The sequence below is a fragment of the Micromonospora sp. NPDC004551 genome (genome assembly GCF_040609975.1).
GTDB lineage: Bacteria > Actinomycetota > Actinomycetes > Mycobacteriales > Micromonosporaceae > Micromonospora.
The window spans coordinates 172,156-229,826 of record NZ_JBEXLM010000004.1; the positions used below are offsets into that span (position 1 = coordinate 172,156).

The 57,671-nt window shown below is 67.9% G+C and carries 51 protein-coding genes and 1 pseudogene (1 of these 52 running past the window's edge); 32 read left to right on the forward strand and 20 right to left on the reverse strand.

Annotation, left to right across the window (positions count from 1 at the left end; translation table 11 throughout):
* Window positions 1-38 precede the first annotated feature (38 nt).
* From ABZW14_RS07525 to ABZW14_RS07535, 3 genes and pseudogenes are all read right to left on the reverse strand, one after another.
* Window positions 39-737, reverse strand: a complete 699-nt coding sequence (locus tag ABZW14_RS07525) for a hypothetical protein (protein WP_355341315.1) — start codon at window positions 735-737, stop codon at window positions 39-41.
* A 485-nt stretch (window positions 738-1,222) separates the two neighbouring features.
* Window positions 1,223-1,471 (reverse strand): hypothetical protein, encoded by a 249-nt coding sequence (locus ABZW14_RS07530; RefSeq protein WP_355341318.1) that lies wholly within the window; start codon window positions 1,469-1,471, stop codon window positions 1,223-1,225.
* A 38-nt stretch (window positions 1,472-1,509) separates the two neighbouring features.
* Window positions 1,510-1,611 (reverse strand): annotated as a pseudogene (locus ABZW14_RS07535) (hypothetical protein); the annotation flags it as partial.
* 414 nt (window positions 1,612-2,025) lie between these two features.
* Between ABZW14_RS07535 and ABZW14_RS07540 the strand changes: the two are divergent.
* Entirely contained in the window at window positions 2,026-2,730 is a 705-nt protein-coding gene (locus tag ABZW14_RS07540) for a YcnI family protein (RefSeq protein ID WP_355341321.1), read from the forward strand.
* A gap of 205 nt (window positions 2,731-2,935) precedes the next feature.
* Here ABZW14_RS07540 and ABZW14_RS07545 read toward each other — a convergent pair whose 3' ends face one another.
* The 9 genes from ABZW14_RS07545 to ABZW14_RS07585 all read right to left on the reverse strand — a co-directional run bounded on the left by ABZW14_RS07545 (window position 2,936) and on the right by ABZW14_RS07585 (window position 10,952).
* A complete protein-coding gene (locus ABZW14_RS07545) occupies window positions 2,936-3,670 on the reverse strand; it encodes a hypothetical protein (protein ID WP_355341324.1) in 735 nt (244 codons plus the stop codon).
* Window positions 3,671-3,868: 198 nt separating this feature from the next.
* The gene (locus ABZW14_RS07550) at window positions 3,869-5,965 is read right to left on the reverse strand and encodes a cytochrome c oxidase assembly protein (protein ID WP_355341327.1); all 2,097 of its coding nucleotides are present in this window, start codon (window positions 5,963-5,965) and stop codon (window positions 3,869-3,871) included.
* Between the two features lie 77 nt (window positions 5,966-6,042).
* On the reverse strand, window positions 6,043-6,612 hold the full coding sequence (locus tag ABZW14_RS07555) for a copper resistance CopC family protein (RefSeq protein WP_355341330.1): 570 nt from the start codon (window positions 6,610-6,612) through the stop codon (window positions 6,043-6,045).
* A 26-nt stretch (window positions 6,613-6,638) separates the two neighbouring features.
* On the reverse strand, window positions 6,639-7,865 hold the full coding sequence (locus tag ABZW14_RS07560) for a Dyp-type peroxidase (RefSeq protein ID WP_355341333.1): 1,227 nt from the start codon (window positions 7,863-7,865) through the stop codon (window positions 6,639-6,641).
* Window positions 7,862-8,455 (reverse strand): copper chaperone PCu(A)C, encoded by a 594-nt coding sequence (locus tag ABZW14_RS07565; protein WP_355341336.1) that lies wholly within the window; start codon window positions 8,453-8,455, stop codon window positions 7,862-7,864. The genes ABZW14_RS07560 and ABZW14_RS07565 overlap by 4 nt, the downstream gene beginning before the upstream one ends.
* A 99-nt stretch (window positions 8,456-8,554) precedes the next feature.
* A complete protein-coding gene (locus tag ABZW14_RS07570; RefSeq protein ID WP_355341339.1) occupies window positions 8,555-9,313 on the reverse strand; it encodes a zf-HC2 domain-containing protein in 759 nt (252 codons plus the stop codon).
* Between the two features lie 72 nt (window positions 9,314-9,385).
* Window positions 9,386-9,949: a sigma-70 family RNA polymerase sigma factor gene (locus tag ABZW14_RS07575; protein WP_355341341.1), complete on the reverse strand. Its 564-nt coding sequence runs from the start codon at window positions 9,947-9,949 to the stop codon at window positions 9,386-9,388.
* Window positions 9,950-10,386: 437 nt separating this feature from the next.
* The gene (locus tag ABZW14_RS07580; protein WP_355341344.1) at window positions 10,387-10,674 is read right to left on the reverse strand and encodes a hypothetical protein; all 288 of its coding nucleotides are present in this window, start codon (window positions 10,672-10,674) and stop codon (window positions 10,387-10,389) included.
* Entirely contained in the window at window positions 10,671-10,952 is a 282-nt protein-coding gene (locus tag ABZW14_RS07585) for a hypothetical protein (protein ID WP_355341347.1), read from the reverse strand. Before ABZW14_RS07585 ends, ABZW14_RS07580 begins: the two co-directional genes overlap by 4 nt.
* A 445-nt stretch (window positions 10,953-11,397) precedes the next feature.
* Here ABZW14_RS07585 and ABZW14_RS07590 point away from each other — a divergent pair, with 445 nt between their 5' ends.
* The 13 genes from ABZW14_RS07590 to ABZW14_RS07650 all read left to right on the forward strand — a co-directional run bounded on the left by ABZW14_RS07590 (window position 11,398) and on the right by ABZW14_RS07650 (window position 28,335).
* Complete coding sequence (locus ABZW14_RS07590; protein ID WP_355341349.1) at window positions 11,398-11,673, forward strand: AbrB/MazE/SpoVT family DNA-binding domain-containing protein; 276 nt, start codon at window positions 11,398-11,400, stop codon at window positions 11,671-11,673.
* Window positions 11,663-12,721, forward strand: coding sequence for a site-specific integrase (locus ABZW14_RS07595; protein ID WP_355341352.1), 1,059 nt, complete (start codon window positions 11,663-11,665; stop codon window positions 12,719-12,721). Before ABZW14_RS07590 ends, ABZW14_RS07595 begins: the two co-directional genes overlap by 11 nt.
* A gap of 905 nt (window positions 12,722-13,626) precedes the next feature.
* A complete protein-coding gene (locus ABZW14_RS07600) occupies window positions 13,627-14,406 on the forward strand; it encodes a transposase family protein (protein ID WP_355341355.1) in 780 nt (259 codons plus the stop codon).
* Between the two features lie 60 nt (window positions 14,407-14,466).
* On the forward strand, window positions 14,467-14,625 hold the full coding sequence (locus ABZW14_RS07605) for a hypothetical protein (protein ID WP_355341358.1): 159 nt from the start codon (window positions 14,467-14,469) through the stop codon (window positions 14,623-14,625).
* A 28-nt stretch (window positions 14,626-14,653) separates the two neighbouring features.
* Window positions 14,654-15,295, forward strand: a complete 642-nt coding sequence (locus tag ABZW14_RS07610) for a hypothetical protein (RefSeq protein WP_355341361.1) — start codon at window positions 14,654-14,656, stop codon at window positions 15,293-15,295.
* 79 nt (window positions 15,296-15,374) lie between these two features.
* Window positions 15,375-15,866 carry a hypothetical protein gene (locus ABZW14_RS07615; RefSeq protein ID WP_355341364.1) on the forward strand — a complete coding sequence of 164 codons (492 nt, stop codon included), beginning with the start codon at window positions 15,375-15,377 and terminating at the stop codon, window positions 15,864-15,866.
* A 115-nt stretch (window positions 15,867-15,981) separates the two neighbouring features.
* Complete coding sequence (locus tag ABZW14_RS07620) at window positions 15,982-16,215, forward strand: hypothetical protein (RefSeq protein ID WP_355341367.1); 234 nt, start codon at window positions 15,982-15,984, stop codon at window positions 16,213-16,215.
* Window positions 16,212-16,610, forward strand: coding sequence for a GIY-YIG nuclease family protein (locus ABZW14_RS07625; protein ID WP_355341370.1), 399 nt, complete (start codon window positions 16,212-16,214; stop codon window positions 16,608-16,610). Before ABZW14_RS07620 ends, ABZW14_RS07625 begins: the two co-directional genes overlap by 4 nt.
* 373 nt (window positions 16,611-16,983) lie before the next feature.
* On the forward strand, window positions 16,984-20,208 hold the full coding sequence (locus ABZW14_RS07630) for a helicase-related protein (RefSeq protein ID WP_355341373.1): 3,225 nt from the start codon (window positions 16,984-16,986) through the stop codon (window positions 20,206-20,208).
* Window positions 20,205-23,087 (forward strand): hypothetical protein, encoded by a 2,883-nt coding sequence (locus ABZW14_RS07635; RefSeq protein WP_355341376.1) that lies wholly within the window; start codon window positions 20,205-20,207, stop codon window positions 23,085-23,087. The genes ABZW14_RS07630 and ABZW14_RS07635 overlap by 4 nt, the downstream gene beginning before the upstream one ends.
* Window positions 23,084-26,044, forward strand: coding sequence for a DUF499 domain-containing protein (locus tag ABZW14_RS07640; protein WP_355341378.1), 2,961 nt, complete (start codon window positions 23,084-23,086; stop codon window positions 26,042-26,044). Before ABZW14_RS07635 ends, ABZW14_RS07640 begins: the two co-directional genes overlap by 4 nt.
* Before the next feature lie 12 nt (window positions 26,045-26,056).
* Window positions 26,057-26,464, forward strand: coding sequence for a hypothetical protein (locus ABZW14_RS07645; protein WP_355341380.1), 408 nt, complete (start codon window positions 26,057-26,059; stop codon window positions 26,462-26,464).
* Window positions 26,465-27,729: 1,265 nt separating this feature from the next.
* On the forward strand, window positions 27,730-28,335 hold the full coding sequence (locus ABZW14_RS07650) for a hypothetical protein (RefSeq protein WP_355341383.1): 606 nt from the start codon (window positions 27,730-27,732) through the stop codon (window positions 28,333-28,335).
* 902 nt (window positions 28,336-29,237) lie between these two features.
* On the opposite strand, the gene ABZW14_RS07655 is transcribed toward ABZW14_RS07650, so the two are convergent.
* From ABZW14_RS07655 to ABZW14_RS07670, 4 genes are all read right to left on the reverse strand, one after another.
* Window positions 29,238-29,645, reverse strand: coding sequence for a hypothetical protein (locus tag ABZW14_RS07655; RefSeq protein WP_355341386.1), 408 nt, complete (start codon window positions 29,643-29,645; stop codon window positions 29,238-29,240).
* A 23-nt stretch (window positions 29,646-29,668) separates the two neighbouring features.
* A complete protein-coding gene (locus tag ABZW14_RS07660) occupies window positions 29,669-29,953 on the reverse strand; it encodes a hypothetical protein (protein WP_355341389.1) in 285 nt (94 codons plus the stop codon).
* Window positions 29,954-30,478: 525 nt separating this feature from the next.
* Window positions 30,479-31,567: a hypothetical protein gene (locus ABZW14_RS07665; RefSeq protein WP_355341392.1), complete on the reverse strand. Its 1,089-nt coding sequence runs from the start codon at window positions 31,565-31,567 to the stop codon at window positions 30,479-30,481.
* Window positions 31,564-31,755 carry a hypothetical protein gene (locus ABZW14_RS07670; RefSeq protein ID WP_355341395.1) on the reverse strand — a complete coding sequence of 64 codons (192 nt, stop codon included), beginning with the start codon at window positions 31,753-31,755 and terminating at the stop codon, window positions 31,564-31,566. Before ABZW14_RS07670 ends, ABZW14_RS07665 begins: the two co-directional genes overlap by 4 nt.
* Before the next feature lie 808 nt (window positions 31,756-32,563).
* Between ABZW14_RS07670 and ABZW14_RS07675 the strand changes: the two genes are divergently transcribed.
* From ABZW14_RS07675 to ABZW14_RS07750, 16 genes are all read left to right on the forward strand, one after another.
* Window positions 32,564-33,934, forward strand: coding sequence for a hypothetical protein (locus ABZW14_RS07675; RefSeq protein WP_355341398.1), 1,371 nt, complete (start codon window positions 32,564-32,566; stop codon window positions 33,932-33,934).
* 7 nt (window positions 33,935-33,941) lie between these two features.
* Window positions 33,942-34,826, forward strand: coding sequence for a phosphotransferase (locus ABZW14_RS07680; RefSeq protein ID WP_355341401.1), 885 nt, complete (start codon window positions 33,942-33,944; stop codon window positions 34,824-34,826).
* Window positions 34,827-35,273: 447 nt separating this feature from the next.
* Window positions 35,274-35,435 carry a multiple cyclophane-containing RiPP AmcA gene (amcA, locus tag ABZW14_RS07685; protein WP_355341404.1) on the forward strand — a complete coding sequence of 54 codons (162 nt, stop codon included), beginning with the start codon at window positions 35,274-35,276 and terminating at the stop codon, window positions 35,433-35,435.
* Window positions 35,432-35,776 carry a hypothetical protein gene (locus tag ABZW14_RS07690; RefSeq protein WP_355341407.1) on the forward strand — a complete coding sequence of 115 codons (345 nt, stop codon included), beginning with the start codon at window positions 35,432-35,434 and terminating at the stop codon, window positions 35,774-35,776. The genes amcA and ABZW14_RS07690 overlap by 4 nt, the downstream gene beginning before the upstream one ends.
* Window positions 35,777-35,958: 182 nt before the next feature.
* Window positions 35,959-37,200, forward strand: coding sequence for a methyltransferase, FxLD system (gene fxlM, locus ABZW14_RS07695; protein WP_355341409.1), 1,242 nt, complete (start codon window positions 35,959-35,961; stop codon window positions 37,198-37,200).
* A gap of 12 nt (window positions 37,201-37,212) precedes the next feature.
* Complete coding sequence (locus ABZW14_RS07700; protein WP_355341412.1) at window positions 37,213-37,368, forward strand: FxLD family lanthipeptide; 156 nt, start codon at window positions 37,213-37,215, stop codon at window positions 37,366-37,368.
* A 69-nt stretch (window positions 37,369-37,437) separates the two neighbouring features.
* A complete protein-coding gene (locus ABZW14_RS07705; RefSeq protein ID WP_355341415.1) occupies window positions 37,438-40,188 on the forward strand; it encodes a lantibiotic dehydratase in 2,751 nt (916 codons plus the stop codon).
* The gene (locus tag ABZW14_RS07710) at window positions 40,185-41,255 is read left to right on the forward strand and encodes a lanthionine synthetase C family protein (RefSeq protein ID WP_355341418.1); all 1,071 of its coding nucleotides are present in this window, start codon (window positions 40,185-40,187) and stop codon (window positions 41,253-41,255) included. The genes ABZW14_RS07705 and ABZW14_RS07710 overlap by 4 nt, the downstream gene beginning before the upstream one ends.
* Before the next feature lie 11 nt (window positions 41,256-41,266).
* Window positions 41,267-42,055: a thiopeptide-type bacteriocin biosynthesis protein gene (locus ABZW14_RS07715; RefSeq protein WP_355341421.1), complete on the forward strand. Its 789-nt coding sequence runs from the start codon at window positions 41,267-41,269 to the stop codon at window positions 42,053-42,055.
* A 718-nt stretch (window positions 42,056-42,773) separates the two neighbouring features.
* Entirely contained in the window at window positions 42,774-43,427 is a 654-nt protein-coding gene (locus ABZW14_RS07720; RefSeq protein WP_355341610.1) for an NUDIX domain-containing protein, read from the forward strand.
* Window positions 43,428-43,581: 154 nt separating this feature from the next.
* A complete protein-coding gene (locus ABZW14_RS07725) occupies window positions 43,582-44,049 on the forward strand; it encodes a hypothetical protein (RefSeq protein ID WP_355341423.1) in 468 nt (155 codons plus the stop codon).
* A 31-nt stretch (window positions 44,050-44,080) separates the two neighbouring features.
* On the forward strand, window positions 44,081-44,677 hold the full coding sequence (locus ABZW14_RS07730) for a hypothetical protein (protein ID WP_355341426.1): 597 nt from the start codon (window positions 44,081-44,083) through the stop codon (window positions 44,675-44,677).
* A gap of 22 nt (window positions 44,678-44,699) precedes the next feature.
* Complete coding sequence (locus ABZW14_RS07735; RefSeq protein ID WP_355341429.1) at window positions 44,700-45,185, forward strand: hypothetical protein; 486 nt, start codon at window positions 44,700-44,702, stop codon at window positions 45,183-45,185.
* Between the two features lie 6 nt (window positions 45,186-45,191).
* Entirely contained in the window at window positions 45,192-46,100 is a 909-nt protein-coding gene (locus tag ABZW14_RS07740) for a phosphate/phosphite/phosphonate ABC transporter substrate-binding protein (protein WP_355341432.1), read from the forward strand.
* On the forward strand, window positions 46,097-46,786 hold the full coding sequence (locus ABZW14_RS07745) for an ATP-binding cassette domain-containing protein (RefSeq protein WP_355341435.1): 690 nt from the start codon (window positions 46,097-46,099) through the stop codon (window positions 46,784-46,786). The genes ABZW14_RS07740 and ABZW14_RS07745 overlap by 4 nt, the downstream gene beginning before the upstream one ends.
* Window positions 46,783-48,414 (forward strand): ABC transporter permease subunit, encoded by a 1,632-nt coding sequence (locus tag ABZW14_RS07750; protein WP_355341437.1) that lies wholly within the window; start codon window positions 46,783-46,785, stop codon window positions 48,412-48,414. The genes ABZW14_RS07745 and ABZW14_RS07750 overlap by 4 nt, the downstream gene beginning before the upstream one ends.
* 725 nt (window positions 48,415-49,139) lie before the next feature.
* Here the strand turns inward: ABZW14_RS07750 and ABZW14_RS07755 are convergent.
* From ABZW14_RS07755 to ABZW14_RS07770, 4 genes are all read right to left on the reverse strand, one after another.
* Window positions 49,140-49,370 carry a hypothetical protein gene (locus ABZW14_RS07755; protein WP_355341440.1) on the reverse strand — a complete coding sequence of 77 codons (231 nt, stop codon included), beginning with the start codon at window positions 49,368-49,370 and terminating at the stop codon, window positions 49,140-49,142.
* Window positions 49,371-49,485: 115 nt separating this feature from the next.
* The gene (gene ltrA, locus ABZW14_RS07760) at window positions 49,486-50,934 is read right to left on the reverse strand and encodes a group II intron reverse transcriptase/maturase (protein ID WP_355341443.1); all 1,449 of its coding nucleotides are present in this window, start codon (window positions 50,932-50,934) and stop codon (window positions 49,486-49,488) included.
* 513 nt (window positions 50,935-51,447) lie between these two features.
* Entirely contained in the window at window positions 51,448-52,692 is a 1,245-nt protein-coding gene (locus tag ABZW14_RS07765; protein WP_355341446.1) for an IS256 family transposase, read from the reverse strand.
* Between the two features lie 389 nt (window positions 52,693-53,081).
* Window positions 53,082-53,279 carry a hypothetical protein gene (locus ABZW14_RS07770; RefSeq protein ID WP_355341449.1) on the reverse strand — a complete coding sequence of 66 codons (198 nt, stop codon included), beginning with the start codon at window positions 53,277-53,279 and terminating at the stop codon, window positions 53,082-53,084.
* A gap of 630 nt (window positions 53,280-53,909) precedes the next feature.
* On the opposite strand from ABZW14_RS07770, the gene ABZW14_RS07775 reads away from it, so the two are divergent.
* Window positions 53,910-54,269, forward strand: coding sequence for a hypothetical protein (locus ABZW14_RS07775; protein WP_355341452.1), 360 nt, complete (start codon window positions 53,910-53,912; stop codon window positions 54,267-54,269).
* A gap of 500 nt (window positions 54,270-54,769) precedes the next feature.
* A protein-coding gene (locus ABZW14_RS07780) for a LamG-like jellyroll fold domain-containing protein (RefSeq protein WP_355341455.1) crosses the window boundary here: on the forward strand, window positions 54,770-57,671 show its beginning. The gene runs 7,541 nt beyond the window's last position; the window shows 2,902 of its 10,443 coding nt (coding positions 1-2,902); the start codon lies at window positions 54,770-54,772; its stop codon lies off the right edge, out of view.

Below are 57,671 nucleotides of genomic sequence, written 5' to 3' on the forward strand. Positions count from 1 at the left end.
CGAGCGTGCAGAAGGCCGACACAGCGACAGCCCGACGTCTACCCCAGGTCCCACGCTGCCCACGTGACGACCCATGGCCGCTCGGGTCGCGCGGCCGGAAGCGGCTGATCCCCGAAAAGCACTGCTCCTATCGCCTCGGCGGCTGCCCGCATCTCCGCCTCCGCGTCCCGCAGCGGATCACACACCACCAGCAGGAGATCGCCGTGAACGAATGTCTGGGCGGGGTGGCCCGTCTGTTGCCTGATCAGCGACCGAATCTCCTTTCGAAGGACGGCAAGCTGGTCACCGGGGACCTGCCGGACCTCCGCGTGCCCGTGCTCACGCACCACGTCGCAGACCACCTGCGCGACGACCGGGACTCTGCGGTCGACCGCCGGAGCCGGGAACAGACGGTCCATCAGCGCCAGACACCGACGGCACGTAGGCGCGAACGCCGGCTCCCAGTACCTGCTGAGCGGCCCGCCGTCACCGCCGACCATCAGCGCCCAGACTCGGCCGCACATCGTCGTGTGCTCCCAGATCGGTTCCCGCAGCGCCTCGACGTCATAACGCCGCTGGACTGCCTCCCGCTCACTGTCCCCGCCCGTGAGGTAATGGTCCGGTACGGCGCCGCGGCCCGGCCCCGTCGGCTCGTGCCGGCGGGCGAGGTGCACGGCCTCACCGCCGCTGACCGCCACGAGAAGCAGCACAGATTCCCCAGCGGTGATGACGTTCGGTCCATGCAGGCCGTCACGCATGCCAGCAGTATGCCCGCCCCTCCTCCCAGGAGGGCCACCGGCGAGGCTGCTCGGACCCCAGACCTGCTGCCCGTCAAGCTCGTCGAGCACGTCGACGCGGGACCCAGCTGCCGTTGTCGCCGGCATGACACAACCTTTCCGCCTACACGGCGAACAGCTCGTCCGGCCGCTCGTTTCTGCCGTCCTGCCCACCCGGCCCCGTCCGTGCCCGCGGCCGATGCCAGCACTGCCTGTTTACGTTCATCCGCCGGTGTTCGCCGCCGCGCAGGACGTCCTGCTGGGGATGGCTGTCCCGTCGAGCTGCGGCCGGGGTGACCGCGCAACCCCTTTTACAAGGCCTGGGCTGGGCACCGGGCCGCCGCCTCGACATCCAGCAACATCAGGGGATGCTAGTCGTCGGCTCGGCCCACGACGGACGACACCAGATCGGCAGCCGCGGTGAGCTGCCCCTACCGGCGCCTGCCCGGCGGATGTGCGGTATCGAGTCAGGCCAGCCGGTGCTGCTCGCCGCTCTCGTCACCCACGACCTGCTTGTCGTGCACCCCGCCAGCACCGTCATCCGCCTCCTCTCCGACCTTCACAGTCGGGCCGCCGTGGTGGTCGAGCCTGGCGTGCAGCGTGCCAGCGGATTCTTCGGCCACGGCGAGTTGGTCGCGTAGCGCGGCGGCGCGGGTGGTGGCGGGGTGGAACATGCCGAGCCGGTCGAACAGGGCAGGCCGCTGGCGGTGTGCCAACTGCGGGTGCGGCGCAGGCCGCGCTTGGCGGCGGGGTCGGGGGCGACCAGGCGGCGTAGGCGGTCGGTGCTGGTGCGGCGGCGTCGCCACCAGAGGATGAGCCCGCCCAGGACGAGGACCCACAGCCAACTGCCGGCGATCTCCGAGTAATAGTGCCGACGACGCCCAGGTGCAGGTTGCGGTGCAGGTTACCAAGCCACGTGGTCGCCGGGGCGGAGCCGAAACACGTGGTCAGGGTCCGTTCACCTGCGCGGTGTACGGGTCGACGTAGACAATGTGCTGCTTGTCCCCGAGCGTGGGCACGTCGAACACCACCCGGGTCAAAACGTCGCCCTTGCCGGGAGCGTCGAGGTCATTCGGTCCGTCCGATCTCGCATGGGTAGCTGTCGAGATCGGCAGTCGGGCAGACCGGCCCGCCAGTTCCCGAAGCCGGGTTCTGCTGTCGGCAATCCCTCGTTCGAAGGAGGCGGGGAACTATCGGCGTCTCCGGGACGACTAGCCGACGGTGCCGGATGCGCCGGCCCGTTGAGTCGAGATGATGAGGACGTCCTGACATGAAGCGGTCACTGCTTGCGCGAGCGGCCACCATCGGAGCTGCCGTCGCCGCCATCACCCTCGCGGTGGCTGGCCCAGCGTCGGCTCACGTCACCGTGAACCCGAAGGAGGCGACGCAGGGCGGCTACACCAAGGTCACCTTCCGCGTGCCGAATGAGAAGGACAACGCCAACACGACCAAGGTCGAGGTGAACCTTCCTGCCGGCTCACCCATCGCGTCGGTGTCGCTGAAGCCGATCACCGGGTGGACCGCGAAGACCGAGACGTCGAAGCTGGCTACCCCGATCAAGAGCGACGACGGCGAGATTACCGAGGCGGTCACGAAGATCACCTGGACCGCTGATGGCGCCGCCGCGATCAAGCCGGGGCAGTTCCAGGAGTTCGATGTCTCCCTCGGGCCGCTGCCGGAGAGCGATCAGATGGTGTTCAAGACGCTGCAGACCTATTCCGATGGCGACGTGGTGCGGTGGATTGAGGAACCGAGCGGCGGCGCCGAGCCGGAGCACCCGGCCCCGGTGCTGAAGCTGGCGAAGAAGGACGCCGCGACGGCCGCCGCTCAGCCCGTTGCCGCAGCTGCCACGACCGACGACAGCGACAAGGACAGCAGCAACGGCACCGCCTACGGCATCGCCGGCATTCTGCTCGGCCTCGCCGGTCTCCTCGCCGGGCTGCTGGCCTACCGCCGCGCCACCCAGCGCGGCTGACACCGGCACGAGCTTTCGATCGCCGTACTGGCGCGGGCCGGGCAGCCGCACACCTACTGCCTGGCCCGCCGCCTTCGGGTGCTCACCGAACATTTGTTTACGCCGCTCCGTCCGCCACCGCCGATGGCTGGTGCTGCAGAGCGCGCGACCTTTGCCCGGCACGCCGACGAAACCGCCCGCGACGGTTGCCGGCTGGCGGCGGGGATTAGACGGCGTGGACATCCTGCTCGACGGACGCCGCCACGGCGGCCGGAGACCTCCGGCGTTGGTGGATCAGGAATACCGCGAGCAGTAGGACGAGTACGAGTGTCCCCTCGATCAGCCACAGCAGCCAGGACGGCACGGCCAGGTTTCCGTCCGCCGCGCCGGGCTTGCCCAGCCAGCGCAGGTCGCCGGTGATCGTCAGCGGTTGACCGGCGACGGTCGCGTGTACGGTCCAGTCGCCGATGGGGTGGGGGTGGCGGGGGTCGGCGGCGACGGCCGGTGGCCGGGCCTGGCCCATCCAGTGGATCCGGTGGTCGTGCCACCGTCGGGTGCCCTTGCCGCTGATCGTCTTCCAGGATGGGGCGAGGGCGGCGCTGTCCTGGCCGGTGGGGACGCTGTCGGCGAACAGGTTGCGGTTGAGATACGTGGTCTGGGACAGCTGGTTCTCCTGCACAGAGGTCGCGGTGATGCGCAGGTACGGTTCCCGGGTGTAGCCGAGCACGATCACCTCGTCCGGGCCGGTGTTCGTCAGCTCGAGCCACTCGCCGCCGGGATCGACCCGTACCTGGATGTCCGGTCGGCTCGGCGTGACCGCGTTCACGTCGGCCCGGTAGTAGGCGGCATCCGGGATCGGCTGGCCGCCGATGTGTGCCTGGGCGACACCCGGGGTGAGCACGTACAGCAGTGCCGCGAGCCCGGCGAACAGCGCCGCGAGTGGTCTCGTGCGTCCGTCCATGGCCGTGATTCTGGCGACCCCGGCCGTGCCCGGGGCCGCACATGACCAGACTGTCATGAGGCAGCGCAGGGTGTGGCGGCAAGTCGCGCGCCGCCCGCCAGCCTTGGAGCGCTGGTACGGGCCGCGCCTGCGACGTCAGCCCGGAAAGACGGCGTCGCAGCGCGCAGCGTTACCACGCAGGCGGGTGGTGGTCCGCGTTCATCGCGCCTGGTCCTGCTGGGCGGCTGCGGCGAGGAAGGCGTTGTAGCGGGCCAGGTCGTCGTCCTCGCCGGTGGCCTCGGCGCGGTCGGCGGCCCGATCGACGCGGCGTTGTTCGCGCTGGTCGGCGGCGATCCATTGGCGTACCAGGAGGATCATGACGACGGCGGCGGGGATCTCTCCGAAGGCCCAGGCGATGCCGGCGCCCAGCTTCTGGTCGTCGAGCAGTGACGACGCCCAGGCCGGGTGGACGGACGTGTACCAGTCGGGGGCGATGACGGTGGTGGTCTGCATGAGGGCGAGGCCGAAGAAGCCGTGCGCCATCATCGAGGCCAGGTGGATGAGCACCAGGATGGGGTGGGGGAGCCGGGGACGGCCGGGGTCGATGCCGATGAGGACCCAGAACAGCAGGTAGCCGGAGACCACGAAGTGCACGAGCATGGCGACGTGGCCGAGGTGGGAGCGCATCAGCGTGCCGAGCAGGTGGCTGAAGTACAGGCCGAAGAGGCTGCCGGTGTAGATGCCGAGCGCGACCAGCGGGTGGGTGAGCAGCTTGGTCACCGGGCTGTGCAGGGCGCGCAGCAGCCATTCCCGGGTGCCGCGGACCTGCGGGTCGGTGGGTCTGCGTAGCGCGCGCAGGGCGAGGGTGACGGGGGCGCCGCCGACGAGCAGGATCGGCACCAGCATGGCCAGCACCATGTGCTGGGCCATGTGGGCGCTGAACAGCACGTACGCGTACCGGGCGAAGCCGAGTCCGGTGGCTGCGGCGAAGACCAAAGTGCCGGCGAGCCAACTCGCCGTGCGGGCCAGCGGCCAGTGGTGTCCCGCCTTGTGCAGGCGGTACACACCGGTCAGGTAGCCGCCGGCCCCGGCGAGGCTGCCGGTCAGGAACAGCAGGTCCGGCAGCGGCTGGCCGAACAGGTTCCCGGGTGTGGGCGCGGCGGGCATCGGGAAGCCGAGCAGCGCGGTCAACGGGTCGGCCCCCGCGCCCGGATCCGGCACCGGGGTGGGGCTGCGCGACAGCGCGACGGCCAGCCCCACGGCGGCGGCGAACACGACGAGTTCGCCGGCGGCCAGCCGGGTGAACGCGCTGCGTCGGCCGGCCCGCAGGCGGGGGAGAGTACGCCGTCGGTGCGCCGCGCCGAGCGCCCCGAGGATGAGCAGGGCGGCGAGTTTGCCGAGGATGAGCCAGCCGTAGCGGGACTGCCAGAGTTGCGCAGGGCTGCCGAGGCGGACGGCGGCGTTGGCCACGCCGCTGACGGTGACGGCGGCGAAGCAGGCCAGGGCGAGCCTGCTGTAGCGGCCGGCGACGTCGGGCAGCGCCCGCGCCCGACGCAGCATCAGCAGTGCCGCCAGCCCGCCGGCCCAGAGCACGGCGGCGAGCACGTGCAGGGTGAGGCTGCTGACCGCGATCTGGTGGTTGCCCGCCCCGGCGGCGTGGCCGGTGAACGCCGGCGGAACGACGGCGAGGGTGGCGAGCGCGGCGCCGAGGGCAGCGGTGCCCCGGGAAACTCCGACGCGGGCGAGGACCGCCGCCGCCGCGGCGAGGCCGGCCTGGATCAGCAGCGCCTGCCCCTGGGAGATCGCTGTGGCGTAGCTGACGACGGTAGGCACGCCCAGCCGGTCCAGCGGGAAGCCGAGCAGGTCGGAGACGGTCAGCACGATGAGGGTCAGCGCGGCGGTCGCCCATCCGGCCGCGGCCAGTCCGGCGCGGCGGCGCAGCAGGTAGCCGTGCGGGGAGACGGTCGGTCCCTCGCCGGGCAGCAGGAACGCTGCCGTGACCAGCATTCCGACGGTCAGCGTGGCCAGCACGTCGGTCAGCAGCCGCACGAGTGGCAGCGCCCAGGTCGTCACCGGGCCGGGGTCGGGCAGCCCGGGGATTGCCGTCTCGAGCGCGCCGCCGACACGCAGCGCGAGCAGCAGCAGCGCCACCGCCGACGCCACGGCGGCGACCGGCAGCGCGACCGCCGGCCAGCCACCGCCGGTCGCGGTCCCTCCAACACGCGGGTGAACGGCTGTGGCCGGCGGCGCCGGCACCGTGGCGGCGGGTCCGTCGGCGCGGCCGCCGGGTTGCACGACGATCTCGGATTCTGGCACAGGTTCGACCTCGGATCAGGCAAGTGCGGAGCGATCCGCAGGGTGGCGTCGGCCGGGTGTGGGCCTGCAGTCGGCGGTCATCGCACGCGCCGGCGCAGCAGCGCCACCGCGCCCACAGCCAATGCCGCCAGCACGATCGCGGCAATTACCAGCGGGTTCGTACCGGTCGCGGTGGAGGACTGTGCGGCTGCGGTGGTCGGGCTCGCGGCAGGCGGTGTGACGGAGGGGGAGGCGGTGGCTGGTGCCGCTGGGGCGGCGGGATCGGCGACGGTGAACCGGTATGACCCTTGTACCGGGTGTCCGTCGGCGGACACCACCCGGTAGGCCACGGTGTATGAGCCGTTGGGGAGGGTGCCGGTGATCGGCACTGTCACCGCCGAGGCGGTGATCGCTGGCTCGCCGGCGGCGACTTTGCGTCCGCCGCTGTCGCTGACCACGATGGTGGTGAAGGCCGGCTTGAGTGACTCGAGAAATGTCAGTGTGACCGCGTTCGGCGCGGTCGTGAGCCGGGCATCCTGGGCCGGGCTGGCCGACCGCAGGCTGTTGTGAGCCGTGGCCGGAACGGCCGGCAGGAGCAGGACCGCCAGAGCGGCAACGGCTGCCGCGGCGAGCCATGCGGCGGTGGAACGGCGGTGGGATGGGCGCATCGGGGCCTTCTCTGGTTCGTGGCGGGTCAGCCGAGGAGTTGCTGGCCGATCCAGCCGCCGTCGGGACAGCCGGGTGGGACGGCGAACACGGCGGAGCCGATGGGGGTGGTCCATTCGTTGAGCAGGTCCTGTTCGGCGAGGCGCCGCTGGATGGGCAGGAACTGCCGGGTGATGTCGGCCTGGTAGGAGGCGAAGATCAGGCCGCTGTCGGCGTGGCCCTGCGCGGTGGGGATGCCGTCGTAGTTGTAGGGGCGGCGCAGGATTCTCTGCCGGTCGTCGGTGACGCGGGCGCGGGTGAGGTGCGAGAAGTCGGGGATGACGGTGAGCCCGTCAGGGCCGGTGGCGGCGAAGTCGGGGTCGTCGTGTTCGGCGGCGCCGGTGAGCGGTGCGCCGGTGTCGAGGCGCCGGCCGACGGCGAGTTCCCGGTCGCTGCGGCCGAGCAGGTCCCAGGTTTCCAGGTTCATGCTGATCCGCCGGATCACCAGGGTGGTGGAGTCGCGCAGCCAGTCGGGTCCGTCGGGCACCCACACGGCGGCGTCCAAGCCGCCGCCCGGCTTCGGGTTGGCGGTGCCGTCGAGTTGACCGAACAGGTTGCGCTGGGTGCGGCCGGGCTCGGCGCCGGCGGCGCGGCGGAAGCCCTGCTGCACCCAGCGGACGCCTGCGAACGGGCGGCTGTCTTTGACCATGACCCGTTGGGCGTGGGCGACGGTGAGGGGGTCGTCGGCGCAGATCTGCAGCAGCAGGTCCCCACCGCACCAGCGCGGCTGGAGCCTGTCGATGCGGAACGCCGGCAGGTCGGCCACGGACGGTGGCCGCCGGCCGGTCAGGCCGGCGGCGGCGTAGAGGCCGGGGCCGAAGCCGAACGTGACGGTGAGCCGGGCCGGTAGCAGGCCGAGTTCGGGTTCGGTGTCGGCCAGGGCCGGGTGGCCCTGGGTGAGGCGGGCGGCGTCGTCGGTCAGCAGGCGCAGCATCCGGCCCAGCGCCGCCCGGTCGGTGTCGGGCTTGAGGGTGAGCGCGACGAACGCGGCGTGCGCCTGCGGGTCGGTGGCGACCCCGGCCTGCCGGGGACCGTGAAACGGCTCGACCGCGGTGCCGACCTGCGCCACCGCGACGGTGTCGGCGGGAGTCGCCGCGCCCTCGGACCGGGCGGCGGTGACGGCCGCCCCGCCGGCGAGGGCGCCTCCGGCGGCGAGGGCGCCACCGGTGAGCAGGCCCCGCCTGCTCACCGTGCGGCCCGCGGACGCTGCGGTCATGACGCCGGGCTCATGCTCATCTCCGGCGTGGCCGACATGTCCGGCTGGCCGTGGCCGGGGGCGTAGGTTTCCTGCGCGCCGGTGAACGGCTTCGCGACCGCGGTGAACGTCTGGGTCTTGCCGTCGGCGAAGGTGAGGGTGAACGTCAGTTCGTCGCCGGCCTGTACCGGCCGCTTCAGGTCCATCAGCATCAGGTGCTCACCGCCGGGCTGCAGCGTCGTGCTGGAGTGGGCCTTGACGACGATGCCGCCCTGCTTGGGCTGCATGACCATTTTCCCGTCCCTCATGGTCATCTCGTGCAGTTCCATGGGCGACACATCGGTGGATGCCGCGGTGATGGTCACGTCGGTGTCGCCGTCGTTGACCAGCGTGCCGAACGCCGCGGTCATGCCCTTGTCGGCCGCCTTGACCCACGGATCGCGGATGCCGAGCACTCCCGCCGCCGCGCTGGCCGCCGTGGATGCCGACGCCGGCGGGGTGGGTGCCGCGGTCGACGAGTCGTCCGACGAGCCGCAGCCGGCGACGCCGATAACGAGGGCGGCTACGGCCGCAGCGAGCGGGCCACGGACGCCGACGGTGGTGCGGGACATGAAGGTTCCCTTCGCTGATGGGTGTGTCGACGTGTTGGTCGAGGGAGACAAAAGGAAAGTTCCACCACAAAAGTGGTTAATGTCACCGGTCGCGGCGGGTCACGCCGCCGCGGAGTCGTCGGCCCGCGCCGAGCCCGGGTACGGCGGCGCCACCCGCAGCGGTGCCGGTTCCGGTTCGGCCGCGTCGTCGATGCTCAGGCGCCAGCTCGACCGGTCGCCGTGGCCGCGCGCCGGTGGTCCATCGGGACGCAGCCGGGGCCGCGACAGCGCGACGACCACCAGGTATCCGGCGAGGAGGAAGCCGTGGCTGACCAGCCGGGTGGTGTCGACCCGCCCGGTCACCAGATCGTTGACCGACAGCAGCACCAGCGTGCCCACGAACGCGCTCAACATCGGCACCAGCCCGGTCGGTGGCGTGCGCCGTGCCGCCACGAACAGGAACCCCGCGCCGACCGCCACGTTCCATGCCGCCGACTCGTGCCACAGATGCCCCGAAGCGAGCACGCCCGTGTGTTCGTGTGCCCCGGCAGGCCCACGGCCGACCTGCGCCAGGCCCAACGCCAGCTGCAGGCCGCCGACCAGCCCCAGCACACCCCGCAGCGTCAGCACAAGTCGGCTCCCCGAACCTCGACGGGCGGGCCCGGCGGTAGGGAGCGCAGCGAGGACGGCGTCGGTCAGATCCGGGCCTGCGCTCAGCACGGTCAGCCGGGCACGCCGGGTCACCGCGGCGGCCTGGTCCAACCAGCCGCGGCAGTCGGCACACCCGTCGAGATGCGCGTCCGCGCCGGCCTCCTCGGCGGCGCTCACCTCACCGTCGAGTTGCGCCGACAGAACCTCACGCCACTGCTCGCACCCCATGTACCGGTAGTCGCCCGGCGGCCCGCCCTGGTTCCCACGAGAACAGGTATTGACGCAGGTCACGCCATGGGCTCAGCCGGCGGTGCCTCCCAGGCTCGGAGGCGCGGACCGGGCACGACCGCTGGCGGCGATCAGGTCTTCGCGGGCGCGGGCCACCCGGGACCGGATGGTACCGACCGGGCAGCCGCACACCTCGGCCGCTTCGGCGTAGGACAGCCCCAGGATCTGGGTGGCGACGAAAGCCTCCCGCCGGTCCGCCGGCAGACCCGCGATCAGCTGCTTCAGCACGACCTCCCGGTCGAACCCGTCCCGGCGGGCGTCGGGGACGTCGTAGTCGTCGAGCAGCGGCACGGTGCGCGGCCGCACGGTGGCTGCGCGGACGTGGTCGGCGGCTACTCGCCGAGCGATCGTGAGCAGCCACGTCGACGCCGACGACCGCGCGGCGAACGACGGCAGCGACCGCATCGCCCGCAGATAGGTCTCCTGCGCCAGATCGTCTGCCTCCGACGGAGAGACGAGCGCGGCGAGGAACCGGTGTACGCGAGCCTGGGTCGCCCGGATGAACCGCGCGGCCGCGTCCCGGTCACCACGGCCTGCGGCCAACGCCCACGCGGTGATCTCCGCGTCGTCGGTCACCCTGATACCTCCGTTCCGGATCCCGCCCGCGCCGCTCGCTGCCCACCGAAAACGACAACTCGTAGTAGTCCTGTGCCAGGGTACGGCACGGACGACGGCTGATGTCCTGGGTAGTACGTGCCCGTGGCCGCTACAGATCAACAAGATGGGCCCGCGTGATGACATGCCTGGTCTTGGCATTGACAAAGCGGTACAGGTCAGAGCGACTCAAACTCCGGTGCCCGCAGCGGCCACGAAGACCGCGGCGAGGTGAAAGACCCGCCATGCGTGATCACGGTCGGATGACAGTGCCTGACCTGGAGAGCCGACGCGACCAGCGCCGGCGCAACCAGGCCGACCAGAACATTGGCCCGGCAGCACCGACCGCCGAGACCGGAACTCAGTCAGCGGCCGCCGAGCAGGGTGTCTACCAATTCCCGTCGTCAGGAACAGCAACGTCAGGCGGCTCGATCCGCGATCTGGTTGATCACCTGATGCAGTTCCGACAGCCGTACGGTGACGGTCTTGTCTTGTTCGGCGGTGCGCTTGGCGTCAGCGACAAGCTCGCGCAAGGCCGCTGACGGGTTGATGCCGCGACGGGTAGCTTCGTCCTCAAGCCAGGTGGCGAGGTCGTCAGGCAGGCGGGTGGAGTACACCATCGTGGCTTTCCTGACGGTGGTGTCGACGGTTGCGTCGGTCCAGTCAATGGGCTGCTTAGCGGCTTCGATTGCGTCGTCGCGGTTCATGGTCTGCCCCTGTTCAGTATTGCCTCGGCGTGCGTGAGTTCTTCGCCGGTCAGGTGCCGTGCGGTCACTACCAGGTAGTGATCGTCGGCTTCTTCGATGAGGGTTACCACGAGGATCCGCTGGTCAGTGACCCGAGCGATGACTTGCAGCACGGCTCCGGTGTGTTGTCGGATCTTGGGGTGGGCGTGGCGTAGTACGTAGGAGACGTCCTGCCATGCAACCTGGTTGGCGGCGATGGCGGTGTAGCTGTGGTCGTCCCAGCGGTATTCCTCATCCACCCACCGAGTCTACATCTGTAAACACCCTGGTGGGAGAACCGGCGTGATTCGCCGATCTGCTGAGAAAGCCACGCCCCCGCCGTGTCGGCTCAAGCGGCAGCGTCGAGGCAGCGTGGGCGGGACCATCACAGGCAGCGGTCCCTGCCGGCCGTCCGTCGCATCGTGCCTGTTCGGCCCGGGAGGGAGGGTCGTGGGCCGGTTCACCCGCCAGGGACGCCGCGCCGGTTGCACGTTCATGACATCTACTCGACTGAGCAGAGAACAGCTCGTCCGTCCGCTCGTTCCCGGCGCCCTGCCGACCCGTCCACGCCCACGTCCGGCACCGATGTCCGTACTGCCCGCCCGGCCCTCACTTCCGGCGTCCCTCAACGCTCCTGATCTGCTGTTGGGAATGGCTCTACCGTCCCCATGCGGCCGCATAACCGACCAGCAGATCCTGCACGGGTTGGGTTGGCAGCCGGGACGCGGTCTCGACATTCAACCGCATCAGCGGGCGCTCGTCATCGGCACGGCTCAGAACGGCCGGTACAAAGTGGGCAGTCGAGGCGCTCTGCCCCTACCTGCGCCCGTGCGCCGCATGTGCGGCATCGAACCCGGTGAGCCGGTGCTGCTCGCCGCTCTCATCGCCCAGGGACTGCTCGTCGTGCACCCTGTCAGCACGGTCGCCCGACTCGTCGCCGATCTGCACATCCAGATGGCGGGAGGCCGCCATGTCCGCTGACCCCACCGCGATCGCCGCCGCCCGGCAGGTACTGGCTCACCTCGGCGTCACCCTTGCCGACCTTGAATCCCACACCGACGGCCCAGTCGCCCTGCCGACGATTGCCGAGTACCTGCCCCGCGTCATCGCCGCGGCCGGTCCCGGTGCGCAGCGCACCTACGGCACCTACTGGCAGCGCATGGCTGCGGCTTGGGGCGACCGGCCGTTAGACGCGGTCGTCGCCACCGACGTCGAGGCCATGAAGCAGCAGATGACCGCCACTGCCCGGTCGCGACGCAACGGCCGCAACGGCCGCCACGCCGGCGAACACGTGATCGCCGCGGCCCGCGCCTTCTACTCCCGGGCCATCGCCGACGGCCTGATCGACGTCTCAGCCAGTCCCGCCCACCGCGTCGCCAAACCCCGCCGCCTCCCCAGCACCCGCCGCGCCCTGACCCCGCACGAGTTGGAGGAGATCAACGCGGCGGCGCGCACCAGCGGCAACGACGTCATCCTCGATGCCCTCCTGCTACGCCTGCACACAGAGACCGCCTGCCGGCGCGGCGGCGCCCTCGCCCTACGACTTGCCGATCTGGACCGCACCAACGGGCTCGTGCGCCTGACCGAGAAGAACGGCACTGTGCGGTGGCAGCCGATCACCCTTGACCTCGCCGAGCACCTACGCGCCCACGCTCACGACCGCGGCGCCGTCCAGACCACCGACCCGCTGCTGCGCTACCGCAACGGCCAGCCGATCAGCAGCCGCCGCTACGACCACCTGTGGAAACGCATCGGGGAACGCCTGCCCTGGGTCGCCGTGCAGGGCATCTCCACCCACTGGCTGCGCCACACCACCCTCACCTGGGTAGAACGGCACTTCGGCTACGGCATCGCGCGTGCCTACGCCGGCCACACCGACAGCCCCGGATCCTCCACCACCACCTACATCAAGGCCGACCTCAACGACGTGGCCGCCGCGCTGTCGGCGATGGCCGGACAGCCGCACCCACTCGCTGTGATTCGCGAGATCTCCGTCGCCCCGGTGACGGGCACGCCTGTCTTGCCCTGATCTATCGAGGTGGCCTGCTCCAGGCGGCGCAATGGGGTAAGCAATCACCATCGCGCCGCGCGGCGCGGCAGTCTTCAGACGCCCAACTATTCCGCCGGTATCATTTGCTTCGATGCTTTGGCGAAGGGAGCAGAACTCTTGCATTGTCAGCCCGATCAGGCGCCTCTGCCCAGCTCAAGCATGTAGTGCTACGCATCGTGAAGTGCTAGGCTTAACGCATGAGCACCCGTTTGTATAACGGATGCTACATAGGAGTGTGCAAATCCCCCCTCGGACACAAACCATTACCCCACGGTGCGCGCTTAGATCCACTGAAGCGCGCACCGTTTGCGTTTCCGGCTGGTAGGTGAGCCGAAGGCCGAGTTGGCGGTAGACCTCGGCCTTGTCCGCGGGGTCGGGGTCGCGAAGGGCCGCGGCGATATCGCCGAGTGCCGTCACCAGGCCTGTGATTTCCGCTCGGCTCATCCGGCGTGGCCTGTTGCCCGCGTTCGTGTCAAGATCCGCTTCGGCGCTGGCTAGCGTTCCAGCTTTGCGTCGCATTCGTTGATGATCGTCTGGGTTGTCGTGGCCGGAGGGGCGAGCGCTGCTTGATGGCGCGGATTGCTGCTGCGCGCCTGGGTTAACTAGCAATGCTGTGGAGAGCACTTTCTTCACACCGAAGAGGTCACTGGTTCGATCCCAGTATCGCCCACCGTAAATATTTGCAGGTAGCGAGCCCGTCACCGGAACCACCGGTAACGGGCTTTCGCGTTGTTGCCCCTTAGATTGGGAGCAGATTGGGAGCAGCGCCAGGCGGGTTGGGCGGCGGCATCGGCGTCCCGGAAGTAGGCCGCTACCTCCTCGCTAAGGGACGTCTCGTAACCCCGGCGTCTGTCTGTTGAGGACGATGGGGCAGGATGCCCGGGGTGCAGGTGATCACGGCAGCCCGCCCGGAGTGGATCTTCCCGTTCACCGGGTTGCAGCCCGCCCAGTTCCGCACGCTGGTCCGGCTGGTCGCCGAGCGTGGCGGTGAGGGCATCACCGATGGCCGGCCGGGCCGGCAGTGGGCCCTCGACCTGCCGGATCGGGTGTTGCTGGTCGCCGCTTACTGGCGTACGAACCTGACGATGCGCCAGATCGGGCCGCTGTTCGGGGTGTCGCACTCCGCGGCGCACCGGGTCATCGACACCCTCGCGCCCCTGCTGGCCCTGGCGCCGGTGCGAAAGCGACCGGTCGAGCAGATCGCGATCGTCGACGGGACACTGATCCCCACTCGCGATCACCGCGTGGCCGCCCGGAGCAAGAACTACCGGTACTCGACGAACCTGCAGGTCGCCATCGACGCGAGCACCCGCCTGGTCATCGCCGTCGGCGACCCGCAGCCCGGCAACCGCAACGACACCATCGTCTACCGCACCTCGGGCATCGCCGAGAAGCTGGACGGGCGGCCGGTGATGGCCGACGGCGGCTACCGCGGCAACCCCGAGGTGATCATGCCGTACCGCAAACCCACCGACGGCAGTCAGCTCCCGGACTGGAAGGAAGCCCTCAACGTCCAGCACCGAACCGTTCGAGCGGGAGTGGAACACGCCCTGGCCAGGATGAAGTGCTTCAAGATCCTGCGCGACTACCGCCGCGCCGCCCACACATTGACCGATGCCGCTTCCGGCATCGCCAACCTCCACAACATCATCCTCGCCGGCTAACCACCGGCCCCGCCCCAGGCAACGCCTTCACCCAGTTACGAGACGACCCTTAGCGATGTCGTGCAGTTCACCGGGATCCCGGGAGAGGGGCCGGGCCTTCCGGCAGTAGTCGTCTTCGACGTGGCCACCGCGCGGAGCGTCGGCGCGCAGTTGCGCTACAACGGCAGGCCACGGATCGAGGAGATCCGGGCCGCGGTCCACGTGCTGATCATGCAGTGATTCGACGGGGGACACTAGCCTGCGGGGTGTGAACAGCGACCAGGTGCAGGCGGCCGCCAGCGTTGCTGCGACCGCGCTTACAGGCGGCGTCCTGTGGTGGGAGGTGCACTCCCGCAACCGGGAGCGGCGGGATGCCGAACGTGCCCAAGCCCGCTTAGTCGCGAGTTGGGTGAAGAACCACTACGACTCTGAAGATGGAGACGTCCCCAGGCTGGTTGGCGTCGACGTCGTTGTGGCGAATCTCAGTGCAGCGCCCATCATGGACCTTTTGGTTTATCTCTACCAGGCGCCTGATGGTCGTCGTGCGCTGACCAAGCGGTTCGGCCACGTCCTGCGCGCTGGTGTCTCGACAGAGTTCCGGTACACGCTCCCTGAGCCGCTGCCCTGGCGGAGGAGTTTGCCCGACCCGTTCGCCCGAGTTGCCCTGGGCTTTACGGATGCGGCAGGTTTGAGGTGGCGCAGAGAGGACGACGGCACGCCAAGCCGCGAGGTCACGGGCGTGAGCCTTTGGGTCAACGTGAGAGAGCAGTTGAGTGCTGTGCGATGGCGTCTTCGCTCGGAGCGGACGCGGCACCGGTTGATGGTCGAAAGCGAGCCGAGCCTTGAGGAGATCCGCGAAATGGCCGAAGAGGACTCGCGCTTCGAGACGCTGGCCGACACTGAGAGGTGAGCTGAGACTTCGGCCCGATGCCAGCGCTCGATTCTTACCGTGTCAGTAGCACTTCTCATCTTTGACAGGTTCAAGAGCGATGCGGGCGGTGGCCTGCTGCTTCGACGGTGGCGGCGCGTCAGAGCTGCCCGCGCAGGGGAGCCTCTACGATCCGATCATGGGGAAATACCCCGACCTCGTCCTCCTCGACCATCGCATCTGGTACGTCCCGGACGGGGTCTTCCACCTGCAGTGCGTGGCGCGTACGTCGAAAAAGCGGCGATGCCAGAACCCGCTGGAGTACGGGCAAACAGCCACCTGGTCGCAGCTTCGCTCCACCCGCGGACTCATCTCCGTCTACGACCTGAGCATCCTGGAGGATGATGCGACGCGTCGCTGGATTGACCAGCACTGGGACCTGCATGACACGCCGACCACGGTTGATGAGGTCTCGCCGGAGTGGGAGCGGTTCGACCCAGTCCGGCATGCAGCAATGATCACCACCCTTGAGGAGTGGGTGGCCCAGCGGGAACGGGCCATTCGTGAAGGCGTGACCGAGCGCTGGGACTACTGGGAGATGCCGTACCTGTGAGCGAGATGCTCCGCGAGTGCGTTTACGCGCTGAGAGGTGCCACATCGTTGTCAGCAGTTCTGCCACGGTTGACGGCCAGATCCCGACGTGGCGGACGAGGAGTAGAACGTTGGTCATGACCACTCCCGTCTCGTTGACCGTTTCACCGTCGAGCGCGCCGGTGCTCGTCCTTGAGGCCACCGCGCGGGCCGCGGCCCGCCCGGCAAGCTTCACCGGAGACCTGGCCCGCTCCTGGCTGACCCGCCACGGCACCCCCAAACAGCAGGCCGACGACGAGTTCCTCCAGGTCCTCAATGCCCGCCGCGCCGCCGCCCCGGTCGGCACCTGTACCCGGCGGGAGAAGCCGTGAGCAGGATTCGCCGGCTGACCGGCGGTGACCGCTTGGGCTGCCCCAAGGACGCCATGATCGAAGCCGGAATGCCCCCCGACGAACCGCACCACGGCCCTGGGGTCTACTTCATCCTCGCAATCCCCGACCGATTCAGCGTTGCGATCCCCGACCGGGTCAAGATCGGCCACAGCGACGATGTCCGCCGCCGCCTCGCCCAGCTCCAGACCGGCAACCCGGCCCACCTGCATCTGGCGCACGCCATTTACGAACCCGACACCGACCGGCGCCGTGAAATCGAGGCCGACCTGCACCGCCGCTTCCGTGACCTGCGCGTAGACGGCGAATGGTTTCGCTGGACTGAGAAGCTGAACGATTACATCAACGTTCGGTGCAACGAGGAGTGCTATCTGTGACTGACAGCTTGAACGCGACGTAGTCCAGCTCCTCGGTGGCCGCCTCGCTGCGCAGCCGATCGGCGACGGCTCCATCGGGCAGGTCGAGACTCCGCCTAACTGGAAGGCCACCAACCTGCGGAGGGTCTCGGATGCCAGCGATGGTGAGCGGGAACCGGGCAGGCCGGGCGGCCATGCCCAGTGGTCAAGCGGGCCGTGGTGCCGTCACTGCGCGGTCCGGGTGAGCAGAGAGCAGCTTGACGAGGTTGGATCGGCAGCCGCGGATGGGATGCAAGTCTGTTCAGACTGCCCCCGCGTCGGACGCAGGCAAAGCGGTCTTGGCGTTAAGGTGATCGCCTTGAGGTGCCGCAAGGGGAGAGGTCAGGGCTTCCAGATGACGATCGAACTGCCGACAAAGGGCCGGCAGGTGAAGATCGACGGTGCCCTAGTTACGGTCAGGGATGCCGATTGGGCAGGCGACGGCTCGATCGAACTCTTCGTACTTGACGCCGCCGGCCAACCTCGTAGGGTCCTGCTGTCTGAGCAGCAGCTGGTTGCTGGGCTCGTGCCAGTCAACGACCGCGGTGGTGACCCTCAGAAGGCTTTGACCGGGTTGTGGGGACGCTGGATGCAGCACGCAGTACCCCGCATCAGATCGGCAGTGCTAGCCACCCGTCCGCTACGCCCGTACGCACACCAGGACGACGCAGTCCACGGCCACATGCTCAATCAGCCTCGGCTGAGGTTCCTACTGGCTGACGAGCCCGGCACCGGAAAAACGATCATGGCGGGGATGTACCTCACCGAGGGCCGCCGGCAAGGACTGATCCAAGGCAGATCAGTGATCGTCGTCCCCGCGCACCTGGTGACCAAGTGGGAGCGGGACCTGCGCCGCTTGTTCGGCGTGGAGGCCCGCCGCATCACCAGCGAAGCCGCCGCCGACCCGGCCGATCTCGACCCTCGCTACGACACCTGGGTCGTCTCGGTCGATCTGTTCACCCACAACCCGGATGTGCGCCGGAAGGTCGCTGGTGACCGCACCTCATGGTCCCTGGCGATCTTCGATGAGGCGCACCGGCTGACCCCGACCAGCCAGTACCTTACCGCTGCCCGCGAGGCAGCTGGCCGTGCCCACCATTTGCTGCTGCTCACCGCGACCCCACATCGAGGCAAGGAGCACTATTTCCGGGGCCTGATGAACCTGCTGGACCCCACCCTTTACCCGTGGGACCCGCGGCAGGTCGAGTACCAGACCGCCCTCGTGCCCAGCAAGCTGTCGTTCCTGCGGCGGATGAAGGAAGACCTCGTCGATCACAACGGGAACAAGCTCTTCCCGCCACGGTTCTCGGAGACCATCCCCGTCCGGTTGAACCCGAACGAGGCGGCGGCGTACGACGCGGTGATGGACTACGTCGACGCCTTCTACGCCGACAACGCGGCCCTCGCCAGATCCATCTACGGCAAACGGGCCGCCTCCAGCCTGCAGGCGGCGGCAGAGACGATCAGCCGCCGCGAGGTCGCACTGAAGGGTGCCGCACATGAGCGCAGCACAGTGGTGGTCCCAGAGGATTTACTCACGGCAGATGGCCTTGGCGCGGCCGCCGATGATGACGAAGCGTGGGCGCGCGCGGAGAACGCCGTAGTCAGGAGCCGCACCCGGGACAAGAGCGGTGAGCTCGCCCGGGTTGCCACGGTGCTGGAAACGCTCCGTCAGGCCCAGACTTCCGATACTCCCGCGAAATGGAACGCGCTGCTCAAGCTTCTTGAACGCCACGAGATCCGCCCCGGACACGGTCAACTGCTGGTGTTCACCGAATTCGCGGACACCGCCCGATGGTTGCGCACTCGCTTCGACAACGCCGGCTTCAGCACCGACATCCTAGAAGGCGCCGTCGACCACCGCAGCCGTGACTCACTCCAGGAACGCTTCCTCGCCGGCGCGTTCCAAGTGCTGGTATCCACAGACGCTGGCGGAGAGGGCATCGACCTGCAATCAGCCAACGTGATGATCGACTGGGACCTGCCATGGTCGATGGTGCGTCTAGAACAGCGGATGGGCCGGCTGCACCGGGTTGGCCAACGCAACGATGTTCACGTCTACCACCTCGTAGCCCCGCATACCCGCGAGGGCCGTGTCCAGGAAGTCATGCTCAATAACCTCGACAGGGCCGCGGAGGCGCTGGAGGGCAAGCTGTATGACCTCCTCGACGCAACCTCGTCCCGGTCCGGCTTCGACTGGGGCAGGGCCATGGTCGATGCCCAGGCCGGCCGGCATGTCACCATTCCTGCACCATCAGCGCTCATCGAGACCGCTCGAGCCCTCGTTGCCGACGAGCGTTCCCTGAGCACGCCAGCGAACGTAACCGAAGCTCTCGAGCGATTCGCCGGTGACCGGCTCGAGGCGATCAACCCGGTCATTGTCGATGCGATGGTCGATCAGCTCGCGCGCAGCGGCGGTTGGACCGTCGGTCCGGGCCCGGCCAGAGGAATACGCCTCCTCAATGCGAAGCCCGGAAGCACCCTACCCAAGGCGCTCGGCGGCAAGCGCAGGGTCTACGTGGCTGCCGACGGCGCCTCGGTGCGCCAAGCCATCAACGATGGTGCCACCGGCCTAGACGACGTCATCGTCCTTGGACCTACCGAAGAGTCCTTCCAACAGCTTGTCTCTTACGCCCTCAATGTGGGAGAGGAAGATCTCGTCCGAGGTGCGGCGCTTGTTGACAGCGCCTCCCTGACCTCCTACGTATTGGCTCTGTTCGACGCCGACATCCAGCTGCATGACGGCACGGCACGCATCACCCGCAAGGCCCCATTGCTCATCCGCTGCTCCGCCGGCCATGCGCTGCCCGTGGCGTGGGAGTCCCTGATGACCCTGCGCACCCTCGCCCTCGGTGATCCGCCAGCAACCGGGCCCACATCACTGCCCCCAGCGACTCGTCACGACGCGACAGAGGCGGCCAAGACTGAGCTGCGCGGCCAAGTAGCCGCGTTGACCGCTGAACGACAGGCATGGATAAAAGCGGCCAAGGTGCAATTGGACGCGACCCAGTACCGGTTCGAGGAATCCATCGCGGACCGGCCCCGCGCCGAGCGAGCCCAGCTCCTCCGCCAGTTCAACATCGCCAAGATGCAACGCCTAGCCGTTCTCGATGACATCGAGCAGGTCAACGCCAGCGCCGTAAGGCTGGTGGGCTGGGTAGCCGTCACCGGCGCAGCCCGGGTTGACCAACTCGGCTACGACCCGGACGCCGAAAAGGTCGCGATCGCCACCGTTGTCACCGAACTGGAAAAGCTCGGATACGACGTCGACGACCGGCAAACCGCCGGCCTTGGCTACGACCTGTACGCGCGGCACCGCACCACACGAGAGCAGCGCCTGGTCGAGGTAAAGGGTGTTCAGGGCCCGCTGCGCGCCGTGTGGCTGGAGCAGAACGAGTGGGCACAAGCCCAGCAGCGTGGCTCCGAATACTGGCTGTACGTCATCGACTCCTGCGCTGCTTCGCCGGTCGTCCGCCTGCGCCAGCAGGACCCGGCGGCCGTCCTCGGAGGCCCACGTCGCATCGAGCGCTTCCAGATTCCCCTGTCCGAACTCAAGAGGCTGATCGGAGCCCAGGCATGACCACCCAACTCGAGGCCACCATCGACGGGAAGGGTGAGCGCACCGACGAGGCCGGCACCCGGTCAGACCTAGCCGCGCGCTTGATCGATAACTGGTTTCCCTGCCCGCAGGTCGACGCCGCCGTTGGCACGCCTGCCGGTTCGGGACGCAGCGAGAAGGCCCTGTTCACGTGGTTCGCCTCCCGGCCCATCGCACAGGCCCGCGCCGCCGTCCTGTGCTCCTTGCTGCCCGACACCCCGGAGAACCGCGCCGACATCAAGAAGGCCGTCCTCAAGGGCGACGCCACTGCGATGGCAAGCCTCCGTGCCCGCATTGCCACCCAATACGGTGCTAAGCCACCCGTTGTGCTCGACATGTTCTCCGGCCGTGGCATCATCCCGCTGGAGGCTGCTCGCGCTGGCGCCAACGCCGTCGGCACTGACCTTTCCCCGGTCGCGACCCTTGCATGTCGCCTGCTGGCCGACTACCCGCTGCGGGACTGGTCGGCTGAGCCGCCGCTGCCATACGTGCCAGCTGACGAGGCGAACGAGGGAGCCGAGGACGACAGTGGTGCCGCTGCCCAGAGGGCGGGGAAGGGCAAACGTGCCCAGTCGGCTACGAGCGTCCAACTGGGCTTCCAGGGGCTCGCCAAGGAGCCGAAGCTTCTTGCCGATGTTCGCACGCTGCTAGCCGAAGTTGGCCGCCGCGTCGCTGCGCAGGTCGCCCATCTCTACCCTGGCAATCCGGCGCGCGGGGGTGAAACCCCATGGGCCTATCTCTGGGCGGTCACGATTCCGTGCGACGGCTGCTCAAGGCGCTTTCCGCTGGTTGGATCGATGGTGCTGAGGCACCCATACAAGCGCACGCACGACAAGGGCCAGTCGTTGAGACTCGTCTTCGAGGGCGACATGTGGCGAACCGAAGTCCACGACGGGCCGCCGGCGCAGGACCCCACCTTCACCGCTCCAGTTGGGAAGCGTGGTAAGTCGGCGCGCTGCCCCTACCCAGGCTGCGGCCACATGCACGGTCTAGACGTCGTTAAGGCCAAGGGGTCAGCTGGGCAGTACGCGGACGCCATGCTCGCGGTAGCGGAGACTGACCCGGACACGAACCAGAAGATCTTCCGAGTGCCGCGGCTGGACGAGATGCAGGCTGCAGCGGATGCTGATCCTGCAACTCTGCCCGCGATCTCGGGGCTCACTGCGGTTCCGACAGAGGAAATTCCGAAGACCGCAGGTGTTGATGCCCGGCAGTACGGCTACCGAACCTACGGATCGTTGATGAACGCCCGCCAGGCGGCACTGTTCGCTATGGCCACCCGCACCATCGGTGACATCTACCAAGAGCTCGCCGGAAGTGTTAGCCAGGAGTATGCCCGAGCACTCACCTCCTACGCGGCAGCGAATTTGCCCCGGATCCTGCGGTATGCGACGCGAGGCGCGAACCTCCGCTCCCACGGCAACCCGGCGGGGACAGAGCAGAACCGTTGCCAGGTCGGAGACGTCTTCTCCTCCCAATCAGTCATCAAGCACCAGTTCGACTACCTGGAAGCTGGTCCGGGTGCTGGTCCCGGCACTTGGAAGTCCGTCTCGGCCAGTCTTGTCAACGCTTTGCGGAAGGTCCTGGAGGAAACCCACGAGGGTAGCCGCCCAGGGCGTTTTCGACGAGCCTCTGCTGTCGCCCTGCCCTTTCGTGACAACACCATCGATGTTCTTGTCTGCGATCCCCCCTACTACCAAATGATCGCGTATGCGGACTCGTCGGACCTGTTCCACGTCTGGTTCAAACGGGCTCTTCGCTCCGCGATGCCAGATTTGTTTGACGGAAGCCTAGACGGTAGGGACGGGCTTCAGGACAAAGCCGAAGAAATCATCGTCAAGGGCCGCGGAGCTAAGGGCCATGGCGATCACCGCACCGAAGAGTTCTACGAGGCGATGCTTGCGCGAGCCTTTCGGGAAGCGCGCCGGGTCCTGAAAGCCGACGGGCATCTGACGGTGATCTTTGGGCACTCCGATCCCGAGGCGTGGAAGCGACTGCTGGCCGCACTTACCGATGCCGGCTTCGTCGTGACGTCCTCATGGCCATCAAGGACAGAGACGGCAGTTACAGGCGTAGCCACCATCTCCGTCACTGTCTCCATCGGCGCACGTGTTGCCCCCGCAAATCGACCCGTCGGCATCGCGGCGCAAGTCGACGCCGAAGTCGCCGCCGAGGTGAAGATGCGTTGCCGTGGATGGGACACTGACGGCCTCGCGCTGGAGGACCAGCTGATGGCGTCTTACGGGGCGGCCCTGCAAGTGGTTGGCAAGTACAGCAGGGTGATTACGCCGGACGGTGGCACCGTGCAGCTGGAGCACTATATGACCCTTGCCCGCCGCGCGGTCCGTGACGCCATCGCCTTGCGGCTGGATGAGCTTCCCCTGGAAACATTCGATCCGCACACTTGCCTAGCGATCTTCTGGCACGAAGTCCACGGCCGGATGGACGTCCCCAAGGGTGAAGCTCGGTTTTTCGCGCAGTCCGACGGCCTGCGATTGGAGGATCTGCGGGGGCCGATTCTTACCGAGACCAAGGCCGGCTTCAGGCTGCGTCACGACGCCCCAGGACGGCTTACGCCGGCATCCAGCGTGTACGAGGTGGTCCGAGGGATGGCCGCAGCCTGGTCGAGCGGCACCGATGCCGTCGCCGCATGCCTGTCCGTTGCGGAACGGCCGCCCACCGACGCGCATCTGTGGGCTGTGGTCGACTGGCTCACGACCAAGCTACCAACATCCGACTCCGTTGCTGTTGCCTTGGCGGCGGTCAAGCGCAACCGCGGATCCGTCCAGGCCACCGCCGCCACTCAAACCACCGCCGTTGTAGCCGCTGTTCAACCCAGCCTGTTCGAGGAGACGTCGTGACCATCGCCGCCAACGTCACCCGCTGGCCCGATGTCCTGCATCTGCGTGACGAGGTACGTCTCACCGACGGTTCCGTAGACGAGCTGCAGATGAGCCTGGCTAAAGCCGTCTACCAGACGGTGCTGGTGCCCTACACCCGGTGCGACTACTACACGGACATCACCCAGCCCACCCCGCTCCTGGTTGGCTTTCTAGGCCGAGTGGCGCGCCGGCTTGGCACCCAAGGTTTGGACGCGCAGGCCTGCTTCCACCTCGACCAGGGAATGGGAGGAGGGAAGAGCCACGCACTCGTCGGCATCTGGCACATGATCAACACTTCGGAAGTCTTCTTCGACTCAGACCTTGGCCGTGCTGTTGCTGCTGCGGCGACGCCGGCGGGGAATTCACTAAACCTGGGCGACGTCATCCCCGTGGTGCTGATCGGTGACTCGATGTCTCCGGGCAAGACGGACCCGAGGTTCGGTCCGGCCACGGACTTGTTTGGCCGGTTCCTGTGGCTGCTGTTCGACGGTCATCCCGACCGCATCGGTCGCTGGCAGCACTACATCGACCTCGGGGGAAACAAGGCCACCCTGCAGGCGGCGTTTGCCGAGGTCGCGCGGCCCGTGCTAGTTATCATCGACGAGCTTATGGACTACGCGATGGCGCTGACCGATCAAGGCGCCATCGGCGGGCTGCCAGGGGAGCAGGCCTTCCTGAACGCTCTCACTGACGCGGTGGACGACCAGCCACAGGTTGCGTTGATCGTCGTAATGATCCGCAGTGATGAGGATCAGGCCGGCTACCATCCAGCCGCCGAGGAGATGCGGGAATACCTGGCCGCTCGGCTGCGTCGCAACGGCGAGACGGTTACGGTGACGGAACCCGCTGACTTCTCGCAGATTATCCGACGTCGCTTGTTCGCCCGCGCCGATGTCGACGCCGCAGCGCGGGCCGTCGCCGATGCGTACGTCGCCGCCGCAGACGACGTATGGGCTAGCCAGGTGTACGGCAAGCTCGGTTCCGGCCGAACGCTCGCCCGACTCGCCGATCGAATCGCCGAGACCTATCCCTTTCATCCCGACCTGTTCGAGCTGGTCGCCAAGGAGTGGTCCGTCGTCCAAGCCTTCCAGCGCGTCCGCTCGACCGTCGCGATCTTCGCCCGGACGGTGCTGCACTGGGTGACGCAGCACGAGGCAGGATCTTGGGCGCCCCACCTGATCGGTCCGGGGGACATCCCGTTGCACACCGATGCCCTTGAGGCACTGCTGTCTTCCGGTGTGCTGGCGGGGAACGACCGAGCTATCCAGGGTTTCAGAGCCGTCGCCAACACTGATGTCGTGCGCCCCGGTAGTGGAGGAGGCACGGCGTTCGCCCTCGACGCAGCGCTGGCCTCCAATGGCGTCGCCGCAGCCCAACCTGCACCGGCGCTGCGAATGGCGACTGCATGTTTCGCGTACAGTCTCGTGCCACGTGCCCAGGGGGCACGAGGCGCCACGAAGCCGGAACTGATCGCCGCCGTCGCCGGTCCCGCCGTGCCCTACGCCGCCGCCGAGGAAGTCTTCAACGCCCTCGTGGCCGGACCGGTGGACGGTGGACTGGGGGCGTTGGAACGCACCCGACCAGCGCATAGCAAAGGCGCCGAGCGCTTCTACCTCTCGATCAAGCAAACGCTGAACATGTACCACGCCAACGCCATGACGATGGTCAGTAACGACCGCGCACTGAACCACGTATGGAAGCGCGCACAGCAGTTGGCCAGCAAGGGGCCCTTCAGCGGACCACAGTTCGTCGAGCCACCGGTTGGCAGCGCTGGCGCGGCTACATGTTTCGCCAGCGTGGATGGGCAGGAGAACCGGCTGGTGGTACTTGATCCTCGCCGATGGACCTTGCTCAACGGGAAGGATGCCGCCACTCGCGCCGACCTCGACGTCGCCTTCGGTGTCACTCCTGGGTTGACCACAACCTACGCAGCCTCGATGGTCATCGCCTTGGTCAACACCCAGCGACGCGGCCGGGCACGGGACCGTGCCAGAGATTTCCTCGCTTGGGAAATGGTCGTCGCCCAGCTCAATCGCGACGACGAGGAATACGGTGAGGCCCGCTCACGCCGAGAAGACGCACGTACCAAACTCGACCACGACATCAAGTGGGCCTACCAGCACTACGCGTACCTGCTGCGAACCACAACCGGACTTGCTGTCCAGTACAAGGCAGTGCCCGACGGCAAGACCGCCCTCGCCGGGCAGGACGTGTGGAACGAACTGGTGGCCGCCAGCAGAGCAGTTACTGCTGGAACCCTTGCCCCTGAATACGTCGGCCAGCTCATCACCACCGGCAGCTTCGGGCGAGACCTCACTCCAAAAGAAATCTTCGCGCTGCCATACAGCAATCCAACGTGGCCGATGATCGCCACCGTGGAAGACCTGCGCCGAGCGCTGTTCCATCTCGCGACGAGTGACGAATGGATGCTCTCCGACAGCGATGGCAACGAGATCCGCCCCGCCGGACCAGGGCAGATCCAACCCGCGTCGATGCAGCAGCTGCTTCGGCCCCGTCCCGCGCCGGCACCCGAGCAGTTGCCGAAGCCGACGCCCTCGCCTGACAAGGGCCGCACCTCAGATACAGACGCCGGGCAGGACATCGCTGCCGCTGGCGCCAGGCCAGCCCTCACTAAAGCCACACCCATTCCCTCCCAGCAAGTTCCAGATGTCGGTGTGGGCGATGAGGCGACCTACCAGGTGACCAAGGTCCGGATGCCGCTGTCCTCGATCACCGACGACAGCAAGCGGGAGGAACTCTGGGGTCTTGTTCGAGAGCTCGCATCCCTTATCGATCCCGCCAAGGTGGGCGTTGACGTCCAAATGGTTGGCTTCGATATCACGGTGACTGCGCGGAGCGGCGATACCGATCAACTGCTGACGAAGGCGGAATCCCTGCCAGGGGTCACCGCCTCGGTTGAGGACGACGAGCTGTAGGGGAGCCGAAGCATGGGAGATTCGGCCTGGTGGTCGCTCTCAGACCTGAACGCTGAAGTGCCCGACCACCACTACGGATCCACGGTCGAGAACCTGCGAGAGTGCTATGGGGCCAGCGAGCACCTTGCGTGCTGGCGCATCGAGCAGGTCGAGGTCGCGCGGGTTGATCCCTTCCAGCTGTTCGACGATCCAGACGACACCGAAGGGAACGACAAGATTGAGAGCATCCGCGCCGCTCTACGCACCGGTCGCCCGCTGCCAGCCGTGATCCTGATTCACCACCCAAGGGCTGGGACGCACCCCTACCGGCTCATCGAAGGCAAACACCGCTACAACGCTGTCTATCGTGAGAACTTGCCTTTAATCGATGCGTGGGTTGCGCATCTTTCTTGTTGTGGGGGCCCAGACGTTGCCTGTTGACTGGCCGCCCAGTCATGATCAAGCGCGTGGAGTCGGCACGACCACGCGACCAGAACCTCGCGTTGGCTGCGCCATTGCGGAGCAGTTGAACCAACCGGCAGCAGATGCACGAAGATCCCGCGTGAGCGGGCCCTAAGGCGGGCGCGGGGGCCCTTTGGTGCATCCTGCGACCTTCAGGCTAGCAGCAACTTCGGGCGCCAGAAACAAACTGTGCGGGACCAGCAAGGGGCGGCGCCAGGGCTGCTAGGAACCCATCCACCCTTCTTGACTGGGTTAGCTGCATCCGCTGATCCAACCTTCGGGTCGCCGCCTCCCTGGGGTGCCTGATGGTCACGGTCGTACCAACCACCGTTCCTTCCAATGGGTCGACACTGCTGGCGACGCTTACGGAGGCGGGAGCTCATGGCGGGTCGCACCGTCACCCCGGACACAACCCGGCGAGCCCCGAGCAAGGGCAGGTGCGGCGGCTAGTCGCCGTGCCGGCGCTTCGCCTCCTGCCGTAGAGCCTCCGTAAGGTCCCTCCAGAGGCCAGCGGACGTCCCCATCATGCGGCCGACCATCGCTCGGGCGGCTGGTTCGTCGTCGAACTCGTGCAGGACCTCCCGGCCCCCATCGCCTCCCAGTCGGCCGCGGACCCGCCAGACGTGGCCGTCCAAGAGCAGCCAGATGTCGCGGCGGGCGATGCGCCCCCACGCCCCGTTCCACCAGCGCCCCCTGACCTCCACAGCGGCAGCCTATCGAACGCTCGTACGAACAGAGCGTACTGACTCGGCCTCAGTCATGGATCGCGCGGCCGGAGAGATAGACGGGGCCGACCGGAGCGCCGCGTGGCGTGCCGCAGTTGGCGTTAGGCGCCCGGCCGACTCCCCGCCGTCATTCCATGAACCACCTCCACAGCTCGATGAGGGCCTTAATTGCCGAAGGAATCTGCAGCGCCACCCGGGCCCACCCCGCGGTCGCCTCGCATGATCGACTCTTCCCTCCCGCCGCGTTGCCCAGCCGCCTCGCAGGACGTCGTTCTCTGATCTTCATTTCGCCTCCATCGGTGGATTTCGGAAGGACCGTTTCTTGGTCACCTAGATAGATATCGGTGCATCCCGCCATGAACCCCGGCGTGGGTGATCCAATTCACGTCGGGCCGGGAGGGGCTCCTACTCGAAGTCGGCGAAGCCGCCTGCGGAGCGGTAGACGCTTGTTCCGGGAGGAAGTCGCTGCAGGTGCGGCGGGGAGCGCTCTGGGACCTCGGCGGGCAGTTCCGACCCGACATGTTGCTCGACATCGATCGAACGGGGACCGACGTGTCGCTGCATCACCGGCCCCACGGAGCGAGCGAGCTCGCGGGGCAGGCGGAAAAGAGCAGCAACGTCGACGCCGAAGGCGCCGACCTGCTCCGCGCCGCCGAGCTGGCAGGACTGGAAGGAGTCATCGCCAAGCGGCTCGCCTCGCCATACCGGCCGGGCCAACCCTCCACCGACTGGACGAAAGTGCGCTGGTGCGCACCCAGGAAGTCGTCATCCTCGGATACACCAGGTGCCGGCCGCCGATCCGGGCTGATCGGGTCGCTGCTGATCGGCGTGCACGACGGCGCCGGCGACCTCACCTACGCCGGTCACGTCGGGACGGGCTTCACGCACACCGCACTGCGCGCCCTCGAGCAGCAGCTCGCTCCCTACGCCGTGCGAGCCCGCCGCGCCATGGCGACGGCTGACGGAAGCTGGCGGGTGGAGGTGCTGCGCCGGGATGGACAACGGTGGTATCGGCTGGTGCACGGTGCCAGCCAGCTGGACTGGCTATCGCTAGAAGACGTGGAGGGGCTTCTCGCGGAAGCTGGTATCGGGCTGCACATGCTCGGCGATGTCGAGGCCGCGTAAAGCCACAGCAGCGGAGCGAAGTTTGCAGGCGCCGGAACTTTGCAGTTGAAGTTGTGACAGCGCCCGCATGGGCGAGACCGGTGGCGGACATATTCGGATTGCAAGGATAGAGTTTTCCCAGCTCAGAGCCAGTGAGGTGGTTAGAATGCAGCCGAACCTGCGAACACCGCGGCCTTTTCAACACGGATGCGCTGTGGAACACTGCGCACGAGCGTCTGTAGGAAACCCTGCAGAGCGGACGAGCAGCGAGCTCTAAAAAGGACAAGGCGGACCCTGATCCACTGGGGTGCCACCCAGCGGGGATCCGCCTCGCCTTGCTACACCGGGTCGTGACCCTGCCTTTTAGGTGGGGTCACGCTGGTTTCGGGCTCCGGCATGGTTCACAGGACACCCATGTCGCTGAGGATGCGGTAGAGCGTCCCCAGCGCCGAGAGGACCTGACCGAGCCCCGCCGTCGCCGCCCCGACCGTCCGCCACCGGTGGGTGGCCTTCCGTCGGGCCTTTCTTGGTCGCCGGTGCCGTCGTCGGCACCGGCATCCTCTTTCCGTACGCATCGCGTACCTCCGTTACGACCCTGAGGATCAGGGGCACCTTGCCCCCCGGGGAGCCAAGGTGGAACGGCGCGCAAGCGGTGCGGCCCACAGCCTAGCCACCGTGTTCGGCGACATCTCTCAGCTGTGGACCGGCGTACAGCCTAAGCCCTGCGCGGTGACGCTCCGCAACATCGTTCGCGTAGCGGTCGGACCGCGCAGCGTCACCGCCGGGAGTAAAGAATGCGCCTGACGTGCACATATAGGCCGGCTAGAGGTCAGTTTTTACGTCGCGGACCAGAGTGTGAGCCTCAGAAACGTTCCGATTTGTCCACGCAAAACCCGCATCCCGCCTCCATGTTGGCCGCCGTCTCAGCGAGGTCGCAGAACCGTGAGTGCATGCTCGTACACGGCCTGTTGGGCAGCGCCGTCGAAGGTGTGCCGGATGTAGCGACCGGTCACGCCGGTGTGGTGGCCCATGATCCGCGAGATGACGTCGCGGGCCACGCCGGCGGCCTCGGCGGCGGTGGCGAAGCCGGCGCGGAGGCTGTGCCCAGCGAGAGTGTCGACAACTTCGGGCGGCTGGCCAGCCTCCGCCGCGGTGTCCTTGACCGTCTTGGCGACGTAGAGGTCGCTCAACGGCGTGGAGCGGACCCGCGCACCGGCGGTGCTGCCGGACAGCAGGGGCACGTTGCCGGCGCGGTGGCGGCCGTCGCGGTGGAGGTGCTTGCGGAGGCCGGCGGCGTCGAGCCAGGCGAGGGGGTGTCCCGCACCGGGCACAGCCAGGCCAACTCGTCCGGTGCCTAGGGCAGCTCGACGCGCCGGCCGGCGCCGGTCTGGTCAGCCTTGGACCGTGCTACGAGCAGCCACAGGGCGTCCTCAACGTGCTCCAGGTGGTCAACGGGCAGCCGGGCGAGCTCGCGGCGAAGGGCGGCGAAGAACCCGACGGTGAGCAGGCACCGGTCACGCAGCACCGCGACCTGAGCCCGCCGTACCGCCGGCGGCGCATCTGCGGCGACCGGCCCCGCTGGCCGGGTCTGCAGCAGGGCGCGCAGCAGGGGCACGCCGGCCGCGGGTTTGCCTTCCACCGGGCGGCCGTGCATCCGGCGGACACGGTCGCGGACGCGGCGGAACCGGCGATCGTCGGTGGGCGGCAGCAGCAGCCCGGGGCGAGGTGCCGGTCGCGGATCGCGGCCAGCCGGCCGTCCTTGGGTGGAGATGGCCAAGTCGCGCGGACCATCTGGGTCAGGTAGAGGGCGATGACCTCGATCGGCGTGGGCGACCCGGGGTCGATGCCGGACCGGGCGCACGAGGCGGCCAGGGCGTCCCAGTCGGCGTCGTACTCGCGGACGGTGCGGCGCGGCGCGGGAGGCCTCGGCGAACCGGGCGACGTCGGCGGCGAGGTCGTGGCACAGACCGATCTCGCCCACGGCGGTGGCTGGTGGGCGGCCAGCCACCGCGCGAGGTTTAGCTGGGCCGCCACGGCCATGGCGGTGGCACACCGGGGTGCGCGAGGACCGTGGGTTCGGCCGTGCAGGCCAGACCGGGCGGCGCCGTCCCCGCCGACCTGGGACGGCTGACGATCGATCGGTGACGGACCCGCCACCGGTCGGTTACAGCAGGCCGGCCGCGATCGCCTCGTCGACCGCCTTCTGTCCCTTCTCCCTGCGTAAGTCGTCCGCCGCCGTCGGCGCGGTGAGGACCTGATGGATCGCGTCCAGCGCCGGTCGCTGCAGAGCCGCGTCGTTAACCGTGAACAGCGCGGGCATCACCTGCCGGTTCGCCCACCGGGTGTCGCGGGCCCCGACGTTGCCGGTGCGGAAGTTCCGCCGCGGGTCGGGGGCCCGGTCAACCAGCCGGAACCGGTGCAGCAGCTCGGTTGCCCGCCAGGCCGTCCGGGTCAGCCGGAACTGGTTCTCGCGGTCCTCGGCGAGCAGGAAGACACCCTCGTGGGCGTGGCGACCCGGGAAGCGGGTGCGCAGGTACGCCAGCGCCAGGTAGGCGGCGAGCTCGACGTCGCTCAACGCGAACACCCACAGGTTCGTGAAGAACAACGGCGAGATCCGGATCGACGTCTCGGGGGTCGGCAGGGCATAGCGGGGGTGCTCCTCGGCGGTGCTGGCCTCGGAGAGCAGATGCCAGCTCACCCCGTCCTTGGGGTCGTAGCGCCGCCGCGTACCGCCGGGCTGCCGGGGCAGCCAGAGCAAGTGCTCTTCCTCCAGCGCCCGCATCGCCTCGGTGATCTGGCGGGCCCGCAGATCACCATGCCCGCGACCGGTGCCGGCGGTCCGCATGGTCTCGGACAGGACGAGCTGGCGCCACGACGCGTAGTCCTCGTTCGGGTGGGGGGCCACCCAGCGCACGTTGCGCACGGTGTCGCCCGGCCCGTACCGACACTGCGCGTCGAAGAGCATCAGCAGCAACAGCCGCAGCTGCAGGCCCTTGGACTTGACCAAGCGGGCAAGCGCCGGCTCGGGCCCCCCGGCGGGCGGCCGCAGCACGAACCGCGTCCGGATGTGGATCCACTCGGGCTGGCGTCCCGGGCCGGTGGAGTCCAGCCGGCCACCGTGCTCCCAGAGGTGCCGCAGGTTCGCTCCGACGATGTCGGCCAGCGGCCGGGCCTGGTCGCTGTCGCGGGACTCCCGCAGGGCGTCGACGAAACCGATCCGGGCCCGGTCGCCGGCGACGGCGGCCGCGGTCACCGGTCGCCTCGCAGGGCGGTGACGTACCGGGTGAGGGCGCCGAGCACCCTCAGGCAGTGGCGGCGAGTCTCGGGCTGCCGGGCAGCGAGCGCGGCCAAGGCGACCAGTACAACGCAGATCGTCACGGTGACCATGGGCACGGCGAGGACGACGACACCCCACCCGAGGTGGTCGATGAGGTCAGGCATGTGCAACGCTCCTACGAGTTCGGCAAGGAGGTCCTCTTCTCCCCGGTGCTTGTCGAGGGCGATCCGGGGAGAAGCGGGACGTTCGTGTCTCGCCGTACGACGCGACGAGGCAAGGATGCCCCCTGCCGACCGCAGCTGTCGCGTCAGCGATCTTGAACCGCTCCACCCCTGAACGACCACATAGCGTAGCTAGTACCGATGTGCTTTGCGGTCGTTGAGAGGTCGTCGCCGGAAGGTCGAACCCGCAGGGCGGCCGCCGCTTCGGTCAGTGGTGCTCGCCGAAGGTCCGACGCGCGCCAGGGTGAGGTGCAGGATCTGCACCCCGGCGAGGTGACGCCTCGATCTCGTCCCGCTCCCGTGCATGCCCAGGTGTGCAGGAGCCCTGCCCTCTACCTCAGCTCCGCTGAGACCGCCCGCGCCCGTGGGGTGGGCAAGAGAAGACGGGAAGGGGGTGCTTGTCCGCCTTCGCCTGCCCCCTTGGAGCACCGTGGCACGAAGCCGGGCGGGACCATCTGGGTGTCGTTGCCGCCCAGCGCTGCTCGGGAGGCAGGTGAAGGGCGTTACCACCGCATCGCGCGGCTCGGCGCCGGCCATCGTCCTAAGGCTCAAAGAGCAGGTGAGACCACCGATTCAATGGCAGTGCAGGTGACGGAACCCATCGGGCCGACGTCGTGAGGGCTCACGGTGGGCGTTCCGGATGGTGGCGCGCATATCCAAGCTCGGTGGGCGTCCGCCGACTCGGTCGCCATTGACTTGATGTGACGGCGCGGATGCGCTGTGCTGACAGCGGGTTGTGGTCTGGTCGGGGGTGATCGTGGGCGTGCAGGTAAATCCCGAGTGGTGGAGCTCGGGAGTCTGGAACGGCCGGCCGATAGGCGAGTTCCTGCGGCGGCGAGATGTCAGTGCCGTCTTCCGGTTTCTGCATGCCCGGGGAGTCTCCTACGGCAGGATCTCGACGCTCGTTGACGTCTCGCCCAACCGGGTGGCCGAGATTGCCAAGGGCGTCCGGCAGGTCACGGCCTACGAGGTCTTGGAGCGGATCGCGGTCGGCCTGAGCATCCCGCGTCCGGCCATGGGGCTCGGCCGGGACGAGGACGGGCACGGGCACGGTCTCGAGGAGGCGCCATGGCTCTCGGCTGCAGGCGACCTCGTGGATCGGCCGGTGATCGGAGTCGGGACCCGCGTAGACGTCGGCGTCCTGGCGCAGCTGCGTCTGGGCCTGGATGGAGCTTTGGCATCGTCGAGCGTCGCTCCGCGGCATCTCGACCTCATGGAGGAGTCTGTGGGCGAGCATATGCGGATATACCCGTCGGCCTCTCCGGGGGTGATGCTGTCGCTGCTGATGGGTGACTGCCGGGAGGTGCAGGTTCTGTCAGGGCGCCGGCAGCCAGCGGCAGTCCAGGCTCGGCTGTCTGGGGTGGCGGCGCTGTTGGCGACGATGTCCGCGGATGCGTTGATGCGACTCGGGGAGGTTGCCGAGGCGCAGCGGTGGTACGGCACGGCGATCCGTGCCGCAGATGACAGTGGGCAAACCCGGTTGAGGGTGCTGGTGCGGGCCCAGGCGGCGATGCTGCCGTACTACTTCGGAGATCCTGGTCAGACCGTCGCGCTTGCCGAGGCGGCGCTGGCCCTGACCTCGACCGCATCGTCACCGGGCGCCCTGGCTGCGGCCGGCCGGGCGCGTGCATTGGCCAGACTCGGTGCGGCTGCGCAGGCACGGTCGGCCATCGACCAGGCCCGCCGGATATTCGACCAGGCCGGTGACGACGACACCGACGTGGCGTTCCGGTTTCCGGCGAAGCGCCTTCTGTTCTACCTTTCGGGGACGTACACCTGCCTTGGGGACACCGCTGGGGCGTACCGGGTTCAGGACGAGGCCCTGCGACTGTACGGCGAGGCGCCGGCCGTACCGATCGACGTAGGGCTCCTCGCTTTGGACAGGTCAGTGTGCCTCGTACGGGACCGACGCGCGGCCGAAGCAGCGGTGACCGCCCGCGACGCCATCGCACGCCTACCGGAGACACAGCAGACGGAGATCCTCCTCACCAGGGCTAACGATGTCATCTCGATGGTTCCTGAGCGAGATCGCTGCGGTGAGGTGGCGGCGTTGACCGATTACGTGCGGGCCTGTCGCGAGAGCGCCCGTAGGCTAGGGGTTACCGCTGTGCTCGGTCCCTAGGAGCCGCATGTTCGTCGAGGCGCGTACCCGCCCGGTGCTCACCGAGGTGTGCCGTCGGCTCGGCTATCCCGACTCAGACGCCGCCCTGCTACGGCACCACACCAACGCTGTCTACGCCGTCGGCGACGTCGTGATCAAGATCGCCCCTGCCTCTTTCGGCCTGGAGCGAGCGCGGGCCATGGTGGCTGTGGTCGGCTGGCTGGAGGCCCGAGGTTTTCCGACGGTGGGACTCCACTCGGCCCTGGTGCAGCCGTTGCAGGTTGATGGTCACGCTGTCACGGTCTGGCGGCGTCTTGACCCCGCACACGATCAACCCATCAGCGTCGCTGAACTGGGAGCACTGCTGCGCCAATTGCATGCCCTGCCGATCCCGCCGATGCCGCTGCCCGTCCTGCGGCCGATCCACAGCGTCGAGCGGTCCGTCGCCCGTTCGACGATCCTCGACGGGAACGAGCGGGATCTGCTGATGGGCCGGCTCAAGGTACTGGCAGCGCGGCTGGACGCGCTGGGGTTCCCACGCGAGGCCAGCTTGATTCAGTCCGACCCGCAAACACGGAACGCGCTGCGGCGCTTCGACGGCACGCCGGTACTGGCCGACTGGGATGGCGCGGCCCTCGGACCCCGCGAGTGGGACATCGCGACCGTCGCCGTTCACTGTCGCCGATTCGACCCGCCGGGCCACACGCCCTTCGCCGAGTTCACTACTACTTACGGGTGGGATGCCACCGCCTGGCCTCAATTCGAGGAGCTGTGCCAGCTGCGTGAGCTGCAGATGATTGCCACCAACGCCCGCAAGTCCCGTCCCGGCACGGAGGCCGCCGACGAGGTGCACCGCCGGATCGCGGGCCTGCGCGATGATGGGGCCGAACTTACTCGATGGCACATCCTCTGAATCCCGCCGGGTAGGGGGCGAGCGGCCTCCATCAGCCACCCGCGCACGGCCAGGTCAGACACGATGAGGCACATGGTGACCCACCACGCTGGGTCTATGTTGGCCCCGTCATCCCCGCGATCGTGAACGCCAGGAACACGTCGGCGAGCCGGTCCATGATCAATTGGACCCCGCTATACCGACGGACCAGCGGCAGCCTCACGCCAGGGAGATCCAGATGTACGTGCCAATGGGCGGCAAGTCGGGCGGCGACCCGACCCGCCAGCAAGTGCTCGCGCCGGGCACTCCGTCGACTGTCCGGGTGGCTCCCCGTTCCCGTACTGCCATGAGGGCTGTGGGGGCGGGCGACCGGCGGTCTGCGCCCTGTCGTTGGCTGGCGGCGGTGGGTTTGCCGGTGCACCGGCAAACCCACCGCACACCGACGTCGGCGCCAGCTGGTGCTCGGCCATGACGGTGTACATGTCGCGGTACGCCGCCACGGGCGAGCTTCCCCGGGACCTCTCGAATCGGGTCGAGCCGGTGGAGCAGCCGGTGGCCGATCTGCCGCTGCTGACGCATGTCTGGCGGGCGGTGTTCGAGCAGCAGACGCGGAAGCCTGGCCGCCGATGACCGGCGACGGCACACGCCCCATCGTGCCGGACCGGCCTGGGCTGCCGGAACATCTGCCGATGCGCCCGCTGTGGCTGTGCCGCCGATGCGGGCAGCCGTGGCCCTGCGGCGCAGCGAAGCTCGCGCTCCTGGCCGAGTACCGGGAAGTGCCGGTGAGCCTGTTCCTCTACCTGGCCGGCTGCCTGCACGACGCGATCGACGACCTGCACCGGCTCAACCCGAGCGTCACGGGCAGCGCCGCCGACATGTTCGACCGGTTCCTCGGCTGGCCCGCCCGCCACACCCACGCCTACCGCGTCAGTACCACCACGGCCGCCAGCATCGAGGAAGCCACCTCGTGAACGGCATGCAGGTGAGGGGGTGTGCATATACGCCAGCAGGACGAAACCTTCGACCAGCACCACGTGGGCTTCAGACCCCATTGACTTAGCGAGCCTCACCGGCTTGAGGCGCTGTTGAGCCGAGAAGAGCGGAACGATGGGTCATCCGATCGGGAGGCCCTGATGAAGAGGAGAGCACCTGAATGAGTGTCGACACGGCGAGCGGCGAGGGCCTCCATGCCGCAATGGTCGATCAGCTCGTCGCCGATCACGCGGAGAAGGGGCTGGTCATGCGGGCTGAGGTGGAGGCGGCGCTACGGTCGGTGCCACGCCATCTGTTCACTCCGGATGCCGCGCTGACGGAGGCGTACCGGGCCGACCAGGCGGTGGTGACCAAGCGGATCGGCGACGAGGCCGTCAGCTCGGTGTCGGCGCCCTGGCTCATTGCGGAGATGCTCGGTCAGGCAGCTGACGGCATCGACGGCGGCTTGCCCGGCCGGCATGTCCTGGAGATCGGCTCCGGTGGGTACAACGCCGCGCTGCTGCGGGAGCTGGTCGGCCCGTCGGGCTCGGTCACGACCGTAGATATCGACCGGGAGGTGACCGACCGGGCCAGCGCCTGCCTCACTGCGGCGGGTTACGACGACGTGGTCGTGGTGTGCGCGGACGCCGAGCAAGCGGTCAACCCGGGCCGCACATACGACTTGATCATCGTCACGGTCGGCTCGTGGGACATCTCCCCGGCCTGGAGCGCGCAGCTCGCCGAGAACGGAACGCTGGTCGTACCGCTGCGCACGTTCGGGATGACCCGCTCCTGGGCGATGCGCCGGACCGGCGACCGGCTGGTCAGCCACAGCCAGCGGTTGTGCGGCTTCGTGTCGATGCAGGGCGCTGGGGCGCATGAGGTGCGGTACGTCGACATCGCTGACGGGGTGCACCTGCGGCTGGACGAGGACCAGCAGGTCAATCACCACGCCGTCGGTGAGCTGTTGGCGCAGCCGCAGACGCAGGCATGGGCCGGGGTGAGCCTGCCCCCTCGTACCGTCCTGGCTGACCTCGACTTGTGGTTGGCGACCCGCATCACCGATGCGGGACAGCAGTTCGTCGTTCTCACGGCTCAGCAGGAGGCCGTCGATGCGGGCGTCGTCGCCCCGGCATGGCGCTTCGGCACGCCGGCCGCTTCCGACAACGGCGCGTTCTGCTACCGCTCGGCACTGCGCTGGACAGACGACGACATGTTCGACCTGGGTGCCTGTGCACATGGGCCCGACGCCGCGGCGGCGGCCGGTCGGATGGTCGGACAGATGCGCGCGTGGCTGGATGCGGGTAGCCCTTCGCCGGTGCTGCATGTCCTGCCCGCTGGTACTCCCGACGGCGACCTGCCGGCCGGGACGGTGCTGGACAAGCGGCACAGCCGCTTCGTCCTCACCTTCACCCCCGCATAGAAGGGAACGCACGTGAACGAAACCGACGCCTCGGAGTTCACCCTGGACGTCAGCCTGGTCGACGCCGGCCCCACCCCGGGCGGCTACGCCACCGCCACCGACGACGGGTGCGGCTCCGGTAACACCGGCTCCAACGCCTGCACCACGAAGTGCGACGGCGGCAACTGACCCATCCATTCCTCTCACGATCGGGCCCGGCGTCGAGCTCGCCGGGCCCGTCGATTCGGTGGTGCAAGCATGGTTCCCGCAGCTGGCGCGGCGCTGATCAGAATCGCCGCCTACCCGAAGGGCCTCGTTCTTCCTCCCTGGCCCGACATGGCCCATGGTCATCCGGATCAATGGCGCGAGTGGCTGGACAGGACGTGGACGCTGCCCGGGTTCGCGGCAGCCGTCACCGGCGCGGCGCCGCAGATGGCCGACCAGATACAACGCACGCTGCGCGGGGAACCGATGCCTCAGCAGCGACTGCGGCGCCTGGTGCAGTCAGCGGTCCGGTACCTGCTGCGCTGGACCACCCGTGCGACCCCATTCGGCAGGTTCGCCGGCGTGGCGCCGGTCCAGTTCGGCGCTCGCGCGGAGGTCCGCCTGGGCGAGGCCCATCGTGCGGTCTCCCGCCCCGACGGCCAGTTCATCGCCCAGTACACCGCGCGGGCCGAACAGGACCTGGCCACCCTACGCACCGTCGCAGTTGTGACGAACTCATTGGGATACCGGCGCGGCGACAGGTGGGTGCTGCCCTGTGCCCACGCCAATGCCGATCGGCGGTGGGACGTCGAGATTCGCCTGACCGGCCCGATCCGGGCTGCGATCCAGGCGGCGCGGTCCCCGGTCAAGTTCGCCGAACTCGCCGCGGCGGTCGCCGGACCCGCCAGCATCGCCGACGCCGAGAGGCTGCTGGCCGAACTGGTTCACAACGAGGTGCTGCTGTCGGCCCTACGCCCACCCATGACCGCCACCGACCCGGCCGCCCACGTCGCCCGCCACTACGCCATCTCGGAACCGGGCAGCCGGACCGCCGTTGATCTACGTGCCGACATAGAGGTGACCCTGCCCCCGCCGGTGCTTCACGAGGCGGAGCGGGCAGCGTCGACGCTCGTGGCGGCGGCGCCATCGCAGTCCGCCGGATGGGCCGAGTACCACAGCGCGTTCATCGAGCGGTGGGGCCCAGGAGCGGCAGTTCCCATCCGTGATGTGCTGAACGTGCTCGGGTTCCCGGCTGGCTACCGGGGATCCACTCGCCGCGCCCCGGCGCTGTTCACCGCCCGCGACCGGCTGCTCGGACAGCTCGCGCAGCAGGCCGCACTCGACGGCTGCGCCGAGGTGGCGCTCGACGACGCACTGATCGACCGGCTGCGCGCGAGTGACGACCGGCCGCCGATCCCGCACACCGAACTGCGGTTCACCCTCGCCGCCGACACCCTGCACGATCTGGACCGCGGCGCGTTCACCCTGACGGTGCTCAGCGGGTCCCGCCACGCCGGAGTCGCGGCGGCCCGGTTCCTGCACCTGCTCACCCCCGCCGAACTCGCCGGATTCCAGCAGGTCTACCGGCATCTGCCGACTGCCCTGCCTGGCGCGGCCCCACTGCAGCTGTCCGGGCCCCCGCTGGACGCTCGCCTCACCGCAGTGGCCCGGACGCCCGAGCTGCTGCCCGTCCTTCCACTCGGCGACTTCCACCAGGCACCGCCATACACGATCGAGGATCTGGCGGTGACCGGCGACGGACGCCGGTTGTGGCTGGTATCACTGGCCACCGGTCAGCCCGTCGAACCGCTGTTGTTCAACAGCGTGCTGCTACCCACACTGCAGCAGCCGCTGATGCGGTTCCTGACCGAGATCTGGACCGCCTGGACGGCACCGTGCAGCCGGTTTGACTGGGGGCACACCAGCGGCCTGCCGTTCCTACCCCGCCTGCGGCGTGGACGCACCGTCGTGCACCCCGCCCGCTGGATCGTCGACCACACCGCGCTTCCCGCTCAGGGCACCGGATGGCAGCAGTGGTGTAACGCCTGGCAGCGACACCGCCACCAGCGGCACATCCCGCAGCAGGTCCTGGTCGGCGACGACGACATACGCCTACGCCTTGACCTAGACAACCCCGCCCACCTGGCGGTCCTACGCGAGCACCTCGACCGAGGTCCCCGCACCGCGATCACGGAGGCTCCGGGGCCAGCGGGCTGGATCGACGACCGCCCCGCCGAACTCCTACTCACCCTCACCTACCCCGCGCCGGCCGTCCGACCAGCCAGGCGAGCCCGAACCGCCACCACTGTTCAGCACTGGCCTGGGCGGTCACGGTGGCTGGAGGCACATCTACACGGTCGGCTGGACGACATTCTGACCGACCTCGCCGGCCGCCCCGCCGACCACCTCCCAGCAGGCTGGTGGTTCCTGCGGTATCCCCACCCCGAGCCGCACCTGCGACTGCGCATCCCGCTTCCGGACACCGACCGATTCGCCGACATCGCCCGCCATCTCGCTAGCTGGGTGCAGCACCTGCACGATGACGCCCTCGTACACGACTACAGCCTGCACCCGTACCGCCCGGAGAGCCGCCACAGTGCCGCAGCGACCTTGGCCGCCGCCGAACGGGTGTTCGCCGCCGACTCCCGTGCCGCCCTGCCCCGCCTTAGTGGAGACCGCCAGGCCGCCACCGCCGCCGGGATGATCGCCATCGCTGACAGCTTCACCGGCGACGGCCCGCGCTGGCTCACCACCCACGTCCCTCACCGGACCGGTCCCCGCCTCGACCCTGCCCAGCTCAAACATGCCCGACGCCCAGTGCATGACGAGCGGCTCGCCGCAGCGCTGGCCGCATACCGCTCGATGGTCGCCGATGACGGGCTCGACCCCAACGACGTGCTGGGTGACCTGCTGCACCTGCACCACGCCCGCATGATCGGCGTCGACCTCACCTCCGAACAGCACTGCCTGCGGCTGGCCCGCACCATCGCCCTCACCAGCGGTCACGGCGGACGTACGCCGTGACCGCGGGCCAGTCCCTCGCCGACGGCGCGGCAGGCATCGCCTTGCTGCACCTGGAAACCGGCAACCGGCCGGCAGCGTACGAGGCACTGCGCCACGCCACCGCCGGTGGCGTAAGCATCGCCAAGGGCGCCAGCCTCTTCTACGGCGCCCCCGCACTCGCCTTCGTCCTCGCCACCACCAACCATCCAGGGCTCGCCCAGGCACAAGCAGCCACCGCCGACGGAACCGCCACGGTCACCCGCCGACGACTCGAAGCCGCCCACCGCCGTATCGACCAACATGAGCAGCCGCACTACGCCGAATACGACCTCATCCGCGGGCTGACCGGGCTCGGCGTCGTTCTACGCCGGCTCGGGGATCACGACCTGCTCCGCCAGGTTCTGGACTACCTCGTCCGGCTCACCGAACCGCGAGGCGAACTGCCCGGCTGGTGGTGCTGGAACGCACCCGAACGCCGCCAGCCACCGCCCCCCGGCGGTCACGCAAACTTCGGCGTGGCCCACGGCATCACCGGCCCACTGGCACTGCTCGCCCTCACCCTCCGCGACGGCATCACCGTCGCCGGACACACCACGGCGATCAACCGCATCAGCCGATGGCTGGACACCTGGCAGCAGCACACCGGCGGTGCGATCTGGTGGCCGCAAACCATCACCATCAGCGACCTGCCCCGCGCAACACCGACCCAGCGAACCCCGCTGCGGCCGTCCTGGTGCTACGGCACCCCCGGCATCGCCCGCGCCCAGCAACTCACCGCACAAGCCCTGCACGACACCACTCGCCAGCGCGTCGCTGAGACCGCCTTCACCACCTGCGTCACCGACCCCGAACAACTTCGACGGCTCACCGACCGAAGCCTGTGCCACGGCACCGCCGGACTGCTGGCCACCGCCCGCCGCATCGCATCCGACGCCCTCACCCCCATACCCCTCGATCTCGTCAACGATCTCCACCGGCAGACCGCCCCCATCACCAGCGAGCCCGAAGGGCTGCTCGATGGCCGGGCAGGCGCCGACCTCGTCACCGCCGTCGCCACCGCCTGGGACGCCTGTCTCCTCCTCACCTGAAAGAGCCATCCGTGGACCCCACCCCCTGGCACCAGGTCAACATCAGCTACCCCGGCCAGACCGCCCGGGAGCGCGAGAAACAGGCGGTCACCCACCTCAGCCGAGTGCTTCCCGCCGCCGAGACCGCCGGCCTGATCACCTCCTGGTGGTTCATCCGCAAAGGCGCCTGGCGCATCCGCTATCTCCTTGCAAACAGCCCAGACAGCGGAGACCGGGCCCGCCGGCTACTTACTGAAGGGGTCACCTGGACCGGCGACATCTACGAACCCGAGACCCATGCCTTCGGCGGCCACGACGCCATGACCACCGCCCACACGCTGTTCCACCACGACAGCCGCCACCTGCTCACCTACCTCCACGAGCACCCCACCACCCGGCGCGAACACTCGCTGATCTTGTGCACCGCCCTGATGCGCGCAGCAGGGCTGGACCTCAACGAGCAAGGCGACGTCTGGGCCCAAGTCGTCGAGCACCGCGCAGCACACCTCAACCAGGCACCCACAACCGATGCCCCCAGGTGGGAGAGGTTCACCGGAGACGTTCGGAGCCTGCTGCTCGGCGCACCTCGCACCCCCGGCGAATGGCACACCGCATTCGCACACGCCGGCGCAGCTCTACACCGCCAACGGGAACGGGGCACCCTCACCCGTGGTCTGCGGGCAGTAATCGCCTTGCACGTGATCTTTCACTGGAACAGGCTCGGACTACTCGCCACCACCCAGGCCACCCTCGCCCGGGCAGCCCAGGACGCCACCTTTGGCCTGCCCGATCCACATCATGAGTCGAGGCCTTCTCACTGACGGCTCGCCCGGCAGTTGGCCTGCGGCACGGCCGCGGCTGCGCCATCACCGAACAGGAGTGCCTACGTCGAGTTCTCCTGCGGGAACGACACAAGCCGGCGGGCTCGCACCCATCATCAACGAACACGCCGTCCCACGGCCCCCGACCACGGCTACCACGAAATTTCGAAGGGATCGCGCACGCGCCCGGTACCGGCGATACTCACGTCACTACGCGACCCTCTCTGCAGCCGGACGCGTCTATCTCGCATGTCCCTGCCGAAGTCCCGCGTCGACATGAGATGCGCCGCAGGCCACGGAGTTCGCGACGGACAAGCTGCGCGACTGGTACACCGGCGTGACGTCCTCGCCCAAGACGACGAAGTCGTCCTACCCGAGGCCACCTCGATGCAGGAAGTCACTCTCCCATCGCTACCACCGCCGGGCTGCCAGTAACCGGCCGCGGTGACGACCTGCTGCCTGCAGGCCCTGATGCCGAGTCCGCCGCTCGCCCACGACGGCGGTTAAAGCACCGCATATCCACTGAAAAGGACGCGTGTTCGACCTGGTTAACTGAGACTCTTCGATCCCTGTACGAGCGGGCTATATGCTCGATGCATGGCGACCTGCCGCTCACCTAGTTTGGGCGCGGCGTCGGAGCGGAGATCCAGGGCAGGTGCAACGGTAGTCTGCAGTGAATAAGGCCACCCCAGCTTGCAAGCGACGGGAGAGAGTCGTGATGGTACGTCCCGCACAACACGGGGATGCCGAACTGGAGGGGTGCGGCGCTGATCTTGCAAACCGCGAAAAGTCGCCGTACGAGTTTCAGGTAATTCGTGACGAGCGGATTTCTTTCCGCGGTCGAGTGTTCGAGATTTCGGAGCTCGATGTGCGAGAGATGGGCATTTCGAAGACCTTTGAACGGGTCCGGCGTGCGCCGGGGGTGCGGGCAATTGTGCGAAATGCCGCCGGCGACGTGTTGCTTACTCGGGAATGGCGCCACGAACTGGGTCGCGTGGACTTGCGACTGCCCGGTGGTAAAGTTTTCGATACGCTCGACGAATACCGTCTGTGCAAGGGCACCGACGAATCGTTGCAAAGTGCCGCCTCTGCTGCTGCCCGTCGTGAGTTGCGGGAGGAGGCGGGCATCGAGGCGAGGTCCGTACAATTCCTTCATCGCAGTGTGTGTGGTGCCACAGTTGAGTGGGACCTATATTACTTTCTTGCCCATGATTGGAGGGATGCCGTTGACGGCCCGGCACCAGAGCCGGGCGAGGACATCACCGTCAGCTGGATGACGCAGCAGGAGACGATCGCGGCTTGTCTCGACGGCGCGGTCAGCGAAGAACGCAGCGCATTGGTCCTACTCCGGCTCCTCTTGCCTGAGAGGTAGGTGTCCTTTGTCGATCTTCAAGGGGGTCCTCCTAGTAGGAGGATCTGGGGCTGGGAAGTCGACAATCCTGTCGATCTTGCGGCGCCGGTTTGCCAGCGTGGGCGGAATCGCATTTCCTCGCCGATTCGTCACCCGTCCTCGGAGATTGGATGATGTGTCGGAAGAGAACGTTGCCGTTACCAGCGACGAGCTGGACGATCTGGAACGGTCCAGGCGCATTCTTTTTCGTTGGCAGAAGGTGATGGGTGAAGGCATCAGCGCGCATTACGCCTTCGAGAAGCCCGCCGCTCCGTTCGCCGTGCTAGGTGGCAACGATGCCCTACTGATGAACAGGGGAAGCATCCGCCCTGCGCCCAACCAGCTCGATGGCTACTTCAAAGTATTGGTCTTCGCACCCGCAGCGGTGCGGGCTGAGCGGCTGCTGCGGAGATCGCCCGAGTTGGCGGACTGTGCGGGCGAGTGGCAGGCGCGGATCGAGGACAACCAGTCGGTCCTGCGGCCAATGGTTGACATGGTTTTGGTCAATATTGATGATGATCCGAGCCGGAATGCCGAGGGGCTCCTTCGAGTGATGGAGCTCCACGTTGCAGAGGGGGGTAGGCAGGTTGCCCGGCGAAGGTGACGCAAAACTGGACCTTGACCAGGTCCCAGGCGTGCTCGAGGCACTAAAACATGCCTCGGACCTACTCAATACCCTCAAACTCTTCGGTGTCGAAGAGGCCCCTGCCATGCTTAAGGCATCCAATGCTGCCCCTGAGCGGTGCATGGCCCAGGCGCATACGAGTCTCGATTTCTTCGGCTTCCACGGAAATAAGTGGCGTAACAAGCCTTGGTTTAGCGCCGGCCTTGAACGCCTATGGCGGCGCGGCGGCAAGGTCAGATTTTTGGTGGTGGACGACCTAGATGAACTTCAGCGGAGCGAGTACGCTGCGTTAATCCGTCGCTGGCCGAACACGTTCGAGGTCAGGTTGATGCCGTATCCAGCGCTCTTCAGGTTGGTGTTCATCAACAATGATCGGTTGGTCTTCGGTCACTATGGTGCCGACGTAATCCTTGAGGATGGAGTCAACGCGGCTGGCTGGCTGAGCCCTCATCTGATCATTCACTGCGGGACGACCTGGTCCCTGGGTGTTCCCTTTCGCCAGTACTTCGAGCAGAAGTGGGAGGCAGGGAGGCGACTGCTTCCCGATGCCACTATTGCAGATCCCAGTGAGTCGGATAGCCAGGTGCAGCGGCGAGAGTTCGGGTGAGCGAGTGCCCTACTCAATTGACGTGGGCGACATCGACTGGGGCGATGCCGGCGGGTGGGCGCAGGCGATCGGCAACTTCGCCCTCTGGTTGATAGCCGTAATAACCCTGCTGCGAGACCGGAAGCGGATCACCGCGTTGGAGCGCGAGGCGGCAGAGAACCGCGAAGAGCAAAAACGGGCACAGGCGAGGCTCGTATCGGCGTGGCCAGACGAGTGGTCAGCCGGGCGGGTGGCCGGGCGTTGCCTCAACGCATCGAGCGAACCTATCTATCGGGTTGTTGTCCGCGTCTTCAACGAAGGCGCGCGGCCCGCTGAGCCGCCGACGCGGGCTCACCGCCGCACCACCTCCATTCCCCTAATGCGCCCCAAGGAGGAACTCCCCTTCGTGGTAGCTGACGGCGGTCCAGCAGGGCAAGCCAACGCGGTCGCGGTGGACCTAGCATTTGTAGACGCCGCTGGTCACATGTGGTGGCGGCAGGGCGACGGAACGCTGTTCAAGCAGGGATGAGCGGAGATGCATCGACTCGTTCGCGCCGTACTAGCCACGACGACCGCTATGGTCCTCGCCTGCACCGGCTGTGTAGCCAGTTCCGCCGAGTCGCCGATTAAGGTAGCGGTGGTTCCCGGTGAGAATGCAGGAAGCCTGTCCGAGACTTACCGCGCGCTGGTGGGTCTGCTAGCCCAAGCGACTGGCCGAGAAGTCGAAATCATACAAGTGGCTGACTACAACGGGGTAGTCGAGGGGTTGCTGGCCGAGCGGATCGATGTCGCCGAGCTCGGTCCGGTTACGTACCTGATCGCGCAGCAATCCGGCGCCAATCTACTGCTGGCCGGCATCTACAGCAGCGGACAGCGAGCGCCTTACTATCGATCAATAGCGGTGACGCGGGCCGAAGCTCCAGTAGAGGTTCCGGCAGGGCTACGAGGCAAGCGGGTCTGCATGGTCGATCCTCTATCCACCAGCGGCGGATTGATCCCCAGGGCCGCGATAGTCCAGGCTGGCCTTCCCCTGAACGGCGCGGTCGATATCACGTACGTAGGCGGCCACGACGTCGCAGTCGCCGACGTCCGGCGGGGACTTTGCGACGTAGCGTTCACATCCGACGAGATGTTCGAGCGGGTTCTACCGTCCCGGAAACTCAACCTCTCCGGGACGCAGGTCGTGTGGCGGTCGGAACGGATACCAAATGCACCCGTCGTGGTCCGTGGCGGCCTGGACTCGGAGGCTCGGGCCCGCGCCCTGACGTCGCTTCGACAAGACTTCAACGTCAGCCGGCTGGTCGCGCTGGGCATTTGTGCGAGCGCGGCGGAATGCCGAATATCCAGTGACCCGTCGGTGACCGGCCTGACAGAGGTCGACGAGTCGGTATTCTCGGGCCTACGGACGGCATGCCGCCTCACTGGCTACCGGCAGTGCTCGTGATACAGCAGAAGGGTTTGCTGGCGGAGTTTCACGGGGCATCTCTCGGATACGGTCCAGTCACCGTCCTGAAATCCATCTCGATGCAGATTCGAGTCGGCGACAAGATTGCGCTGCTAGGAGCCTCCGGATCGGGCAAGTCGACCTTACTGTCGAGCCTGGCCGGGCAGATCCCGTTAGTCGCGGGTGACCTCACATTTTCCGGTGCGCTTAGCCCGGCGCGGCGGCCGCCCCGCTTCGACCCGAGGATTGCGTGGGTACCGCACGACCTGGCGCTGGTGCCGGAGCTGCGGGCAGTTACCAACGTACTGCACGGTTGCCTGGGCCGCCTTCGCCTGCCCCGCTTCGGCTGGCATACATATCCTAAAAACGAGCGCGAAGCGGCGTTCGACCTGATGGCGCGGCTGGGCTTGAGAGCGTTCGCCATGGTCCCGAGCGGACAGCTCTCGCGTGGACAGCAGCAGCGAGTGGCGTTGGGCCGAGCTCTACTGCAAAGGCCTGTGCTGCTCGTATTGGATGAGCCGACAAGCGCGCTGGACTCCCCGACAGCGGTGGCGCTGTTCCGGGTCCTCGACGACCTTGTGCTCCAACAGGGTGCCGTCCTAGCAGCGCTGCATGACGAGGCACTAGCCAGGGTTTGGGCTACGCGCCGCTTGCACGCCTCTAGCGGCCGTATCGTCGAGGAATGAGTCGCCGGCGGCGACAGGTCGCGGTGCTCACAGCGCTGTGGCTCGCCGGCATTTGTCTAGCCGGCTACTGCGCCACCGGGGTGACGGCGGCATTCTCAGCGCGTTTCCTGGGGAGTCGGATCGGGGGAATTTTCCCACCTTCCTTCCAGGGCGTGACGATCGCCACTGTCGGCATGACGGTCGGCGTCGTGGTAGTCGCCGCGGCAATGGGCGTATCGCTGGGATCACTCCTCTTTCTCCTCCGCTCAGTTCCGACTCAAGAATCGAACTGGTGCCGTCGCGTCGGTGTGGTGGGAAGTCTGCTGGCGCGTGGCTACCCCGAGGTTGCAGTCCTTTTCATTCTCCAGCTCATTTTTGGGACGCAGATCCAAACCGTGCTCGTCTGTGTTGCCGTTTACACGGGCGGCGTTCTCGGGCGACTTCTCGACATCACCGTCACTGAGGACCAAAAGGCACCCTATTTCCGCGCTCGGCAAGCCGGCGCACCGCATCTCGTGGCCTTCACCGCAGTGTTGATGGCGTCGATTGAGACGCTGCTTATACGGGCCTGTCTTTTGCGGATCGACTCGGTTCTTCGCAAGATCGTGGTTCTCGGTGTGGCCAGTGCCGGCGGCTTGGGACTGACCTTCCTGGAGAGCTATGCGCTCGGTGACTTCGCGGTGGTCGGTGGTGTCTGCCTTATGCTGTTCTGCTGCCATGCCGGGCTCGAACTTGTGGCGGTCATGGCCGGGGTCAACCAGTCCGCCTCGCGGCGACCGCGAAGCGCGATGCGCGGCGCAGTGCGGAGGAGTGTACTGGTCGGACTTCAGACTCTCGGCTTCGGCGGCTGGGTGCTTTGCCTGGGGTCCCTGTTGGTCACTCCCCGACTTATTCCTTTGTATGGCGGAGAAGACCTCCACGCCAGATACATCGCGCGGCGGCTGGTGGTGGCCGCAGCCGAGACGTTATTCAGCGCGTTGGCCGCCGCGGCGCTCGGTGTGACACTCGGTTTCCTCGTGGGCCTGGCCGCGTCGGTCAGCCTCTCTCGTCGGCGTTGGGTGCCGCATGGTGTGCGGATGCTGCTGGCTGCGGCTAGGGCAATACCGGACATCCTTCTCGTGATGCTGGCGATCTCGGCCGTAGGTCTCGGCTGGAGTTCGGGAGCCGTTGTGCTGGCCGTGCTGAGCACGATCACGACCGCCAAACTCTTTGCGGACGAAGTGGACTCGGTGGGCATGGGTTCATACCGCGCCCTCCGCTTGGCGGGCGCATCGTTCCTGCAGGGGATTCTAGGCGGCTTGCTTCCTCGCATCGGTCGGCAGCTTGTCTCGATTGGCCTTTGGCAGATCGAGCACAATGTCCGAAATGCCGTCCTGATCGGTTCGGTCGGAGCCGGCGGTTTGGGGTACTTCTTAGTCGAGGCGCGGAATGCCGGGTCCATGCCAGGACTTCTGGCAGGGGGCTTCGTGGCCTGTGCGCTGGTGGGATGCATCGAGCTGCTGGGTGGACGGTGGGACGGGGAGCGGGTCTCCTGGTTTGGCCTCAGCGGCGAGTTTGAGGCGGGCCGGGACAACCAAGATGACCGAGCACCTGCCGCTAATCGCGAGGAGGGCCCTCCAGTCGTCGGTAGCGGGCGCCTGTCGATATGAGAGGGCGGCTTGGTGCGAGAACGGGAACCCATAGCAGGAAGGGGCAGTGGGGTTGAGCGCCGTTCGATACGTTGGGCGCCGTTAAGCCCGTTCCGTCCACGCTGAAGGCGACAACATCGAGGTGTACGCGCCGTCTTCGAAGACGGCACCCTGCAGCTTGTGAGGCGGAATGTAAAGTTCGAGTGAAGCAGGGTGCCTACGGCACCGGCACAACCGAGCGGGTGGGCGACACGCGTTCAAACGCCTGCCGCCGAATCGCGACTCCTGGTGGCCAGTGGCTCCGGGCCTGGGGGCAGGCAACTCGTCATGATCTTGCTGTCGGCGACGCGTGAAGATTGACCCCCAGGCGGCCCACGCGCCGCCAGGGCCATGATGACCGCCTGGGCCGTGCCGGTGTCCATCCCGTCCCCGGCGGGGTGCGCCCGCCCAGCACGGTCCAGGTGCCGTGGCAGGGAGTAGCCCACGTTCACCCACGTCACCCGGAGCCCCGTTCGCCCAGCCCAGGACCACACCCGGAGCACACGAATCCCGGTTTGCGACCAGCGGCCGGTCGCAGTGACCCGCGTTGGCACCGGTTCACCCGGGTTGGCATCCGCTGGAGAGCACACAAAGCCTGACGTTCCTGCGGCCCGTCAGTGCGAATCAGATGAAGGCGTAGGGGAGTCCTCCAGGGAGAACACCATAGACACTCACATTGGTCTACCTCTCTGTAGACATAATTGTCACTATGTGATCCGCCGCGCCTCGCCAGCGCCAGTACCCGGCGGGGGAGTGCCGCGGTCCTGCTCTCGCCACTGGCCGGCGGTGTCGGCGCGCAGCAGGCGATCAACCATCTCCAGCGCCGGTGGCTCCGAGTCGAACTCCCAGCGCAGCACCTTCCCGGACTCCGTGTCCCCGGCCCGGGCCATCACCGTCCAGCGCGTCTCGCGGACCAGCCACACGTCGCGCCGGGTCAAGCGCCCCCAGTGAGGTCGGGCCGAAGCGCGGTGCCGGGCTTTCGTCCGGTCCGTTTCTTCGGCCCGCCTCCCGAACCGGACGTGCAACTCTCGCTGCATCCGGCTCTCCACGGACTCACGTCGGCTGGGTCAGGCGACGTGTCGGGGGTGTCCAGGGGTTGGGGATCACGCTGCGGCGTCGGTATCGGGTGACGGTGACCGAGGCCGGGTTGAACAGGGTGAGCTGTCCGTCGGTGATCGTCCATCCGCCGGCCATGAAGCGCCGTCGGAGTTGCTTCCACGTCAGGCCCTTGTGTCGTTTGCGGATCCAGATTGCTGTTCGGCGCCAGGTGAAGGCGCCGAGGTAGCTGAAGGTCCGTTTCGACACGCCGTGCTTGAAGTAGTTGCTCCACCCTCGGAGTGCGCCGTTGACGCGTTCCAGCAGGGCGGTCAGGTCGGCTTGTGCTGAGCTGTGGGTGAGCGTGCGGACCTTGTCCTTGATCGCGGTGACCGCTTTCTTGGACGGGTATGTGTATACGCAGCGCCGACCCGTGCCTCGTTTCCGGTGCCGCTGGATGCGGAACCCGAGCAAGTCGAAGCCCTCGTCGATGTGGACCACCATGGTCTTCGGCGGTGACAGGCGCAGGCCCATCCCGGCGAGGACCACGGCCACCTCGTCGCGCAGCTGTTCGGCGTCACGCCGTTCGCCGTGCACGAGGATGACGAAGTCGTCTGCGTAGCGGACGAGCCGCCAGTTCGGCTGGCCGTGCCGGCGGCGTTTGGCTCGCAGACCCTTCGTTGACATCACCGTCTGCCAGGTGTGCTGGGCGAAGTCGTCCAGCACGGACAGGGCGATGTTGGCCAACAACGGAGACAGAATGCCCCCTTGCGGCGTCCCGGTGTGGGTTTCCTCGCGGGAGCCGGTCTCGGTGAGGATCCCGGCCTTGAGGAACGCTTTCACCAGGCTCAGCACGCGTTTGTCCCCGACACGTTGACGCACCCGCGCCATCAGCCCGGCGTGGTCGATCGAGTCGAAGCACGCCTCGATGTCCGCCTCCAAGATCCATTCATACGACTTGGACGTCAGAAGATGGATGTCGGCGATCGCGTCCTGAGCGCGCCGGCGGGGCCGGAAACCGAACGAGCACGGATGGAAATCCGCCTCGAAGATCGGCTCCAGCACCAGCTTCAGCGACGCCTGCACGACCCGGTCCGCGACGGTCGGGATCCCCAACCGGCGCTTCTTGAGGCTGCCCGGCTTCGGGATCAACCGCTCCCGCACCGGAAGCGGCCGAAACTCACCCGACCGCACCGCCTCCCGGATCATGCCCATGAAGGGCTCCGCACCGACCAGCGCCTGAAGGTGATGGGCGGTCAAGCCGTCCACACCAGCGCTGCGCGAGCCGGTGTTACTCCGCACCCGATCCCACGCCACCATCAGGAACGCGGGATCGGTGACAAGGTTGAACAGATCATCAAACCGGCGAGACCGATCCTCGCCTGCCCATCGATGCAGCTTGGTCTGAATCTCCAGTACCCGCCGCCACGCCTCATCGAGACTCGGCCACGGCGCGCCGGTATTCACCAGCGACCTCCTGGCATGACAATCCCTCCCTGCGAACCCGCTGCCCGCCTTCGCCATGCAGACGGCTCTCCCGCCCTCGGACTACTACGCGGACTCCGCCCCATCGAGGTGCCCCGGCAGGACAACGTGCCCTCCCATCTCCGCCACGCTGGCCGCGCCGCGGCGGGTCCGCACCCAGACGGTTCCCACGTTCACCACCGATCGATCGACGGAGGAGGTGCCCAACTTTGCCCCTGCGGCCCGCTGCGGGTACGCCGTAGACCTTCCCCGCAACCACCACGACGAGGGGATCAACCCCGCCGTGGAGCCCACCCGGACGGCGCTAGCCCGGATGGTTCGTCCGCGATCCCGGCCCATATCCGCCAGATTTGAGCCGGTGGTGGAATTAAGAGGCGTTACACGTCGGTTCCTCACGTACACCTTTCCGTCTCGCTTGCCGAACCTGGGCCGTCTGGCAGGGTCACGTCCGCGCTGGTGGTGTAGGAGACGGCCATCGCGGGATCCGGTCTGATGTTATGCGGCGATCGGGGTGGGGTCGGGCTGCTCGGTGTCGTGTTGGCCGGTCTCGATCGTGACCATGCGGGCTTTGGCGAGGAGTTCCAAGCCCATGTAGCGGCGGCCTTCGGTCCACTCGTCGGTTTGTTCGGCCAGGACGGCGCCGACGAGGCGGATGATCGCGGGCCGGTTGGGGAAGATGCCGACGACGTCGGTGCGGCGGCGGATTTCCTTGTTCAGCCGTTCCTGCGGATTGTTTGACCAGATCTGGCGCCAGATCTCGCGGGGGAAGCCGGTGAAGGCCAGGAGGTCGTCGCGGGCGGTGTCGAGGTGCTCGGCCGCGGCGGGGAACTTGGCTTCGATCGTGGTCACGACCCGGCCGAACTGCGCCCGAACAGCGTCAGCGTCGGGCTGGTCGAAGATCGTCCGCACCAGGGTCGCGATCCACGGCTGCGCCGACTTCGGCACCTTGGTCAGCAGATTCCGCAGGTAGTGGGTCCTGCACCGCTGCCATGAGGCTCCTGGCAGTGCAGCGCCGATGGCCTGCACCAGGCCGGCGTGGGCGTCGGAGATGACCAGGCGGACGCCGGACAGGCCGCGAGCGGTCAGCGACCGCAGGAACGCCAGCCATCCGGCGCCGTCTTCGTCGGAGGCGACGTCGAGGCCGAGGACCTCGCGTTGGCCGTCGGCGTTGACCCCGACGGCGATCAGGGCGTGGACGTTGACGGTGCGGCCGTGCTCACGGACCTTCATCGTCAGCGCGTCCAGCCAGACGAAGGTGTAGTGCCCGGCGTCGAGGGGCCGGTTGCGGAACGCCTCGACCTGGGCGTCCAGGTGGGCGGCCATTTCCGAGACCTGCGACTTGGACAGCTGCCGGATCCCGAGCTGCTCGACCAGCTTCTCCACCCGCCGGGTCGACACCCCGAGCAGATAGGACGTGGCCACCACCGACACCAGGGCCTGCTCTGCCCGCCGCCGGTGGGTCAGCAACCAGTCCGGGAAGTACGAACCCTGCCTCAGCTTCGGAATCGCCAGATCGATCGTCCCGGCCCGCGTGTCCCACTCCCGCACCCGATAGCCGTTACGGGAGTTCACCCGCTCATCGCTGCGCTGCCCATACCCGGCGCCGCAGACCGCGTCCGCCTCGGCGGACATCACCGCCTGCGCGAACGTTTTGATCATCGCCTGCAACACGTCCGGCGACGCGCCAGCGATCTGCTCGCGCAGCAGGTCAACAGGGTTCACACTCTCTGAAGCGGCCATCGCGTTCTCTCTTCCTTCTCTGACTTGGTCGTCTTGAAGGATCGACGCGATGGCCGTCTCTCATCTACGCAACACGCCCATCACGGGCAAGTCGTACACCACTCCCGTGGACGCAACCTCTGGCAGTACCAACCCACCCCGGCGTTGTCGAGGCCGCTTCCCACCCTCCCGCGCGTTCCCGCGGTCAGGCTGCCTCCAGCTTCACGCCCACTGCTACGACAGCAGACGGGTGAAGGTCTCCCACCTCCACTCGACCGATAGCGCCTCGTGGCGCACGACACCGTTCCACCACCGCCGTACCACTTCCTGCACCCCGCGATCGTACATACGTTCGACCTGGGTGGGCGGCTTGGATGGCGACCGTGTCTCGCGCGCCCGTAGCGAAGGGGTTACTCGCAGCGGTCCTCCGCGCCCCGGCCGTAGGGCTCGCAGCAGTCCGGGCGGTGCCGATACACCCGAAGATCACGTCCGCTCCGGCGGGCGAACTCGGGCGTGATCTCGTACAGGCAGGCCTGCCACACGACGGTCTCCCCGCCGCGGGACACCACTTGGCCGTCACCCGGCCCGCCCCGCAGGAACACCTCCACCTCTCCGACCGTAGGTGATCGACGACGGACTGGCCCGAACTCGACCGATCCCCCAGCCTCGGGCGATCGAGAAGTAGAGGGTCCCCGCAGCCACGTTGACGCTGCGGGGACCGGTGTCGGTGGCCTGCGGCCTGGGCTGCTCCACCTGTACGTGACCGTGGCCAGCAACCTCAGGGGCGACCTCGCCGACTTGTTGAGGTTCGCCGATGCCGCAGGCGCTCCGCCAGCGCGGTGCTTAGCGTTGTGGAGAACCTCAGCGCTGTGGAAAACGCCCTGATCATTGCCGAATGTGCTAGCACCCATCGCGAGCAGTGACGGCCTCGGCAGCTTCCTGCTGGACACCGCCTTTGGCTCCAACCCTCCATGCGCCCGATGGCTCCGAAAGCCGGGACGGCCGCACGGCGATCGGCCGGCCAGGTCGCCCGATCACCGGCGGGGGCCGTATCTTGCTCCCGCTGGGTATCGGTCCCGGCGGGAGGAGGGACCTCGGTGGTGGCTGTGAGTCGACGGTGGCGGGTGATTGCGGCCTCGGGCGCTGGGCTGCTCGTGGTTGCGGCGCTAGCGTGGGTGCTTTGGCCGGATCCCGGCCCGCCGCCTCGTGAGCGGCAGTACCGGGCGTTCACGGCCTGCATGCTGACAGACGACCGGGGACTGGCGGGACCGGAAGCCGCGGCGAGTTGGGCGGGAATGCAGCGAGCGTCGCTGGCGACGTCGATCAAGGTGCAGCACCTGGCCGTGGTGGGGGAGCAGACGTCGGAGAACGCCGAAGGGTTCTTCAACACCCTCGGGGTCCAGCACTGCCGGATGGTGGTCGCGGTGGGCAAGGCACCAATCGCGACCCTGGCGAAGGGCCACCGACGCTTCCCTGACACTCAGTACCTTGTTGTTGGTGTGTCGCCGGACCCGGCCGTGCCCGCTGTGGCGGTCGGCTCGACCGACGCGGTGGCGTCCGAGGTGGAGCGGCGCGTGACCGCCGCCGCCTCCAGTTGATCTCATACTTCTAGAAACTTAGATATTGCTTTTTCAGCCAACGTTCAGGAAGCTTCTCGCGGGTTTGATCACCAACGGGGGAGGCTGCCATGGGCGGTCAGCGCGTTCCTGCCTTGCGTCGTACTGCCGCCCGGCAGATCTCGGTGCGGATCGGCGTGCGCCGAGTAGCTGCGGTACTGGTACTGGTACTGGCGCTGCTGACCGCTGCGCCGCATCAGCCGTTGCCGCCCGTGGCCGGGAACGGCTGGCCAACGGGCTGGTTGACCTCCGTTTGGTCGCTGCGCCCATCGTGGGGTGCCAAGCCGCCGCCCACCCCTAAGCAAAAGGCCGGCCGGGCCTCCGGCGGGCATTACGTCCCGGCGACGCGGGACCGGGCTCGGCCGAGCGGGGAGCGCGCCAAGGGTGAGTTGCCGCGCTTCCAGCCGCACCGGCCCACGGCACAGGTGCGGGGGACTGGCCCCGGCCGGCGGGGGTACGACGCCCGCACCAGCAAGCGGGTGATGGCAGCCTCGACGGCGACCACCGACGTCTTCCAGAATGCTGACGGGTCCGTCACCCGCCGCGTCCACCAGCGGCCAGTCAACTGGCGCGACGCCGACGGCGCCTGGCACACGATCGATCCGGCGATCGTCCGGCGGCCCGACGGGCGTTTCACCGTCAAGGCACATCCGGTCGGTGTCACCTTCGCCGCCGCGGGCAAGACTGATCAGCCATTGGTCGACCTCGCGCTCGACGCGGATCGCAGACTTGGTTACGACCTGGCCGGAGCCAGTCTGACCACCGCCAAGGTCGACGGCAACGAACTGACCTACGAGCGTGTGCTGCCCGAGGTGGATGTTCAGCTGGCCGTGACCGGCGCCGATGTCAAGGAAACCCTGGTCCTGCGCTCGGCGCAGGCGCCCACCGAGTACGTCTATCCGCTGCGCCTGCGCGGATTGACCGCAAAAATCGATGAGGACGGCAGCGCCGTGTTCGTCGGAACCGACGGTGCCGAAGCCGCCCGGATGCCGGCCGGCTACCTAGAGGACGCCAGCGTGGACGCCTCCGGCGTGGGCGCCATCTCCCACGCCGTGCAGTACGACCTCGTCCCGTACGCGGCCGGCCAAGCACTGAAGGTCACCGTCGACGGCGCCTGGCTGCGCGACCCGAAGCGGAAGTTCCCGGTGCTGCTGGACCCGTCCACCGGCACCATCAAGACAGCCACTGGCGACACTTACGTGCAGTCGGACGTCACGGAAACTCAGCGCTACACCGAGGATAATGTAGCCGCCGGCACGTTCGACGCCACGGCCACCGGCAAGGCCCGCGCCATCCTGCCGTTCTCCACCTTCGGCAGCACCTACGCGGGCAAGAAGCTCAGCGCGGCGGACCTGAACGTCTTCATGAGCTACCAAGGCGTGGGCAACGGCGTGTGCGTCGCCCGCCGGTTCGACGTCTACCGGGTCACGCAGAACTGGTGGGCGTCCAGCATCCTGTTCAACACGTTCCCCAGCCTGTCTGCCTCGATCGGCAACGCCTCGCCGTCGAACACCGCCGCCTGCGGCAACACCGCCAAAACCCGCAACGTGGGCACCTGGGTGTCGGTGCCGCTGAACGTCAATGAGATCAACGAGTGGGTGACCGGTGGCGGCACCTACGGGCTGGCGATCAAGGCCAGCGAGACCGACACTGCGGCGTGGAAGCGTTTCACCTCGGCGAACTCGCCGCTGAACTGCGCGCACGCCACGTACGGGACGATCTCCTGCACGCCGTTTATCGACGTCACCTACACCGACAACGTGGCACCTCAGATCGACGTGCGCTACCCGGCGGACAACTACACCGTCGGCACGCTGACCCCGGAGTTGGCCGCCAGCGGTCACGACTCCGACGCCTGGCCGAACAAGGGCCTGCGCTACACGTTCGTGGTCAAGGACTCCGCCGGCACCCAGGTCGCCACCTCCGGCTGGGTCACCAGCGGGGTGTGGAAGGTCCCCGCCGGCGCTTTGTCGTGGGGCAAGACCTACACCTACACCGTCCAGGTCAACGACTGGTCCTCCACGGGGCCGGCCTCGCCGGTGGCGTATGCCTTCACCACCGCTGTTCCGCAGCCGATGATCAGCGCCGACCTCGGCCAGAACGGCGGCAAGGGGTACGAGCCGAGCACCGGCAACTACACCACCTCCGACAGCGACGCCGAGGTGGCCACCGCCGGTCCGGCGCTGTCGATCAGCCGGGACTACAACAGCCGCGACGTCCGCGCCGACAGCGCGTTCGGTCAGGGCTGGTCATCGCTGCTGGACATGCAGGTCAGGGAGCAGCCCGACCCCGCCGGCGCGGTGCAGACCGTCGCCGTCCGGTACCCCTCCGGCGAGGAGATCGCGTTCGGCCGCAACGCCGACGGCACGTTCACCCCGCCGTCCGGCCGGTTCTCAGTGTTCAAGCCGATCACCGGCGGCTACTCGCTGACCGACAAGGACGCCACCGCGTACGAGTTCACCCGGGCGGTCGGTGGAGGCGTCTACCGGCTCACTCGGATCGCCGACGCGTCCGGTCGCGCCGACACGGTGCGCTACGACGCGAACGGCCTGGTCGACCTGCTCACGTCCGTCTCGTCGGGGCGGACGCTGGCCGTGACCTGGTCCACCCCGTCCGGCGCCGCGAACCCGCACGTGGCGACCGTGACCACCGACCCCGTTACCCCGGGTGATTCCTCCACCCGGCTGATCTGGAACTACAGCTACGACAAGGACCTGCTGACCGGGGTGTGCCCCCCTGGTGAGACGACGGAGTGCACCCGGTACGAGTACACCACCGCCTCCCAGTACGAGGCGACGACGCTCAACGCGGGCCCGTACTCGTACTGGCGGATGAACGAGCCGTCCGGCGCGACGGGCGCGATGAGCTCGGTCCTGTCCAACGACGGCGCCGACAACGCCTCCTACACCAACGTCACCCTCGGCGCGCCCGGCCCGCTGGCCGGCTCGTCGGCGACCGCGGCCTCCTTCAACGGCACCGCCTCCAGCATGCAACTGCGCCAGAAGCTGGTCACCGAGGCCTCATACCAGTCAATGAGCTTGTGGTTCAAGACCAGCACCGCCGGCGGGGTGCTGCTGGGCTACTCCGAAGATGCCGTCGCCGCGGGCGCCACGACGACCAAGGCGTACGTTCCGGCGTTGTACGTCGGCACCGACGGCAAGCTGCACGGGGAGTATCTCGTGAGCCCGGCCTCGGCGATGGCGTCCACCGCAGTGGTGACCGACGGCCGGTGGCACCACGTGGTGCTCTCCGGCAACGGCGGCAGCCAGACGATGTACCTCGACGGCGCGGTCGCCGGCACCCTGACCGGCGCGATCAACATGAACTTCACCGGCATCCCGAACGTATACGTCGGCGCCGGTTTCCTCGGCGGCAGTTGGCCCG

Excerpts from the sequence above, each read along its gene's own strand:
- ABZW14_RS07525 (WP_355341315.1), bottom strand. The coding sequence starts at position 737 with ATGCGTGACGGCCTGCATGGACCGAACGTCATCACCGCTGGGGAATCT.
- ABZW14_RS07540 (WP_355341321.1), top strand. The coding sequence starts at position 2,026 with ATGAAGCGGTCACTGCTTGCGCGAGCGGCCACCATCGGAGCTGCCGTC.
- ABZW14_RS07545 (WP_355341324.1), bottom strand. The coding sequence starts at position 3,670 with ATGGACGGACGCACGAGACCACTCGCGGCGCTGTTCGCCGGGCTCGCG.
- ABZW14_RS07555 (WP_355341330.1), bottom strand. The coding sequence starts at position 6,612 with ATGCGCCCATCCCACCGCCGTTCCACCGCCGCATGGCTCGCCGCGGCA.
- ABZW14_RS07560 (WP_355341333.1), bottom strand. The coding sequence starts at position 7,865 with ATGACCGCAGCGTCCGCGGGCCGCACGGTGAGCAGGCGGGGCCTGCTC.
- ABZW14_RS07565 (WP_355341336.1), bottom strand. The coding sequence starts at position 8,455 with ATGTCCCGCACCACCGTCGGCGTCCGTGGCCCGCTCGCTGCGGCCGTA.
- ABZW14_RS07570 (WP_355341339.1), bottom strand. The coding sequence starts at position 9,313 with ATGGGGTGCGAGCAGTGGCGTGAGGTTCTGTCGGCGCAACTCGACGGT.
- ABZW14_RS07580 (WP_355341344.1), bottom strand. The coding sequence starts at position 10,674 with ATGAACCGCGACGACGCAATCGAAGCCGCTAAGCAGCCCATTGACTGG.
- ABZW14_RS07595 (WP_355341352.1), top strand. The coding sequence starts at position 11,663 with ATGTCCGCTGACCCCACCGCGATCGCCGCCGCCCGGCAGGTACTGGCT.
- ABZW14_RS07615 (WP_355341364.1), top strand. The coding sequence starts at position 15,375 with ATGCGGGCGGTGGCCTGCTGCTTCGACGGTGGCGGCGCGTCAGAGCTG.
- ABZW14_RS07620 (WP_355341367.1), top strand. The coding sequence starts at position 15,982 with ATGACCACTCCCGTCTCGTTGACCGTTTCACCGTCGAGCGCGCCGGTG.
- ABZW14_RS07630 (WP_355341373.1), top strand. The coding sequence starts at position 16,984 with ATGACGATCGAACTGCCGACAAAGGGCCGGCAGGTGAAGATCGACGGT.
- ABZW14_RS07635 (WP_355341376.1), top strand. The coding sequence starts at position 20,205 with ATGACCACCCAACTCGAGGCCACCATCGACGGGAAGGGTGAGCGCACC.
- ABZW14_RS07645 (WP_355341380.1), top strand. The coding sequence starts at position 26,057 with ATGGGAGATTCGGCCTGGTGGTCGCTCTCAGACCTGAACGCTGAAGTG.
- ABZW14_RS07650 (WP_355341383.1), top strand. The coding sequence starts at position 27,730 with ATGTTGCTCGACATCGATCGAACGGGGACCGACGTGTCGCTGCATCAC.
- ABZW14_RS07670 (WP_355341395.1), bottom strand. The coding sequence starts at position 31,755 with ATGCCTGACCTCATCGACCACCTCGGGTGGGGTGTCGTCGTCCTCGCC.
- ABZW14_RS07680 (WP_355341401.1), top strand. The coding sequence starts at position 33,942 with ATGTTCGTCGAGGCGCGTACCCGCCCGGTGCTCACCGAGGTGTGCCGT.
- amcA (WP_355341404.1), top strand. The coding sequence starts at position 35,274 with ATGACGGTGTACATGTCGCGGTACGCCGCCACGGGCGAGCTTCCCCGG.
- ABZW14_RS07690 (WP_355341407.1), top strand. The coding sequence starts at position 35,432 with ATGACCGGCGACGGCACACGCCCCATCGTGCCGGACCGGCCTGGGCTG.
- fxlM (WP_355341409.1), top strand. The coding sequence starts at position 35,959 with ATGAGTGTCGACACGGCGAGCGGCGAGGGCCTCCATGCCGCAATGGTC.
- ABZW14_RS07705 (WP_355341415.1), top strand. The coding sequence starts at position 37,438 with ATGGTTCCCGCAGCTGGCGCGGCGCTGATCAGAATCGCCGCCTACCCG.
- ABZW14_RS07720 (WP_355341610.1), top strand. The coding sequence starts at position 42,774 with ATGGTACGTCCCGCACAACACGGGGATGCCGAACTGGAGGGGTGCGGC.
- ABZW14_RS07740 (WP_355341432.1), top strand. The coding sequence starts at position 45,192 with ATGCATCGACTCGTTCGCGCCGTACTAGCCACGACGACCGCTATGGTC.
- ABZW14_RS07750 (WP_355341437.1), top strand. The coding sequence starts at position 46,783 with ATGAGTCGCCGGCGGCGACAGGTCGCGGTGCTCACAGCGCTGTGGCTC.
- ABZW14_RS07765 (WP_355341446.1), bottom strand. The coding sequence starts at position 52,692 with ATGGCCGCTTCAGAGAGTGTGAACCCTGTTGACCTGCTGCGCGAGCAG.
- ABZW14_RS07775 (WP_355341452.1), top strand. The coding sequence starts at position 53,910 with ATGCTGACAGACGACCGGGGACTGGCGGGACCGGAAGCCGCGGCGAGT.